The organism is Brevundimonas sp. NPDC007368, assembly GCF_042869015.1.
Lineage (GTDB): Bacteria > Pseudomonadota > Alphaproteobacteria > Caulobacterales > Caulobacteraceae > Brevundimonas.
Genome location: NZ_JBIAFA010000006.1, coordinates 221,706 through 279,120 on the forward strand (window position 1 = coordinate 221,706; position 57,415 = coordinate 279,120).

A 57,415-nucleotide genomic window follows, 5' to 3' on the forward strand; every position below is an offset into this window, starting at 1 on the left:
CTGGGAGGCGCTGAACGACATCCTCGGCGTCGAGGACGTGCGTCGTCGCCGCGAGAAGGGCGAGATCGAAGCCGCCCCCATCGCCTTCATGCGCGGGCGCACCCTCAGCCACGCCTTCATCATCGTCGACGAGGCCCAGAACACCTCGCGCCTGCAGATGAAGATGGTCCTGACCCGTCTGGGCGAGGGCGCCCGCATGGTGGTGACCGGCGACCCGTCGCAGATCGACCTGCTGAACCCGCGCGATTCCGGTCTCGCCCACGCCCTGCGCATCCTGAAGGACGTGAAGGGGGTCGGGGTTCAGGCCTTCAAGGCCGAGGACGTGGTGCGCCACGCCATGGTCGAGCGCATCGTGCGCGCCTATGACGCCGACGCGGCGCGCAACCGTCCGACGCCGGACCTCGAGGACGAAGACTGAATGATCGAGATCGAAGTCGAGGACGCGGCCTGGACGGCTGCGCTGTCTGACGTCGAGGCCGTCGTCCTGCACGCGGCAACTGCGGCGCTGGGAACCGTCGAGGGCGATGTGGTCGTGCTGCTGACCGATGACGCCGGGGTTCAGGATCTGAACGCCCGTTTCCGCGACAAGGATCGGCCGACCAACGTCCTGTCCTTCCCGGCGGCCGAGAGCGCATTTCCGCATCTGGGCGACGTGGTGCTGGGCTTCGCCTATTGCGCCGCTGAAGCTGAGGTGCAGGGCAAGACCCTGTCGAACCATCTGAGCCATCTGGTCGTCCACGGCGTGCTGCACCTGCTGGGCCGCGACCACGAAGATGACGCCGAGGCCGAGGAGATGGAGGCCGAGGAGCGCGAGATCCTGGCGTCGCTCGGCGTCGCCGATCCCTATGCCGCTGAACATGAGGCGATTGCATGAACGAGCGTTTGTCGGCCCTTTGGGGGGGCGTGCTGACGAACCGCTGGGGTCGTATCGCCCTGGCTCTTCTGGCGGGCGCCGGCGCGGCTCTGGCGCATCCGCCGTTCGGGATCCTGCCGGGCCTGCTGGGCTATCCCTTGTTGATGCTGCTGGCCGAGCGCTCGCGGACGGTGGAGGGCGGCTTCTGGGTCGGCTGGCTGGCCGGGTTCGCCTACTTCTTCATCGGCTGCTGGTGGGTGGCCGAGGCCTTCCTGGTCAACAAGGACCAGGCCTGGATGGCGCCCTTCGCCGCCAGCCTGCTGCCCATGGGGCTGGGGCTCTTCTTCGGCGCGGCGACGGCCCTGTATCGCCGTTTCGCCCCGCGCGACGCGGCCCGGCGGGTGCTGCTGTTCGCCGCCCTGTTCGCCCTGCTGGAATGGCTGCGCGGCCATGTCCTGACCGGCTTTCCCTGGAATCCGACCGGCGCGGCGTGGCAGGCGGGTTCGGCCATGTCGCAATTCGCCTCGGTCGCGGGCGTCTATGGTTTGGGGCTGGTGACGCTGGCGGCCGTTTCGGCCCTGGGCTTGCTGGCGAGCGGCGGTGCGCGTCGTCCGCGCTGGATCGCCGCCGGTCTGGGCGTCGCGGTGCTGGCGGGCCTGTTCGGCTTCGGCGCCCTGCGTCTGTCGTCGGCCGAGCGCGTGGACGGTCCGACCCTGATCCGTCTGGTTCAGGCCGACATCCCTCAGGAATCCAAATGGTCGCCCGAGGCCTATCAGGCCATCGTCGATCGCTATGTGGCTCTGACCGCCCAAAAGGGGGCTGCGGTTCCCGACGTGGTGGTCTGGCCCGAAGGAGCCCTGCCCGCCACCGCGAACGACGTCTTCAACTCGGCCGACGCCCAGGCCATCGCCGGCGCTCTGCAGACGGGCCAGACCCTGCTGATGGGCATCAGCCGCGGCGAGGCCGACCCGAGCGCCGAGGGCGGCGCGCGCTACTTCAACAGCCTGTTCGCCCTGCACGACGAGGGCGCGGCGGGCCTGCGGATCGGCGCCATCTACGACAAGCACCGTCTGGTGCCGTTCGGCGAATATCTGCCGCTGGGCCGCCTGATGAGCCGGATCGGCGTGCGCAGCCTGGTCCACGTTCCCGCCGACTTCAGCCCCGGGCCGAAGCCCGCGCCTATCAGCCTGGTCAACGCGCCCAACGTCCAGCCGCTGATCTGCTACGAAAGCCTCTATCCGGGCTTCACCCCGGCCAAGGACGCTGACCGTCCGGCCTGGATCGTCAACGTCTCCAACGATGCCTGGTTCGGCGCCACCTCGGGCCCGCGCCAGCACCTGAACCTGGCCAGCTATCGCGCCATCGAGACCGGACTGCCGATCGCGCGGGCCACCCCGACCGGCGTCTCGGCCATGATCGACCCCTGGGGCCGGGTCGTGGACGGCAAGCGGCTGGACCCCGGCCATGCCGGCGTCATCGACGTGCGCCTGCCGGAACCGGCGGCGCCGACCCTCTACGGCCGTTGGGGCGACGGCCTGTTCGGCGTCCTGCTGGTCCTGATGCTGGCGGGTGGCCTGTCGTGGGGAAGGCGCAAGGGGCGGGCATGAGCAAGGCGGGCGACGAGGACGAGCAGGACCGCAAGCGGACGCGTCATATTGATGAGCATCTCGGCGCGCGCGTCCGTTTTATCCGGGAGAACCATGGTCTGACTCAGGCGGACATGGCCCGCAAACTGGATATCTCGACGAACCAGTGGGGCCGCCACGAAAGCGGCGCCAATCGCCTTCCCGCTGCTCGCTTGTGGCAGTTCTGTGAGGCGTTGAAGATCGACATCACCAGCGTTTTCAGGGGGCAGCCATTTTCGGGCGCCGCCCCAACTGCGACCTTCGAGAGGCTTCCAGAGCCTCAAAGTCTTTTCGGCGCCCACGACGCCGGGGGGCAGGCAGAGGCGCCGCCGGAACACGGCGGCCTGGTGCAGAGGATCGGCGCTGCGGCGAGAGACCTGCCGGAAGCGCGCCAGCGCACGGCCTTGGCGGTCATCCGAGCCTTGAAGGATGAGGGCGACCGCTAGCCGGGTCAGGCTGCAAGGACACGCGCACAACGCGAATTGTCGTGACACCGCTGGCTATCCGTCGCATTTCGAGACAATTGAGTTCGGGCGTAGATTTCAGCGAGAACGCGTGATGGTCAGAGGCTCTGCAGAGGACGGCCCCCATCCCGTGGACCGTCATGTCGGTCGGCGGGTCTGCGACAAGCGCATCGCGCTCGGTTACAATCAGAGCGATCTGGGCCGGGCGCTGGGCCTGACCTTTCAGCAGATCCAGAAGTACGAGAAGGGCGCCAACCGCATCTCGGCGTCCAAGCTGTGGGACATCGCCCGCTTCTTCAAGGTCGATATCGGCTACTTCTTCGAGGGACTGACGACGCCTCAGCCGGGCATGGCCGAGGGAGAGGTCGAGCCCTTCGTCCACGATTTCCCCACTACGCGTCAAAGCATCGAGATCGGTCGTCTGGCCCCGCAGTTGTCGGTGCGTCAGCAGAAGCTGATCCTGGACATGATGCGCGAGATGGCCGGGCACGAGGCGCCGGCCGACAAGGGCTGAGCTTGGTCCCAGGCCAGAATTGAAAAAGGCGCGGATCGCTCCGCGCCTTTCTGCTGTCTGGCGGCGCCTGCGGATCAACCGGCCAGGGCGGCTTCCGAGGCGAGGATGCGGCTGGCGGCGTGGACCACGGCGCCGATGCGCAGGGCGGCCTGGACCTGGACGTTGGGCACGCCGTGCTTGCGCAGTTCGCCTTCGTGGGCGTCCAGGCAGGCGCCGCAGCCGTTGATGGCCGAGACGGCGGTCGACCACAGTTCGAAGTCCAGCTTGTCGACGCCCGGGTTGGCGATCACGTTCATGCGCAGCTTGGCCGGCAGGGTCGTGTACTCGTTGTTCTTCATCAGGTGCAGCGAGCGGTAGTAGATGTTGTTCATGCCCATGATGGCGGCGGCGGCCTTGGCGGCGTTCATCGCTTCGGGGGTCATGACGGCGGCGGCGGCGGCCTCGATGGCCTTGACCGCCGGGGCGACGCCGATGGCGTGGGCCGAGGCCAGGAAGCAGCCCCACTTCTGCTGGTCGTTCAGCACGGTCTCGCTGGCCAGCGAGGACAGGTTCAGCGAGATGTCCTTGCCGTAGGCCGGGATGAGGTCGCGCAGGGCGTCGATGGACATGGGGACTTCCTTCTGCTCAACGGCGCCGCTTGCGCCGGATACGATATAGGGACTGCCGACGCGCCCCGTCAGGGCCGGATTCGGGGGCGTCAGGCATGAAAAAGGCGGCGACAGTCGCCCGCCGCCGCCTCTTCAAGAGGGGCGGCCCGGACCATTACGAACGCGGTCCGGGCCTTCCTTGGCCAGTACTTAAGCGGCCAGGGTCTCGCCGCCGACCGGGCGGTTGCAGGCGCACAGTTCGTCGGTCTGCAGAGCATCGACCACGCGAAGCGTGTCTTCCGGCGAACGGCCGACGTTCAGGTTGGTGACGTAGACGTGCTGGACCACGTTGTGCGGGTCCACAACGAAGGTGGCGCGCAGGGCGACGCCGTTTTCCTCGTCCAGGACGCCCAGCTCGCGGGCCAGCTTGCCGCCGCAGTCGGCGAACTGCCACATCGGCAGCTTGTTCAGGTCGGCGTGATCACGACGCCAGGCCAGCTTGGTGAACTCGTTGTCGGTCGAACCGCCGAGGACCACGGTGTCGCGGTCTTCGAATTCCTTGTTCAGCTTGGCGAAGGCGGCGATTTCGGTCGGGCAGACGAAGGTGAAGTCCTTCGGGTAGAAGAAGATGACCTTCCACTTGCCCTCGAAGCTGTCCTGGGTGACGGTTTCGAAGGCCGAAACGCCGTTTTCTTCGTGGCTGTTGAAGCCCGGCTTCACGCCAGTGATCTTGAATTCAGGCAGTTTTTGACCGACGCCCAGCATAGTGGAGCTCCATTCTGACAATGTAAGACTTCCGGCGTCGCAGGGAGGTGCATCGCCGATGGGCCTCAGATGGGACGTGAGGCCTCGGAAGTCAAATCGATGATTTCACGCAGCCGAATAGATTTTAGTTATGGGTGAACGGCAATGCGCAAACGCGCCTATCCATCTCGACCATAAGTTTTCCTGCTGGTGGCGAGAAAGTTTATCGATTTTCCTTCAGTGCGGAACCGGGCGTAGGCTCCGGGCCTAATCTGCTGACCAGGAGGAAAGTCATGGACGGACAAGCAGGCGGCCCCACCCCTCTCCACGATCCCCGCAAGGAACCGGGCGCCCTGCGTTCGCTTCTGGGGCGCACCAACCGCGACTGGTGGCCCAATCAGCTGTCGATGGACATCCTGCATCAGCAGGGCAAGTCGGGCGACCCGATGGGCGACGACTTCGACTACGCCGCCGCCTTCAAGTCGCTGGACCTGGCGGCGGTGAAGCGCGACCTGACCGCCCTGATGACCGACAGCCAGCCCTGGTGGCCGGCGGACTACGGCCACTACGGCCCCTTCTTCATCCGCATGGCCTGGCACTCGGCGGGCACCTATCGCACCGGCGACGGGCGCGGCGGCGCCGGTGCGGGCCAGCAGCGTTTCGCCCCGCTCAACTCCTGGCCGGACAACGGCAACCTGGACAAGGCGCGCCGCCTGCTGTGGCCGATCAAGCAGAAGTACGGCGCCAAGCTCAGCTGGGCCGACCTGATGATTCTGGCCGGCAACGTCGCCATCGAGAGCATGGGCGGGCCGGTCTTCGGCTTCGGCGGCGGCCGCGCCGACGTCTGGGAGCCGGAGAAGGACGTCTATTGGGGCACCGAAGAGAACTGGGTCGGCGACGAGGGCAACCAGACCCGCATCCAGCCTGACAAGGACATGGCGCTGGAAGAGCCCCTGGCCGCCATCCAGATGGGCCTGATCTATGTGAATCCGGAAGGTCCCGGCGGCGTGCCCGAAGCTCTGGCCTCGGCTCGCGACATTCGCGAGACCTTCGCCCGCATGGGCATGAACGACGAGGAGACGGCCGCCCTGACCGCCGGGGGTCACACCTTCGGCAAGGCCCACGGCGCCGGCGATGCCTCCAAGGTGGGCGTCAGCCCCGAGGGCGCCGACATCGCCCAGCAGGGCCTGGGCTGGATCTCGGGCCACGAGAGCGGCATCGGCGACCACACGATCACCTCGGGCATCGAGGGCGCCTGGACCCCTACGCCGATCACCTGGGACATGACCTATTTCGATATGCTGCTGGACCACGACTACGAGCTGGTCCGCAGCCCGGCGGGCGCCAAGCAGTGGCAGCCGGTGGGCAATCCGCCGGAGACCCTGGCCCCGGCCGCCCATACGCCGGGCAAGCGCGTGCCGACGATGATGACGACGGCCGACATGGCCTTCAAGATCGATCCGATCTATCGCCCCATCATGGAGCGGTTCCGCGCCGATCCGGCCTATTTCGGCGACCAGTTCGCCCGCGCCTGGTTCAAGCTGTGCCACCGCGACATGGGACCCAAGGCCCGCTATCTGGGCCCGGACGTCCCGGCCGAGGACCTGATCTGGCAGGACCCGATCCCGGCGCACACGGGACCGAAACTGTCGGACGCCGACGTCAAGACTCTGAAGGACCGCATTGCGGCCTCGGGCCTGTCGGTCGCTGAGCTGGTGTCGACGGCCTGGGCCTCGGCCGCGACCTTCCGCGGTTCGGACTATCGCGGCGGCGCCAACGGCGGGCGCCTGCGCCTGGCTCCGCAAAAGGACTGGGACGTCAACGAACCGGCCAGGCTGGCTCGCGTCCTCAAGGTCTATGAGGACATCCAGGCGGCGTCCGGTCTCAACGTCTCCATCGCCGACCTGATCGTCCTGGGCGGCGTGGTCGGGGTCGAGCAGGCGGCCAAGGCCGGCGGTCACGACGTGACGGTCCCCTTCACGCCGGGTCGCACCGACGCCTCGCAAGAGCAGACCGACGTCGAGGGCTTCAAGGTGCTGGAGCCGCGCGCTGACGGTTTCCGCAACTATCTGCAGGTCCGCTTCAACGTCCCGACCGAGGAGCTGCTGATCGACCGGGCCCAACTGCTGGGTCTGACGGCCCCGGAGATGACGGTCCTGGTCGGCGGCCTGCGGGTCCTGGGCGCCAACCACGGCGGCTCGACCCACGGCGTCCTGACCAACCGGCCGGGCGTGTTGTCCAACGACTTCTTCGTCAACCTGCTGGACATGAAGACCGGCTGGAAACAGGTCGACGACAGCGCCGACGAGGTCTTCACCGGCAATGACCGCGCCAGCGGCGAGGAGCTGTGGACCGCCACCCGCACCGATCTGGTGTTCGGCTCCAACTCCCAGCTACGCGCCCTGTCCGAGGTCTATGCCTCGGCTGACGCGGGCGAGAAGTTCGTACGGGACTTCGTCGCGGCCTGGAGCAAGGTCATGAACGCCGACCGGTTCGACCTGAACTAGACCATAGGGGGCGCCGCGGGCAGAGCGGTTCGCGGCGCCTTTCTTCATCAATGGTTTCGATTGTCTTTGAAAACACCATAGGGCGCGCCTATGTGGGGCGGATGCTCCCCACCCTGCGACAGCTCCACTATCTCAAACTCCTGGCCGAGCACGCCTCCTTCAGCCGCGCGGCCGAGGCGGCCCATGTCAGCCAGCCGGCCCTGTCGGCCGGGGTGCAGGAGCTGGAGAAGATCCTGGGCGCGCCGGTGGTCGAACGCACGCGCGGCGCGGTCCAGCTGACCGCCGTCGGCGCCGAGGCGGTCAAGCGCGCCGAGGACGTTCTGGCCCGCACCGAGGATCTGGTCGAGGCGGCGCGCAATGCGGGCAAGCCCCTGTCCGGCCGGTTCCGTCTGGGCGTCATCCCCACCGTCGCCCCCTTCCTGTTGCCGCGCGCCCTGCCCGGTCTGCGTGACCAATACCCGGCCCTGCGGCTTTTCATCCGCGAGGACCTGACCCCGCGTCTGATCGCCGGGCTGAAGGCGGGCCAGCTGGACGCCGCCGTCATCGCCCTGCCCTATGAGGCGCCGGGCATCGACCACGCCCGCATCGGCGACGACGAAATCCTGGCCGCCGCCCCGATCGGACACCCGCTCGCCGGTCTCGGCCCCATCCCCGAGGGGATGCTGAAGGCCGACGACCTGATCCTGCTCGAGGACGGCCACTGCCTGCGTGATCAGGCCCTGGCCGCCGTCAACATCGAGGCCCCGCGCGGCGAGGATGTCTTCGCCGCCACCTCCCTGCACACCCTGGTGCAGATGGTGTCCTCGGGCCTCGGCGTCAGCTTCCTGCCGCAGATGGCGGTGCAGGCGGGTCTGGCCGACAACCCTGGCGTCGTGGTCCGCCCCATCTCCGCCGACGCCCCCCGCCGCGAGATCGTCGTCGCCTGGCGCGCCGGCTCCAGCCGCGCCGCCGAGGCCCGGCTGCTGGCCGAGGCGCTCAAGCTGGACTAGCGGCGGGGCGCCGCCGCCCTTGAGCCGCCATGCCTTTCACATGCCTAGCTCCGTGTCCGCCGTCATCCTCGGGCTTGACCCGAGGATGACGACAGGGGACGAGGTCCCCCTACGACGGAGGTCGAAGGCCGAACCGGCCCCCTTCCCTTGCGACCCCGACCCTTATGTGGGAAAGGCCACGCGCGGTTTTGGCGGGCCGACGGGCCAGTCATGTCGCGACTGGACCAAGGAAGGCCGCTCATGCTCGAAACCTATCGTCTTCACGTCGCCGAACGCGCGGCCTTGGGCATTCCGCCGCTGCCGCTGTCGGCCGAGCAGACCGCCGACCTGATCGAGCTGATCAAGGCGCCGCCGGCGGGCGTAGCCGAGCAGGAACTGCTGGACCTGCTGACCCATCGCGTGCCGCCGGGCGTGGACGACGCGGCCAAGGTCAAGGCCTCCTTCCTGTCCGCCGTGGCTCACGGCGACTTCGCCGTGCCGTCGCTGTCGCGCGAGCGGGCGACCGAACTGCTGGGCACCATGGTCGGGGGCTATAACGTCAAGCCGCTGATCGACCTGCTGAACGATGCGGTCGTCGGCGCCGTCGCCGCCGAGGGTCTGAAGAAGACCCTGCTGATGTTCGACTTCTTCCACGACGTCGCCGAACTGGCCAAGGGCGGCAACGCCAACGCCCAGGCCGTGCTGAAGTCCTGGGCCGAGGCCGAGTGGTTCACCTCGCGCGACAAGGTCGCCGACAAGATCACCGTCACCGTCTTCAAGGTCACCGGCGAGACCAACACCGACGACCTGTCGCCGGCGCCCGACGCCTGGTCGCGCCCCGACATTCCGCTGCACTACCTGGCCATGCTGAAGAACGCGCGTCCGGGCATCACGCCGGAACAGGACGGCGTGCGCGGCCCGATGTCGTTCATCGAGGACCTGAAGGCCAAGGGCCACCTGGTCGCCTATGTCGGCGACGTGGTCGGCACCGGCTCGTCGCGCAAGTCGGCGACCAACAGCGTCATCTGGGCCACCGGCCAGGACATCCCCTTCGTGCCGAACAAGCGCTTCGGCGGCGTGACCCTGGGCGGCAAGATCGCCCCCATCTTCTTCAACACCCAGGAAGACTCGGGCGCCCTGCCGATCGAGGTCGACGTGACCAGCCTGAACATGGGCGACGTCATCGACATCTATCCCTATGAGGGCAAGATCGAGAAGAACGGCGAAAAGGTCGCCGACTTCGAGCTGAAGTCGCAGGTCCTGTTGGACGAGGTCCAGGCCGGCGGCCGCATCAACCTGATCATTGGACGGTCGCTGACCGCCCGCGCCCGCGAGGCCCTGGGTCTGGCCGCCTCGACCGAGTTCCGCCTGCCGGTCACGCCCGAAGACAGCGGCAAGGGCTTCACCGTGGCCCAGAAGATGGTCGGCCGCGCCTGCGGTCTGCCGGAAGGTCAGGGCATCCGTCCGGGCACCTATTGCGAACCGCGCATGACCACGGTCGGCTCGCAGGACACGACCGGCCCGATGACGCGCGACGAGCTGAAGGACCTGGCCTGCCTCGGCTTCTCGGCCGACATGGTGATGCAGTCCTTCTGCCACACCGCCGCCTATCCCAAGCCGGTCGACGTCAAGACGCACCGCGAACTGCCGCAGTTCATCTCCAACCGCGGCGGCGTGGCCCTGCGCCCCGGCGACGGCGTGATCCACTCCTGGCTGAACCGCCTGCTGCTGCCCGACACCGTCGGCACCGGCGGCGACAGCCACACCCGCTTCCCCATCGGCATCTCCTTCCCGGCCGGTTCGGGCCTGGTGGCCTTCGGCGCCGCCACCGGCGTCATGCCGCTGGACATGCCGGAGTCGATCCTGGTCCGCTTCAAGGGTACGATGCAGCCCGGCATCACCCTGCGCGACCTGGTCCACGCCATCCCCTACTACGCCATCCAGCAGGGCCTGCTGACGGTGGCCAAGGCCGGCAAGGTCAATGAGTTCTCGGGCCGTATCCTCGAGATCGAGGGCCTGCCGGACCTGAAGGTGGAGCAGGCGTTCGAACTGACCGACGCCTCGGCCGAGCGTTCGGCGGCGGGTTGCACCGTCAAGCTGAACAAGGAACCCATCATCGAGTACATGACCTCGAACATCGTGCTCATGAAGAACATGATCGCCGACGGTTACGCCGACGCCCGCACCCTGCAGCGCCGCATCGACGCCATGGAGGCCTGGCTGGCCGCGCCGAACCTGCTGGAGGCCGACGCCGACGCCGAATACGCCCACGTCATCGAGATCGACCTGGCGGACGTCAAGGAGCCCATCCTGTGCGCCCCCAACGACCCCGACGACGCGCGCCTGCTGTCGGAAGTGCAGGAGACCCCGATCGACGAGGTCTTCATCGGCTCGTGCATGACCAACATCGGCCACTTCCGTGCGGCCTCGCTGCTGCTGAAGGGCAAGAAGGACATCCCGACCCGTCTGTGGGTGGCCCCGCCGACCAAGATGGACGCCTCGGAGCTGACCAAGGAGGGCCACTACTCGACCCTCGGCGGCGCCGGCGCCCGCATGGAGATGCCAGGCTGCTCGCTGTGCATGGGGAACCAGGCCCAGGTGAAGGAAGGCGCGACCGTGGTCTCGACCTCGACCCGCAACTTCCCCAACCGTCTGGGCAAGGGCTCGAACGTCTATCTGGCCTCGGCCGAACTGGCCGCCGTCGCCTCCAAGATGGGCCGTATCCCCACCGTGGCCGAATACATGGCCGAGATGGGCGTCATCGACGCCGACCGCGACGAGGTCTACCGCTACATGAACTTCGACCAGATCCCCGAATACGCGGATCGCGTCGCAGCCGAATAAGGCGGACGATACTCTGAAAGACAAACGGCCGATGGAGCGATCCATCGGCCGTTTTCATGGGCGGCGCGTCTAGGTCGCCGTCTGTCCGATCATTGATCGGGCGACGGCCTCGGCGACCTTGATGCCGTCGACGGCCGCCGACAGGATGCCCCCGGCATAGCCCGCGCCTTCGCCGGCGGGAAACAGACCGCGCACGTTCAGGCTCTGGAAGTCCGCGCCGCGCGTCATGCGGATGGGCGAGGAACTGCGCGTCTCCACCCCCGTCAGCACCGCCTGGGCGTCGTCATAGCGAGGGATCTTGCGGCCGAAGACGGGCAGGGCCTCGCGCATCGCCGCGATCACATAGTCCGGCATAAGCGGGGCCAGATCAGTCGGGCGCACGCCTGGTCTATAGCTGGGCACGACCTCTCCCAGTGCGGTCGAGGGCCGTCCCGCCAGGAAGTCGCCGACCAGCTGGCCCGGCGCGAAATAGTCGCCGCCGCCCGCCGCATAGGCGCGCGTCTCCAGATCGCGCTGCAGCTCGATCCCCGCCAGCGGGTGGTCGCTGGGATAGTCCTCGGGCGAGATGCCGACCACGAATCCGGAGTTGGCGTTCCGCTCGTTGCGCGAATACTGGCTCATGCCGTTGGTGACGACGCGCCCCGGCTCGCTGGTCGCCGCCACCACCGTCCCGCCCGGGCACATGCAGAAGCTGTAGACGGTCCGCCCGTTCGAACAGTGGTGCGAAAGCGAATAGGCGGCCGCTCCCAGATCGGGGTGTCCGGCGCAGGGCCCGAACAGGGCCCGGTCGATCCACGACTGCGGATGTTCGATGCGGAAGCCGATCGAGAAGGGCTTGGCCTCGATATGGACGCCCCGGTCGTACAGGGTCTGGAAGGTGTCGCGCGACGAATGGCCGATGGCGAAGACCACATGATCGGCCTCCAGGAACTCCCCGGTGTGCAGATGCACGCCCCGCAGCGTGCCATTGTCGAGCTCGACATCGACCACCCGGTGTTCGAACCGGTACTCGCCGCCCAGGGCCTCGATCTTCTCGCGCATGGCCTCGACCATGGTCACCAGACGGAAGGTGCCGATGTGCGGATGCGCCTCGGTCAGGATCTCTTCCGGCGCGCCCGCCGCGACGAACTCGGTCAGGACCTTGCGGGCCAGGAAGCGCGGGTCCTTGATCTGGCTGTAGAGCTTGCCGTCGGAGAAGGTGCCGGCGCCGCCCTCGCCGAACTGTACGTTGGATTCCGGGTGCAGCTTGCTCTTGCGCCACAGCTCCCAGGTATCCTTGGTGCGTTCCCGCACCACCTTGCCGCGGTCGAGGATTATGGGCTTGAAGCCCATTTCGGCCAGGATCAGCCCAGCGAACAGGCCGCAGGGTCCGGCTCCGATCACGATGGGCCTCAGGCTCTGGTCTTTGGGCGCGACCGCAACCGGACGATAGGTGACGTCCGGCGCGGGGTGAACGTGCACGTCGTCCTTGAAACGGGCCAGCAACGCGGCCTCGTCCCTGACTTCGACGTCGACAATATAGACCTTCAGGATGGCGGACTTTCGACGCGCGTCGTGCGCCCGCTTCCAGACCGACCAGGAAACGATATCACCCGGCGGCACGCCCAGGCGGGTAGCGATCGCGGCGGGCAAGGCCTCCGGCGGGTGATCGAGGGGCAGCTTGAGTTCTGACAGGCGCAACATCGGTGTCTTGTAGCCGTTCGTGACGCCAAACGCATGAGGCAAGAGGCGGCGGTTGGCCTAAGAAAAAGGCCGGCGGATCGCTCCGCCGGCCTTTCCAGTTCTTGCTCGAAGCCGTCGCTTATTCGGCGGCGGCGGGCGTCTCGGCTTGCGGGCCGCCGGCCAGGTTGCGCAGGACGTAGGGCATGACGCCGCCGGCCAGCAGGTAGTCCAGCTCGGTCTGGTTATCGATGCGGCAGCGGACCGGGAAGCGGGCCATCTTGCCGTCCGACGGGCGGAACATCTCGACCCACAGGTCCTGACGCGGCTTCAGCTTGCCGATGTTGGCGTCGGTCAGGCCGCGGATGGTGACGATCTCCTCGCCCGTCAGCCCCAGCTTCTGCCAGCCGTCCTGCTTGAACTGCAGCGGCACCACGCCCATGCCGACCAGGTTCGAACGGTGGATGCGCTCGTAGCTTTCGGCGATGACGGCGCGGACGCCCAGCAGGCGGGTGCCCTTGGCCGCCCAGTCGCGCGACGAGCCGGTGCCGTATTCCTTGCCGGCGAAGACGACCAGGGGACGGCCTTCCGACTGATAGCGCATGGCCGCGTCGTAGATCGACATGGTGTCGCCCGACGGGAAGTGCTTGGTGACGCCGCCCTCGATGTCCGGGGTGATCTTGTTGCGGATGCGGATGTTGGCGAAGGTGCCGCGCATCATGACTTCGTGGTTGCCGCGGCGGGCGCCGTAGCTGTTGAAGTCCAGAGCGTCGACGCCGTGGTTGGTCAGATAGACCCCGGCGGGCGAGGCCTTCTTGATCGAACCGGCCGGGCTGATGTGGTCGGTGGTGATCGAGTCGCCGAAGATGCCCAGGATGCGGGCTTCGACGATGTCGCTGACCGGGGCCGGCTCCATCGACAGACCTTCGAAGTAGGGCGGGTTCTGGACGTAGGTGGAGGTGTCTTCCCACTCATAGGTCTGGCCGCCGGTGACCTTGATGGCCTGCCAGTGCTTGTCGCCCTTGAAGACGTCCTTGTAGCGCTTGGCGAACATGGCCGGGGTGACCGACTTCTTCTGGATGTCGGCGATCTCCTGCGAGGTCGGCCAGATGTCCTTCAGGAAGACGTCCTTGCCCTTCTTGTCCTGACCGATCGGGTCCTTGGTGATGTCGATGCGCATCGAACCGGCGATGGCGTAGGCCACGACCAGCGGCGGCGAGGCCAGGTAGTTGGCCTGGACGTCGGGGTTCACGCGGCCTTCGAAGTTGCGGTTGCCCGACAGGACCGAGGTCGCCACCAGGCCGTTGTCGTTGATCGCCTTCGAGATGGCCGGGTCCAGCGGGCCCGAGTTGCCGATGCAGGTGGTGCAGCCATAGCCCACCAGGTTGAAGCCCATGGCGTCCAGGTCTTTTTGCAGGCCGGCGTCGGTCAGGTAGTCGGTGACGACCTGCGAGCCGGGGGCCAGCGAGGTCTTGACCCAGGGTTTGACCTTCAGACCCAGGGCATGGGCCTTGCGCGCCACCAGACCCGCGGCGATCAGGACCGATGGGTTCGAGGTGTTGGTGCACGACGTGATGGCGGCGATGACCACGTCGCCGTCGCCGACAGTGAACTTCTCGCCTTCGACGGCGGCGCGCTCGGCGTCGGTCGGGCGGCCGAAGACGTCGGCCAGGGCGGTCTCGAACGAGGGTGCGGCGACGGTCAGTTCAACGCGGTCCTGCGGGCGCTTGGGACCGGCCAGCGACGGCACGACCGTCGAGATGTCCAGCTCCAGCACGTCGGTGAAGACAGGGTCTTCCGAGGTCTCGTCGATCCACAGGCCCTGAGCCTTGGCATAGGCTTCGACCAGGGCGACGCGCGCCTTGTCGCGGCCGGTGGCCGTCAGATAGTCGATGGTGGCGCGCGACACGGGGAAGAAGCCGCAGGTGGCGCCGTATTCCGGGGCCATGTTGGCGATGGTGGCCTGATCCTCGATGGTCATCCCGGCGATGGCGTCGCCGAAGAATTCCACGAACTTGCCGACCACGCCCTTCTTGCGCAGCATCTGGGTGACGGTCAGGACAAGGTCGGTGGCGGTGGCGCCTTCCGGCAGCTTGCCGGTCAGCTTGAAGCCGACGACTTCCGGGATCAGCATCGGGATCGGCTGGCCCAGCATGGCGGCCTCGGCTTCGATGCCGCCGACGCCCCATCCCAGAACGGCCAGGCCGTTGATCATGGTGGTGTGGCTGTCGGTGCCGACGACGGTGTCGGGATAGGCGACGGTCTTCTTGCCTTCGTCCAGGGTCCAGACGGTCTGGGCCAGGTTCTCCAGGTTCACCTGGTGGCAGATGCCGGTGCCGGGCGGGACGACGCGGAAGTTGTTGAAGGCCGAGGAGCCCCAGCGCAGGAAGTTGTAGCGCTCGATGTTGCGCTCATACTCGCGCTCGACGTTCTGGCCGAAGGCCTTGGCGTCGCCGAAGTGATCGACCATGACCGAGTGGTCGATGACCAGGTCGACGGGGACCAGCGGATTGATCTTGGCTGCGTCGGCGCCCAGCTTGGCCATGGCGTCGCGCATCGCGGCCAGGTCGACCACGGCGGGCACGCCGGTGAAGTCCTGCATCAGGACGCGGGCCGGACGGAAGGCGATCTCGTGCTCGACGGCGCCCTTGTTCTCGATCCAGGCGGCGACGGCCTTCAGGTCGTCCTCGGTGACCGAGACGCCGTCTTCGTTGCGCAGCAGGTTCTCGAGAAGCACCTTCATCGAGCGCGGCAGGCGGGAAATCCCGGCCAGACCGGCTTCCTCGGCGGCCGGAAGGCTGTAATAGGCGTATTTCTTGCGCCCGACCGAAAGGTCCTGACGGGTCTTGAGGCTGTCAATCGACGGCATGGAGAAGAGTCCTCTGACTAACGCCGCCCGACAATTCGGTTGCGCCTTCGCGCGCTGGACGCCGGGGCGCACAGGTCCCGGGCGCGCGCGGCGAAAGCCTGCTGCGGCGCTTGCGGATATAGTCCTGTGCGGGGAAGCCGTCCATGTATCCACAACGCTGTCATGGACATCGAGAATGGTTCGCAACTCGGCGGGGCCATGCTGAAGACGATCGACATCGAGGGCCTGAGCCTGTCGCGCGGCGAGCGCGTCCTGTTTCGGGGCCTGTCGTTGCGCCTTTCGGCGGGCGAGGCCGTAGCCCTGACCGGGGCCAACGGCGCCGGCAAGACCAGCCTGCTGCGCGCCGTGGGGGGCTTCATCCGGCCGGATTCGGGGACGATCACTTTTGTCGGCGCGGACGGTGAGGCGCTGGATTCGGAGGCCGTGCGGCAGGGCGGCGTCCATCTGCTGGGCCATCTCGAAGGGCTGAAGCCGACGCGGACGGCGCGTCAGGAGTTCGGCTTCCAGACGGCATGGCTTGGCGGGGATGAGGCCGCGCGCGAGGCCGCCGTCGCGCGGCTGTCGCTGGCGCCCCTGCTCGATCTGGAGACCCGCAAGCTGTCGGCGGGGCAGAAGCGTCGGCTGTCGCTGGCCCGGCTGGTGGCCGCGCCGCGCGCCCTGTGGCTGCTGGACGAACCCCTGGCCCCGCTGGACGAGCGCTGGCGGACGGTCGCCGCCGAGTTGATGGCGGCGCATCTCGCGTCCGGTGGCATGATCCTGGCGGCGGTGCACGATCCCCTGCCCGTTCCGGCGCGCAATCTGGATCTCGGGGGCCTGTCTTGAAGGCCGTGCGGGTCCTGTTCGGCCGCGAGCTGTCGCTGGCCTGGGGTGGGGGCGGCGGGCCTCTGCTGGCCTGCGGCTTCATGCTGTGCCTGACGGCCATCCTGCCGCTGGCGGCGGGCGGCGATCCGCGCGTTCTGGCCCCGACGGCTTCCGGCGCCAGCTGGATGGCTCTGGCCCTGGCCTCCCTGTTGTCGCTGGAGCGTCTGTTTGAGCGCGATCTGGAAGACGGGTCGCTGGACCTGCTGGCGCTCGGCCCCCTGCCGCTGGAGGCGACAGTGGCGATCAAGGCCCTGGCCCAGTGGCTGGCGACCGGCCTGCCGCTGGCCATCGCGGCGCCGGTGGCGGCTCTGGCCCTGGGCCAGCCGGCCCAACTGATCGGCCTGACGGCGCTGGCGGCGGCGCTCGGCGGTCTGGGTTTCGCCTTCACCGGGACGCTCGGCGCTGCTCTGGCCCTGGGGGCCAGGCGCGGCGGCCTGCTGATCGCGGTGGTGGTCCTGCCGCTCTTCATCCCGCCGGTGGTGTTCGGCGCGGGGGCCTTGACCCGGGCCGCGGGCGGCGGCGATCCGATGTCGGCCCTGGCCCTGCTGGGCGCCTATGTCCTGTTCGCGATGGTCATCGCCCCGGTCGCTGGAGCGGCGGCGATCCGAAACGCTCAGGGCTAGGAGGGTTCAGCGCGGCTTCAGGGTGACGTAAAGGGCGCCGTCGCCGCCGTGGCGCCGGTGGGCCGAGGCGAAGCCGGACACCACGCCGCGCAGGTGGGGGCCGGTCAGCCAGTCGTGCACAGAGCCGCGGATGATCCCGCCGCCGCGTCGTCCCTGCCCGGTGATGACCAGAACGGAGCGCAGGCCGCGCATCTGGCAGCTGATGAGGAAGCCGCGCAGCTGGTCCTCGGCCTCGAAGCGGCCGAAGCCGTGCAGGTCGATGCGCGCCTCGATCGGATCGCGTTCGCGCGACAGGCGACGCTGGCGGCGCGGCTCCAGCTCCTCGGGCGTCGGACGGGCGCGACTCGTCGTCGACTTGGCGGGAGCGACGAGGCCCAGGGCCTCGAAACTCGGCGTCTGATCGGGCGCCTTGCGCTTCTTGCCGGCGACGCCGCGCGCGGGCTTGGCGGCAACGAGCGGAGTTTCAGGATCAGGCACGACCGCGCCGGGGGTGACGCGGGCGGCCTTGCGGCGCGCGGGCGGGGTCACCGTGCCGGTCACCCTGGCCCAGATGCGTTTGTCGTCGTCAGTGGGGTCTGAAGGGCCTTTGCGGGCCACCTCAGTCCTCGCCGTCGAAGACGTCTCCGGGACCGGGCTCGTGGGCCAGCAGGTCGCCGGGCTGGCAGTCCAGTTCGCGGCACAGGGCGTCCAGCGTCGAGAAGCGCACGGCGCGGGCCTTGCCGGTCTTGAGGATCGACAGGTTGGCGACCGTCACGCCGACGCGGTCGGCGAGCTCCGTCAGCGACATGCGCCGTTCGGCGAGAATGCGGTCAAGTTGGACGCGAATGGCCATGGGGTGAGCTTAGCGTTTCCAGATCAGATCGTCAGTTCGGATTCGCGGCGCAGACGCGCGCCTTCGCGGAAGACCTCCGCCAGGACGAAGACGACGAGGATGGAGAAGACGGGGGTGAGCAGGTCGCTGACGCCCTGGGGCTCCATCACCCCGGGGGCCAGTCGCGCCGCCACCAAACCCTGGGCCACCCAGACGCCGCCGGTCACGATGGCCAGGATCAGACCGATCTGGCGCAGGCGGCGAACATTGTCGGGCTGGAAGGGGTCGCCCAGGGTCAGGGTGCGGAAAATCTTTCGCAGACCGCGCAGGATCATCAGGAAACCGCCGAAATAGGCGGTCATGGCGCCCACGCCGAACAGGAGCAGGGGGCGGGTCAGCGGGATCTGGCGGCCGTTGTCGCCGTCGGTGGCGGTGACGTAGAGACCGTCGATGGGAATGAAGATGGAGGCGACCCAGAGCAGCAGCAGCACGCCGGTGATCAGGGTCAGCAGGACATAGGCGACGTCCAGGGCGATCTTCAGCAGGCTGGAGACAGAGCCGGGGCCTATGGTTCTCAGATTGGGTGTCCGCAGGTTCGCGCCGGTCAGGCGCGGCGCTCTTATCCCGATAGCAGGCAGTTTCGGGAAGCGCATGAAGTCAGATCTCAGGCCGGGTGGTTCGGGCGGCGATCGCCGCGCGGGGTCCGGCGAACCCTCACGCGGCGCTATTCTTCGCGGTGTTCATGCTGATCGTCAAAGCCCCCGGTACGATCCAGAGCCGGATCACAGGCTCTGGACGACCATGGCGATGGCGGCGGTGGGCAGGGCGGCCAGCAGAAGGGCGTTGAAGAAGCCGTGGCCGACGCGGTCCATCCAGATCGAGGTTTTCATCGCTTGCATCGTATCTCTCCGTGATTGCACGATTTTCGTGCGTTTCTGTTGTGTCGCTGGGTGAATCTTGCGTCTTTCTCGCCTCGTCCGAACGGTGCGACCCCCGTTCTTGAGATTGAAGATAGGGGCGACCCCGCCGAAAAGCACGTTACATATCGTTTAACGATGTTAAACTTCCGCAATGCATCGGACAGGACTAAGGTCGCGTCATGAATCTCAAGCTGATCAAGGGGATGCGGCTGGTGGCCGCGACCCACAATCCGGGCAAGGCGCGCGAGATCGAAGCGCTGCTGGATGGAAATTACAGGATCGTCACGGCCGGCAGCCTCAACCTGCCTGAGCCGGACGAGACCGAGAGCACCTTCGTCGGCAACGCCATGCTGAAGGCGCGTCACGCCGCCGAGGCCTCGGGCGAGGTGGCTCTGGCTGATGACTCGGGCCTGTCGGTCGCGGCCCTGGACGGGGCGCCGGGCATCTTCTCGGCGCGTTGGGCAGGGCCGGGCAAGGACTTCGCCATGGCCATGAAGAAGGTCGAGGCGCGGCTGGAGGAGATCGGCGTCTCGGGATCTTTGGGGGATCGCCGCGCCTGGTTCACCTCGGCTCTGGCCGTGGCCTGGCCCGACGGCCCCTGCGTGGTGGTCGAGGGGCGCATCGACGGCGATCTGGTCTTCCCGCCGCGCGGCGACCGGGGTTTCGGCTATGACCCGATCTTCCGGCCGGAAGGTTCGGATCTGACCTTCGGCGAGATGGACCCGGTGGAGAAGGACGCCCTCAGCCACCGCGCCCGCGCCTTCGCCCGGCTCAAGGCGGCGCTGATTGACTGACGACCTGTCAGGTTCGCTCGCCCTCTATGTTCACTGGCCCTACTGCGCCCGCATCTGCCCCTATTGCGACTTCAACGTCGTGCGCGACCGGGGGCGGGTCGAGGAGCAGGCCGGGCTGGTCCAGGCCATCCTGGCCGACATGGAGGCGCAGGCGTCGCTGGTCGCGCCGCGTCGTCTGGCCTCGATCTTCTTCGGCGGCGGCACGCCGTCCCTGATGCCGCCGGAGGCCGTGGCGGCGGTGATCGCGCGAGCCAAGGCGCTTTTCCCTCCGGCAGGAGACATAGAAATCACGCTGGAGGCCAACCCCACCGACGCCGAGGCGGGCCGCTACGCCGCTCTGGCCGCCGCCGGGATCAATCGTCTCTCCATGGGGGTGCAGTCGTTCGACGACGCGGCCCTGACCTTCCTCGGTCGCGACCACTCGGCGGCGGAGGCCCGGCGGGCGGTCGAGACGGCCGCCAGGGCCTTCCCGCGTCTGTCCATCGACCTGATCTACGCCCGACCGGGGCAATCCGTGGCCGACTGGACGGCGGAACTGACCACGGCGCTGGACCTGGGGTTCGAGCACGTCTCGCCCTATCAACTGACCATAGAGCCGACGACGGCCTTTGGCCGGGCCTTCGCGCGCGGAACCCTGATCCCGCCGGACGAGGATCTGGCGGCGTCTCTCTATGAAGCCACACAAGACGTGCTCGAGGGTGCGGGGTTCGAGGCCTATGAGGTGTCCAACCATGCGCGCGACGTCGCGGCGCGCTCCAGCCACAATCTGCACGTCTGGCGCGGCGGCGATTATCTGGGCCTCGGCCCCGGCGCCCACGGGCGGCTGACCCTGGGGGGCGAGCGGACGGCCACGGTCGCCCACCGCCGCATCGCCGACTATGTCGCGGGCGTCGCCGCTGGAACGCCCTGGACCGAGCGTGAGACGATGGATGCGTCCGGCGCCGCCGAGGAACTGGTCCTGCTGGGTCTGCGCACCGTCGAGGGCGTGCCCCTGCCCTTGCTGCACAGGCTCGGTCTGTCCGAGACGACCGGACCGCTGGCCGACCTGATCGCCGACGGCTTTCTTGGACTGCAAGGCGGCCGCATCGCCGCCACGGCGCGGGGGCGGCCCCTGCTCGACGCCGTGCTGAAAGCCCTGCTGACCTAGGCGCTCGACCTAGACCCGAAGGGCCGGGGCTGGCAGGGTCGCGCCGATGTCAGACGCCTCCCTCTTCCCGCCGACCGCCCCGCCCGCGCGTTCCGTCGCGCCGGGCCTCTATCTGGTGGCCACGCCCATCGGCAACCTGCGCGACATGACGCTGCGGGCGCTGGACGTTCTGGCCGCCGCCGATCTGGTCCTGGCCGAGGACACACGCGTCACCGCCAAGCTGCTGACCGCCTATGGCCTGCGCGCCAAACTCGAACGCTGCGACGATCACGCCTCGGCGCGCGCCGCCGAGATCGCCGTAGAGCGTTTGAAGGCGGGCGAGGTCGTGGCCCTGGTCTCGGACGCGGGCACGCCCCTGGTGTCGGACCCCGGCTATGTCGTGGCCCGCGCCGCCATCAACGAGGGCCTGCCGGTCCATCCCATCCCCGGCGCCTCCAGCCTGCTGGCCGCCCTGTGCCTGGCGGGCCAGCCCGCCGACCGGGTGCTGTTCGCCGGCTTCCTGCCGCCCAAGTCGGGGGCGCGAAAGACCATGCTGGAGGAACTGCGCGTCGGGCGTCAGACCCTGGTCTTCTTCGAAAGCGGCCCGCGCCTGAAGGACAGCCTGACCGACATGGCGGTGGTGCTGGGCGACCGCCCGGCCGCCGTCACCCGCGAACTGACCAAGCTCTATGAAGAGGCGGTGCGCGGGACGCTGTCCGAACTGGCCGCCGATCCACGCTGCGACGCGCCCAAGGGCGAGATCGTCGTCGTCATCGGCCCCGGCGAGGCCGAGGTCGCCAGCGCCGCCGACGCCGACGCGGCCCTGGCCGAGGCCCTGACCCGCCTGCCGCCGGGCGAGGCCGCCGCCGAGGTGTCCAAGGCGCTGAACCTGCCCCGCAAGCCGCTCTACAAGCGGGCGCTGGAAATGCAGGGTCGGGGGTGAAGCCCCGCTTGCGGCCCCGTTCGTCGCCGCGTCGGCCCAAGTCGGGCTGGCGTCAGGCGTTGGGCGGACGGTCGCATCGGCAGGGCCACGGCGCCGAATGGATCGCCGCCCTTTGGCTGATGCTCAAGGGGTATCAGATTCTGGCCTTTCGCCTGAAGGGTCGGGGCGGCGAGATCGACATCCTGGCCAGACGCGGCCGCACCCTGGCGGTGGTCGAGGTCAAGCGGCGGCAAACCATTGAAGCAGCGATTTTGTCCCTGGGGCCGGAGCAGCATGATCGACTGGCTTCGGCCGGCGCGGCCGTGGCCCGCAGCCGACCCTCGTTGCAGGGGCTGAACCTGCGGATTGATATGGTGGCGCTGGCTCCCGGACGATTTCCGCGTCATCTTCGCGGGGTGATCTCGACAGGAGCGGACATCCGGTGACCCGGGACGAGGCGGAAACCATTCTGACCCAGGCGGGAAGCGCCGGGGACGAGGGCTTTCCCCTGCTCGACTGCGCCATCGCCTGCGCCATCCACGACTATCCCTTCCGCGACCCGGAGGCGGTGCGACTGCTGGCGGATCAGGCCGCGCAAAGGGTCAGAGAGCGCGCCGCCCACGAAAGTCCCGACGACGCCCTGGCCGAGACCATGGCCGCAGACCTGCGGCTGAACGGCGACTTGCTGAGCTACGACCATCCCGGCAACACCGACATCATCGACGTGGCCGAACGGCGGCGCGGCCTGTCGGCGGCCCTGGTGATATTCTACCTCGACGCGGCGCGACGTGCCGGACTGAAGGCGGCGGCGGTGGACTTCCCCGGCCACGTCCTTTTGCGGGTCGAGACGCCCGACGGGCCTGTGGCGCTGGACCCTTTCAGTCAGGGCCGCCTGGTTTTGCCCAGCGAACTGACGCGGCGCGCCCTTCTGGCGGGGTTGACGCCGCACGTCGCCGACCGGCTGGACCTGCTGATGGCGCCGGTCAGCGACCGCCAGGCCCTGATCCGGCTGCAGAATGTCCTGTTCGCCCGCGCCTTGGTGGTCGAGGACTATGAGGGCGCCGAGCGCTCAGCCCTGCGTCGCGCCCTGCTGGCCCCCGAAGATCACCGCCCCTGGCTGGACGTCGCCGCCGCGCGCGAGAAGCAGGGGGCCCTGACCGGGGCCCTGCAGGCCCTGTCGCGCGCCCGCGCCGTCGACGGCCCCGCCGACGCTCACCGCGCCAGCATGGATCGGGTGCGGATGCGCCTGAACTGAAGCCTTGCGGCGCGTGCTCGGCGCCATCAAGTAGGAGCTTGAGCGTCACAGGCGGCGCTCAAGCCGCGAGCGTCCGCGACGCGAGCATAGCGAACTAAAACTAGCTCAAACAGCAAGCGCCCGCAGCGCGAGCGATAGCGCCCTCTTCTACCAAGGACTCCCCGCCCATGCTGAAAGTCGCCATCCAGATGGATCCGCTCGAGGCGGTGAACGTCGAGTCCGACACCACCTTCCTGATGGCCCTGTCGGGCCAGGCGCGCGGACACAGGCTGTGGGTCTATGACTTCCGCACCCTGGCGCTGGACGAGGGCCGTCTGTTCTGCCGCGCCCGTCCGGTGACGGTGAACATGGTGCAGGGCGAGCACGCCGACTTCGGCCCCGAGGTGGTTCTTGATCTGGCCGAGGACGTGGACGTCATCCTGATGCGTCAGGACCCGCCTTTCGACATGGCCTATGTCACCGCCACCTATCTGCTGGAACGGGTCCATCCCAAGACCCTGGTGGTCAACAATCCGGCCGAGGTCCGCTCGGCGCCCGAGAAGCTGATCGCCACCCTCTTCCCCGGCCTGCAGCCGCCGACCCTGGTGTCGTCGGACCCGGTCGCCCTGGTCGACTTCCACCGCCGTCACGGCGACGTGGTGCTCAAGCCCCTGCACGGCGCCGCCGGTTCGGGCGTGGTGCGGCTCAAGGCCGACGACCCGAACCTGGAAGCCCTGATCGAGATTCACGCCGCCGGGTCGCGCGACCCTCTGGTGATCCAGAAATTCATTCCCGCCGTGTCCAAGGGCGACAAGCGCATCATCCTGATCGACGGCGAGGCGGTCGGCGCCATCAACCGCATTCCGGCCAAGGATCAGGTGCGCTCCAACCTGCGCGTCGGCGGCACGGCGGCCCCGGTCGAGCTGACCCCGCGCGACCTGGAAATCTGCGCCGCCATCGGTCCTTACCTGAAGGAGCGCGGCCTGATCTTCGTCGGCATCGACGTGATCGGCGACTATCTGACGGAGATCAACGTCACCTCGCCCACCGGCGCCCAGCAGCTACTGAAGTTCAGCGGCGTCGATGCCACGGCCCTGATGTGGGACGTGATTGAGAAGAAGAAGCGCGAGGCGATCTAAGCGCCACATCGCGTAACGACGCTCTTGCAGTTCGTCCAGGTTCGTGATTTGTTCTCTTCCGGTCAGCGGGAGGGAGCCCATGGTCGCGCGGGTGGTGACGGTCGCCTTCGACGGGGTCGAGGCGCGTCGGGTCGATGTCGAGGTGCAGCAGGTGGCGACGCCCGCCGGGGCCTTCGCCATCGTCGGCCTGCCGGACAAGGCGGTGGCCGAGAGCCGCGAACGGGTGCGCGGGGCCTTTGCGGGCATCGGCCTGGCCCTGCCGCCCAAGAAGGTCATCGCCAACCTGGCGCCCGCCGACCTGCCCAAGGAGGGCAGCCATTTCGACCTGCCCATCGCCCTGGCGCTTCTGGCCTCCATGGGGGTGATCGCGCCTGACGCCCTTGATGGGTGGGCGGCGGTCGGCGAACTGGGGCTGGACGGTCAGATCGCGGCCGTGGGCGGCACGCTTCCGGCGGCCATGGCCGTTGGGGCCATGGGATTGGGCCTCATCTGTCCTGAGGCCAATGGACCCGAAGCCGCCTGGGCAGGCGAGACCGCCATCCTGGCGCCCCGATCCCTGATCGGCCTGATCAATCATTTCCGAGGCACGCAGGTGTTGCGCGCGCCTGAGCCGGGTCCGGTGACGGCGGGCGGGGCAATACCCGACTTGCGCGAGGTCAAGGGTCAGGAAAGCGCCAAGCGAGCGCTGGAGATCGCGGCGGCGGGGGGGCACAATCTTTTGTTCATCGGCCCGCCGGGGTCGGGCAAGTCGATGATGGCCCAGCGTCTGCCGGGCCTCCTGCCGCCGCTGACGCCGCAGGAACTGCTGGAGACCTCGATGGTCTGGTCCGTGGCGGGTCTGATCCAGCGCGGGGCTCTGACCCGCGACCGGCCCTTTCGTTCTCCGCACCACTCCGCCTCCATGGCCGCCCTGACCGGCGGCGGTCTGCGGGCCAAGCCGGGCGAGGCCTCGCTGGCCCACAATGGCGTGCTCTTCCTGGATGAACTGCCGGAATATTCGGCCCAGGCGCTCGACAGCTTGCGGCAACCGCTGGAGACGGGCGAGATCGTGGTGGCGCGCGCCAACGCCCATGTCCGCTATCCGGCCCGCTTCCAGCTGGTGGCGGCGATGAACCCCTGCCGCTGCGGTCTCGGCGGCGTCGGGCGCGGGGCCTGCGGCAAGGCCCCGCGTTGCCAGAGGGACTATCAGAACCGCATCTCGGGCCCGATGTTCGATCGTATCGACCTGACGGTCGAGACGCCGCCGGTGACCGCCGCCGACATGGCCCTGCCCGCGCCCGCCGAGGGCACCGCCGAGGCCGCCGCTCGCGTGGCGACGGCTCGCGCCCAGCAGGAGGAACGCGTCCGTGCGGCGGGCTTTGACCCCGACAAGGCGCGCGATCAGGCGATCAACGCCCGCGCCTCGGGCGAGACCCTGGACCGCTTCGCCGCGCCCGACGATGCGGGCCGGGCCCTGCTGATGCGGGCGGGCGAGGCCGGGGGGCTGACGGCGCATGGCTGGACCCGGACTCTCCGACTGGCGCGCACCATCGCCGACCTGGACGGTTCGACCGGGGTGCTGCGTCGCCACGTCGCCGAGGCCCTGATGTACCGCCGCACCACGGTCGGGGCCCAAGGCGATTTCGACCGTCAGACCGCGCATCGAACCGAGACGACCGCCTTCTGAAGTTTGAAATCCTCGTTCGGCCACGCTTAACCCTTGGGCGTTAGGGTCGCCGTCATGGGACAGGCACGCAGAACGCACGCACCGACCGAGATCACGCCCGCCGCCCCCCCCGGAGGGCCCTCGGACGCGCCGGAACAGCAATTCCTGCGTCTGATGAGCCATGAGATGCGCACGCCCCTGAACGGGGTGATCGGGATGCTGGGCCTGTTGTCGCGGACCAAACTGGACGGCGCCCAACGCGCCTACGCCGAGGCGGCGCAGAAGTCGGCCGAGCACCTGCTGGGTTTGGTCAACGACCTGCTGGACTTCGCCCGCCTTGAGGCGGGCGCGCTGGAGTTCGACGCCTCGCCGGTCGATCTGGAAGGCCTGACGCGCGGCGTGGCCGAACTGCTCAGCCCCAGGGCCCACGACAAGGGGCTGGAGCTCGTCTGGTCCGTCGCCGCCGATGCGCCCGATGTGATCGCCGACGAGGGGCGCCTGCGGCAGGTCCTGTTCAATCTGGCCGGCAACGCCGTGAAATTCACCGACCGGGGCGGGGTCCGCCTGACGGTCGAGCGCGCGGGCGGAACCGCCGCCCGTCCACGTCTGGCCTTCGTCGTCGATGACACCGGCCCGGGCGTGCCCGAAGAGGCGCGCGGTCGCATCTTCGACGAGTTCGGCCACGCCGACGCCTCGGACGCCGCCCGCTTCGACGGCGCAGGTCTCGGCCTGGCGGTGGTCCGGCGCCTGGCCCAGGCCATGGGCGGCACGGTCGCCGTGAGCGACAGGCCTGACGGACCCGGCGCCCGCTTCCGCTTCGAGGCCCCCTTCGCCGTGGCGGCCGGCGCTGCGCCTCGCCCCCGTCCTCTGGACGGCGTGGCGGTGGCGGTGCGCAGCCCCGACCCCTTCGTGCGCCAGGCGGCGACGGCCCAGATCGAAGCTTCGGGCGGGCGAGTCGCGCGGCAGGCGGGCGTGACCCTGATCGACCACGCCATGGCTGAGGACGGCGCCCTGATGGTCAAGCCGTCGCAGGGCGAGGCCATCATCCTGCTGAAAGCCGGCGAACGCGATCTGATCGACCGCTACCGGGCGGCGGGCTTCCACGGCTATCTGATCAAGCCGCTGCGTCGGGCCTCGCTGGCCGAGCGCGTGTTGGCGGCGGCGGGTCGCCGCAAGGGCCTGGCGGCTCCCACGGCGCGCGCCCAGGATGACGATCGCGTCACGCCCGTCGCCTTCAAAGGGCTGCGCGTCCTGCTCGTCGAGGACAATCCGGTCGGCGCCCTTCTGGCCAAGACCCTGCTGCGCCGCGAGGGCTGCGTGGTCCAGACGGCGGCTGACGGCCACGAGGCCTTGCTGACGCTGAAGGAAGCCCGCTTCGACCTGATCTTCATGGACATGCGGATGCCGCGCATGGACGGTCCGGCGGCGGCGCGGGCGCTGCGCGAACGCGGCGAGCGCACGCCGATCGTGGCCCTGACCGCCAATGCCTTCGCCGAGGACCGCATCGCCTGTCTGGAAGCGGGCATGAACGACCATCTGACCAAGCCGCTGGAGGCCGACGCCCTGCGCGCCGCCCTGACCCGCTGGACGAACGTCGGCAACCGCGCCAAGGTCGGCGCCCAGTAACCACGACCGCCCGTGTCCGGCGGCGTCCGCCGGAGACCCGCATGACCGATACGAAGACGCCCGCTTCCGAGGTCGCGGCCCTGCACCCGTCGCCGAAAGGTCTGGGCGTGTTGAAGGCGGCGTTTCGTGAGCGCCGCACCCTGGCCATGCTGCTTCTGGGCTTCTCCGCCGGTCTGCCCTTCGCCATGCTGTTCGGCACCCTGAACGCCTGGCTGTCGGACGCGGGCGTTTCGGTGGCCACGATCGGCGTCCTGTCCTGGGTGGGTCTGTTCGGAGCGTTCAAGTTTCTGTGGTCGCCCTCGGTCGGCCTGACCCCGCCGATCATCGGCAAGATGGGACGGCGCCGGTCCTGGCTGATCCTGTGCCAGGTCGTTCTGGTCGGCGCCCTTTTGACCATCGCCCTGTCGCACCCGGGCACGGGCGCGATCGCCATGTTGGCGGGGGCGGCGGCGTTGGGCGCCTTCGCCTCGGCGACCCAAGACATCGTCATCGACACCTGGAGGATCGAGGTCGCTGACGAGCGCGTGCCGGTCGATCTGTTGTCCACCGTCTATCAGCTGGGTTTCCGCACGGCGGCGCTTGTGGGCGGCGCGGGCGCCCTGGTGCTGGCCGATCATCTCGGCTGGTCCTCGACCTTCGTCATCGGCGCAGGCCTGATGGGCCTGGGCCTGCTGGGGACCCTGATCGCGCCCGAGCCCAAGCCGGCGCCGAAACAGGCCATCGCCCGCGAGCGCATCGGCTCGCCGCGCCTGCGCATGACGGCTCTGGTCGTCACTCTGGCCGCCTGGGTCTGGGCGGCCTTCATGCTGATCCGCTTCATGGTCACTGCGCTGAGCGTCACGCCGGCGCCGAGCGCGGGCGAATTCACCGCCACCTGGGGACCATGGATCGTCGGCGGGGCCGTCATCCTGCCCGCCCTTCTGGCCGGACTGATCGTCTGGCGCGGCGGCAAGACCGGGCCGGCGCCCGTCGAGCGCGACGCTCCGGCTCTGCTGAATACCCTCTATGACGCCATCCTCGCGCCCCTGGTCGAGCTGATGGGGCGTCTGGGCTGGGGCGCGGTCATCGTTCTGGGCCTGATCCTGACCTACCGTATCACCGACGGGGTCTGGGGCCCGTTCGCCTTCCCCTTCTACATGGGTGACACCGGCGGGGCGCTGGGCCACACCAAGACCGAGATCGCCCTGGCGTCCAAGACCTTCGGCGTGGTCATGACCATCCTGGGCATCGGCCTGGGCGGCTGGGCGCTTCTGGTCATCGGGCGGATGGCCAGCCTGCTGCTGGGCGCGGTGCTGTCGGCCGCCACCAACCTGCTGATGATGGACCTGGCGCTCGGCGCGCCTTTCATCCACGGCTTCATGCAGGTCAGCGGCCTTTACAAGCTTTTCGGCCTGTTCCACCTGGGCGAACCGATGGCGCGGCTGATGCTGGCCATCGCGGGCGAGAACATCGCCGGCGGCTTCGCGGGCGCCGCCTTCGTCGCCTATCTGTCGGCCCTTTCCAACAAGATGTTCGGCGCGGTCCAGTTCGCCGTCTTCACCTCCCTGGCCTTGCTGATCGGCACCTTGGGGCGCGGGGCCCTGGGCGAACTGATCGAGCGTCAGGGCTACGCCGCCATGTTCGTGGTGGCCGCCTGGCTGGGCCTGATCGCGGTGGTCTTCTGCGCCGCCGAGTGGGTGCGCCAGACCTTTGAACTGCGCCGCCTGAAGCGCGAAGCCTGAAGCCCAAACGCAAAGAGGCGGCCCGAAGGCCGCCTCTCGACGTTCCAGCGATGGAAAGCGATCAGTCCTCGACCTCGGCGCCCTCGGCGTAGGCGGCGAAGGTGGCGGCGGTGATGATCTCGCTGACCGAGGCGCCCAGCGGGACGATCTGCACCGACTTCTCCAGACCGACCAGCAGCGGGCCGATCACCGTGGCGCCGCCCAGCGACTGCACCAGACGGGTCGAGATGGCCGCCGAGTGGATGGCCGGCATGACCAGGACATTGGCGTCGCCGGTCAGGCGCATGAAGGGATAGTTGGCGCGGGCTTCGGGGTTCAGCGCCAGCTCGGGCGGCATTTCGCCTTCGTATTCGAAATCGACGTCCATGGCGTCCAGGATGCGAATGGCCTCGCGCACCTTCTCGCCGCGATCGCCGGGCGGATCGCCGAAGGTCGAGTAGCTGAGGAAGGCGACGCGCGGCTTGCGGCCCAGCTTCTTGACTGTGGCGGCGGCCTTGACGGCGATCTCGGCCAGTTCGGCGGCGTTGGGCAGTTCGTGGATCGAGGTGTCGGCCACGAACAGGGTGCGGCCCTTGGCCAGCAGGATCGACAGGCCTATCATGCGGTCCTTGACGTCAAGGACCCGGCGGACCTCCTTCAGGGCCATGTTGAAGTTGCGGGTCACGCCGGTGACCATGCAGTCGGCCTGGCCGCGCGCGATCATGGCGGCGCCGAAGTAGTTGCGGTCCTGGTTGATCATCCGCTGCACGTCGCGGCGCAGATAGCCCCGGCGCTGCAGGCGGTTGTAAAGCCACTCGACGTATTCGGCGTTCCGCTCCGAGACGCGGGCGTTCATCACCTCGATGCCCAGGTCGTCGAAATTCAGGCCCGCCTCGGCGGCGTTCTGACGGATCAGGTCCTCGCGACCGACCAGGATGGGCGTGCCCAGGTCGCCCTGCTTGAAGGCCCAGGCGGCGCGGATGACCGACTGCTCCTCGCCCTCGGCGAAGACGACGCGCTGCTTGGGTCCCGAGCGCACGGCCGAGGAGATCTTCTGCATCAGGGCGGCGGAGGGATCGACCCGCTGACGCAGGGCGATACGATAGGCCTCCATGTCCTCGATCGGCTTGCGGGCCACGCCGGTGTCCATCGCCGTCTGGGCGATGAAGGGCGGAATGTACCAGATCAGACGCGGATCGAACGGGGTCGGGATGATGTATTCCGGGCCGAACTTCAGCTTGCGGCCGCGATAGGCGGCGGCCACCTCGTCCGGCACGTCCTCGCGGGCCAGCGCGGCCAGGGCGTGGGCGCAGGCGATCTTCATCTCGTGGTTGATCTGACGCGCGCGCACATCCAGGGCGCCGCGGAACAGATAGGGGAAGGCCAGGACGTTGTTGACCTGGTTCACATAGTCCGAGCGGCCGGTGGCGATGATGGCGTCCGACCGCACCGACTTGACGTCTTCCGGGGTGATTTCCGGGTCGGGGTTGGCCATGGCGAAGATGATCGGATTGGGCGCCATGGAGGCGACCATCTCCTTGCTGATCGCGCCCTTGGCCGACAGGCCCAGCACCACGTCGGCGCCGACCATGGCTTCGGCCAGGGTGCGCAGGGGCGTGTCGGTGGCGTGGGCCGCCTGCCATTGCGAGACGTTGTCCCGGCCCTTGTAGATGACGCCCTGACGGTCGCAGATGACGGTGTTCTCGGCCTTGACGCCGGCGGCCTTCATCAGGGCGATGGACGACAGGCCCGCGGCCCCGGCGCCCGACAGGACGACCTTGAGGTCTTCCAGCTTCTTGCCGACGATATGGGCGGCGTTGATCAGGCCGGCGGTCGAGATGATGGCCGTGCCGTGCTGGTCGTCGTGGAAGACCGGGATGTCCAGCAGGTCCTGCAGCTGGGCCTCGATCTCGAAGCATTCCGGGGACTTGATGTCCTCAAGGTTGATGCCGCCCCAGGTGTCGCCGATGTTCTTGACCACGGTGACGAACTCGTCGGGGTCGGTGGTCTTCACCTCGACGTCGAAGCTGTCGACGTCGGCGAAGCGTTTGAACAGGACCGACTTGCCCTCCATCACCGGCTTGGAGGCCATGTGACCGAGGTTGCCCAGGCCCAGGATGGCGGTGCCGTTCGAAATGACCGCGACCATATTGCCCTTGGACGTATAGTCGTAGGCCTTATCCACGTCCTCGGCGATGGCCAGGACCGGCACGGCCACGCCCGGCGAATAGGCCAGCGACAGGTCGCGCTGGGTCGCCATCGGCTTGGTCGGGGCCATGGAGATCTTGCCCGGGGTCGGCGCGCTGTGGAACTCCAGGGCGTCGTCGTCGGAGAAGGTCTGTTTGTCGGTCAATTCGGGCATTTCGATCTCGGGAAGGGCAGGCGCCTCTCGTTCCTAGATCGTGGGACGGGTGGGGACAACCGTTGACGCAACGTCAGGCGGCGGATTGCTGAGCTTTATGACAAGAGCCCGGTGCGCTCGATCTCGACCGGGCCGGTCATGAAGACGTGATCGGTGGCTTCGTCCCAGTCGATGATCAGCTCGCCGCCGTCGACGATCACGGTCGCCTTGCGAGCGGTCAGGCCGCGCCGGGCGGTGGCCACCAGGGCCGCGCAGGCGCCGGTGCCGCAGGCCAGGGTCAGACCCGCCCCGCGCTCCCACACCCGCAGACGGATATGATCGTGGTCTATGACCTTGGCGAAGCCGACATTGACGCCCTCGGGGAAGAGCGGGTGATGCTCGACCAGGGAGCCCGAGCCGCGCACGAAGGCGTCGTCCTGCTGATCGGTGAAGAAGACCACGTGGGGATTGCCCATCGAGACCGCGCCCGGCGTGTGCAGCAGGGGGGCGTCGATCGGCCCGACCTGCAGCTCGATGCCGCGCGTGTCCATCTCCTCGGCGAGCGGCACCTGGGACCAGTCGAGACGGGGGTGACCCATGTCTACGGTCACCAGATGATCCCCCGCCCGACGCGCCGTCGTCGGCCCGCCGAGGGTGTCGATGATCACCTGTTCCTTGCCGGTCGCTTCGAGCAGCAGCCAGCCGACGCAGCGCAGGGCGTTGCCGCAGGTCTCGACCATCGAGCCGTCGGCGTTCCAGACGCGCATGAAGGCGTCGGCGGTCTCGGACGGCTCGACGCCGATCAACTGGTCGAAGCCGCCCAGACCCGCCGCCGGGTCCGCCAGGGCGCGCACCTGTTCCTCGGTCGGGTGGAAGCCTTCCTCGAAGGCCTGGACGACGATGAAGGCGTTTCCGGCGCCGTTCATGCGGATATAGGGGCGAGCAGCCTGGGTCATGTCCGCCTTCATATAGGATTTTTCGCCGGTTCATGTATCGCTGGCGACGATGGCGTCAGAGCACAGCGAAACCGGCAAATCCGAAGGTCTGCGGCTGAGGGCGCGGCTGCGCTACCTCTATCACGGCTCCCAGCCGGCGGCGGTGAAGTTCCGCCTGATGGTCATCGTCATCGACCTGGCCATCATCGCCTTCTTCCTGGCCACGCCGATCCTCAAGGAGGCGGGCTGGGTCTTCTATGTGATGGACTATCTGATCGCCGCCGTTCTGGGGCTGGATCTGGCGGCGCGGGCCTATGCCTATTCCGACATCCGCGACTGGCTGAAACGGCCGATCGTCTGGGTCGATCTGTTCGTGCTGGCGACCCTGCTGTTCCCGGTCTGGCTGGCCAACCTCGGCTTCCTGAGGCTGCTGCGGCTGTGGAGCCTGCTGAACAGCGACCTGTTCTGGCGCACCATCGGCCGCCGCTTCGACGACACGCGGGTCGAGGAAATCACACGGGCCCTGGCCGCTCTGATCACCTTCGTCTTCGTCGTGACCGGCTTCGTCTATGCCTATTTCCGGGGCAAGGCCGAGCACATCAACGGCTATCTGGACGCCCTCTATTTCACCGTCGCCACCCTGACGACGACGGGGTTCGGCGACATCACCCTGCCGGGCAACTGGGGCCGGGTCATCTCGATCATCGTCATGCTGGTGGGCATCACCCTCTTCATCCGCCTGGCCCAGACCCTGATCCGGCCGCACAAGGTCAAGTTCCCCTGCCCGACCTGCGGTCTGCAGAAGCACGATCCCGACGCCGTCCACTGCAAGGCCTGCGGCCAGATCCTGTGCATCCCGGATGAGGGCGATTGACGCCCGTTCCGTCGTCGCTGCGACGAAAGATGACAGGCTTGTAAGATTTCCGCCGCTTGCCGCAGTCCTCGTGTCTCGCCAAGGTGCCGCCCAATTTCTGTTGGGGAATGAAAACATGATCCGCACTCTGGCGTCCGCCGCCGCCCTTCTTCTCGCCGCCGGAGCCGCTCCCGTCGCCATGGCCCATTCGACCGACACGCCCGCCGCCGCCTCCACGCCGGGCTTCGCGACCAGCGATGCGACCGATCCCTACATCTGGCTGGAAGAGGTCGAGGGCGAGCGCGCCATGGCCTGGGTCAAGACCCACAACGAGCATTCCCTCGGCACGCTGCAGGGCGACCCGCGCTACGAGGCCCTGCACCAGCAGGCGCTGGACATCGTGCAGTCGCGCGACCGCATTCCCTCGCCCGGCTTCACCCACGACGGCCACATCGACAACTTCTGGCAGGACGCGACGCATGTGCGCGGCATCTGGCGTCGCACGACGCTGGACAGCTACCGCACCGCGACGCCGACCTGGGAGACCATCCTCGACATCGACGCCCTGTCGGCCGCCGAGGGCGCCAACTGGGTCTACAAGGGCGCCAGCTGCCTGCCGCCCGAAGAGCGTTACTGCCTGGTCTCCCTGTCGAACGGCGGCAAGGACGCGGTCACCATCCGCGAGTTCGACAGCGTGACGAAGACCTTCGTCGAGGGCGGCATCAGCCTGCCGGAATCCAAGGGCGGCGCCAGCTGGATCGACAAGGACACCCTGCTGATCTCGCGCGATTTCGGCGAGGGATCGCTGACGGATTCGGGCTATCCGCGCACCGTGCGCCTGCTGAAGCGCGGCCAGAGCGTCGATCAGGCGGTCGAGGTCTTCGCCGGGCAGAAGACCGACGTCTCGGTCTCGGGCTACACCCTGCGCGACGCCGACGGCGCGGTGCAGGCCGTGTTGCTGAACCGGGGGATCAACTTCTATGAAAGCGAAACCTGGCGCCTGAACGCCGACGGCTCGACGACGAAGCTGGAGCTGCCGCTCAAGGGCAATATCAACGCCCTGGTCGCCGGCCAGATGGTGGTGACGACGGATCAGGACTGGACCGCGCCCTCGGGGCAGGAATTCAAGACCGGCGACGTCATCGCCTGGAACCTGAAGGCCTGGCTGGCTGATCCCAAGACCCCGGCGCAACTGATCATCCGTCCCGGCGAGCGCGAGGCCATCGAGGGCATCAGCGCCACCCGCAACACCCTGGTCGTGGCGCTTTATGAAAACGTGCGCGGTTCGGTCTATGTCTACCGTCCGAACCCGTCCGGCGAATGGGCGCGCACCCGTCTGGACCTGCCGCAAAACGTCACCGTCGGCGTCGGTTCGGCCTCGGAGCAGGACGACAAGATCTTCGTCAGCGTCGCCGGCTATCTGAACCCGTCCAGCCTCTATCTGGCGGACGCGGCGACCGGCGCGGTCGCCCTGACCAAGTCCCTGCCCGCCAAGTTCGACGCCACGGGCATGCGGGTGGATCAGTTCGAGGCGCGCAGCGCCGACGGCACGATGATCCCCTATTTCGTCGTCCATAAGGACGCCATGACCATGGACGGCTCGAACCCGACGCTTCTGTATGGCTACGGCGGCTTCCAGTCGTCGCTGCTGCCCGGCTATTCGCCGACGGTCGGCAAGCTGTGGCTGGAGCGCGGCGGCGTCTATGTCATCGCCAATACGCGCGGCGGCGGCGAGTTCGGTCCGAAGTGGCACCAGGCCGCCCAGCAGGAGAACCGTCAGCGCGCCCACGAGGACTTCCAAGCCGTGGCCCAGGACCTGATCACGCGCGGGATCACCTCTCAGCCGCACCTGGGGATCATGGGCGGCTCACAGGGCGGCCTGTTCATGGGGGCCATGCTGACCCAGCGCCCGGACCTCATCAACGCGGCGGTCATCCAGGTGCCCCTGTTCGACATGCTGCGCTTCCACAAGCTGCTGGCCGGGGCCTCGTGGATCGGCGAGTACGGCAACCCTGACATCCCCGAACAGCGCGCCTGGATCGAGGAATACTCGCCCTATCAGCGTCTGGCGGCGGGGCAGCCCTACCCCGAGGTCTTCATCCACACCTCGACCAAGGACGACCGCGTCCACCCCGGCCACGCCCGCAAGGCGGCGGCGCGGATGGAGGAGCTGGGCTACCCGGTCCTCTTCTATGAAAACACCGACGGCGGCCACGCGGCCGGCGCCAACCTGCGCGAAACGGCCCGCCGCATCGCGCTGGAATACACCTATCTGACGCGCCGCCTGATGGACGAACCGGCGCAGCGGTAGTCGGCTCAATCCTCCCCTGTGAGCCTTGGCGAACGGGGGAGGGGGACCACGAAGTGGTGGAGGGGGCGACCCCGAACGCCGAGGTTGGTTCCGCCCCCTCCACCGCCTGGCGGCGGTCCCCCTCCCCCGCTGACGCAGGGGAGGATTTCGAAAGCGGAGTTTAACTTCATGAAGTCCCTGTTCCTGTCCGCCGCCCTGCCGGTGCTGATCCTCGCCGCCGGGCCGGCCCTGGCCGAGAGCGCGCCGGTCGATCCCGCCGCCGCCTCTGCGACCAATCCGCCGCCTCACTTCCCGCGCGACCTGACGCCCGAGGGGGTCAAGGCCGTCGACGATCATCTGGCGCTGGAAGAGGTGGACGGGGCCGAGGCCCGCGCCTTCGTCGCCGCCTCGAATGAGAAGGCCTTGGCCGCCCTGACCGGCGACCGCCGCTACGAACCCTTCCGTCAGCAGGCCGAGGCCATCCTGACGGCGACCGACCGCATCCCCGGCGTCAGCTTCCTGGGCGAGGGCCTGGGCAATTTCTGGCAGGACGCCGCCAATCCCAAGGGCGTCTGGCGCCGCACGACCCTGGACAGCTATCGCAGCAACCGGCCCCAGTGGGAGACCCTGCTGGACATCGACGCCCTGGCCAAGGCCGAAGGCCGCGACTGGGTGTTCAAGGGCGCCAACTGCCTGGCCCCCGACGAGACCCGCTGCCTGATCAACCTGTCGGACGGCGGCAAGGACGCCGTGACCGTCCGCGAGTTCGACCTGACCACCAAGACCTTCGTCGAGGGCGGCTTCGTCATCCCCGAGGGCAAGCACCGCCTGACCTGGCTGGACCGCGACACCCTGCTGATCGCCACCGACTTCGGCCCGGGCACGATGACCGAGTCGGGCTATCCCTTCATCGTCAAATCCCTGAAGCGCGGTCATCCGCTGGGCCATGCGACCGAGGTCTATCGCGGCCAGCAGTCCGACGGCGGCTACGGCGTCTTGCCCATGGTCTTCCGCGACAAGGCCGGGGCGGTCGAGGCCGTGCTGTTCAGCCGCCCGCTGGACACCTTCCGCTCGGAGACGTGGCGGTTCGTGGATGGTCGGACCTATAAGCTCCGCATTCCCGAACGAGTCAGCATTTACGGCATGCTGGATGGGAAGCTGGTGTTCACGCCGGAAGAAGCTTTCAGTCGGGATATTCTGGGATATGGCGGCGGTCCAGCGGGCGCCTTGATGGTGATGGCGCTTGACAGCCTGCATGATCGTCCCGACGGTTCGCGTCCGGTCCCTAGCCACTTTGCAAGCCAAGCTTTTGTTCCGAGCCCTCGGCAGTCCATCGCCGACGTGGCGGTTCTGTCGGATAGGCTGGTTGTAGCGATCAACGACAATGTCAGCGGTCGTCTTTCGGTCCTCACTCCTCAAGGAGAGTTCCCCTGGACCGCGACCAACATCGCGGTCCCCGCCAACACCGCCGTGGGCCTGGGCGATAGCTCGAAGTCCAAGGGTCAGGTCTTCGTCTCGACCCAGGGCTTCCTGACCCCGCCGACCCTCAGCCTGGCGGACGTCTCGACCGCCGCCCTGACCGAGCTGAAGTCGGCCCCGGCCAAGTTCGACGCCTCGACCCATGTGGTCGAGCAGTTCGAGGCGACCTCGACCGACGGGACGAAGATCCCCTACTTCGTCACCCGGCCGAAGACCCTGGCGATGGATGGGACCGGCCCGACCATCCTGTTCGGCTACGGCGGCTTCCAAGCCAGCTTCCCGCCCGCCTACAAGCCGGAGATGGGCAAGCTGTGGCTCGAGAACGGCGGCGTCTTCGTTCAGGCCAACATCCGAGGCGGCGGCGAGTTCGGCCCCGGTTGGCACCAGGCGGCCCTGCGTGAAAACCGCCAGCGCGCCTTTGACGACTTCGCCGCCGTGGCCCGCGATCTGGAGCAGCGCAAGATCACCAGCTCGCGTCACCTTGGCATCTATGGCCGCTCCAACGGCGGAGTCCTGACCTCGGTGTCGATCACCCAGCACCCGGAGCTGTTCAACGCGGCGGTGATCGAAAGCCCGCTGATCGACATGCTGCGCTATCAGGACCTGCCCGCCGGCGCCTCGTGGATCGGCGAGTACGGCGACCCGCGCATCCCCGGCGACGCCGAGTTCATCGCCCGCTACTCGGCCTATCAGCAGCTGCGGCCCGAGGTGAAATACCCGCGCGTCTACATCACCACCAACACGCGCGACGACCGGGTCCACCCCGGCCACGCCCGCAAGTTCGCGGCGCGCCTGGGCGACCAGGGCCACGACCACCTCTATTACGAGGACACGGCGGGCGGTCACTCCAACGACGCCGATCCGGTCGCCAACGCCCGCCGTTGGGCAAGGCATTACGTCTATCTGGCCCAGCAACTGATGGACTGACCCTCGGCGTCATCCCGGAAGCGGCTTCGCCGCTATCCGGGATCGCCCAAGGCGCGGACGTCGGCGTCCTGGGCGGTCCCGGCTCTACGGCCGGGATGACACGCGGCCTCAAGCAGCGCGAAGCGCGATAGGCCAAGGAAGTCTGTGAGGTTTCACCCTTCACGGTTTTATGAGCGGCGCGGGCGGGCCGAGCGGCTAGGATCGTCGGATGACGGCAAAAGGCTTGATCAGGATCGGGGTGATGGCGGCGGCAGGCCTCTGCCTGTTGACCGCCGCCGCCGCACCGCCGCGCGAACGCGACGCTGCGGTCCAGCCGGTGGTGGTCGAGCTGTTCACGGCCCAGGGCTGTTCCGGCTGTCCCGAGGCCAACCGCACTCTGGAGGCGGTGGCGAACGCGCCGGGGGTCATCGCCCTGACCTACGGCGTCGGCTACTGGGACTATCTGGGCTGGTCCGACACCTTCGCCAAGCCGGAGTTCGCCGCCCGCCAGCAGGCCTATCGCCAGGCCTTGAAGCTCAGAAACGTCTCGACGCCCCAGGTGGTGGTCGATGGGCGGCGTCAGCTGTCGGGCGCCCGCTCGCCCGAACTTCAAGCCGCCATCGACGCCGAGGCCGCCGCGCGCCTGCATCCGCCCGAAATCGAGTTCCGCGAGACCGGCGACCGGGTCGGGGTCGGTTCGGGCCGCCCGCCGCGCGGCGGGGCCGAAATCCTGGCCGTCGTCTATCAGCCGGGCCTGCAGACCGTCGAGGTGCGCCAAGGCGACAATCGCGGTCAGGCCGTGCGCCACGTCAATGTGGTGCGCCAGGTGCATCGTCTGGGCGACTGGACCGGCCGCCCCGTCCTTTTCGCCCTTCCGGGCGATTCCTCGTCTGAAGACAACGTCGTAGTTCTGGTCCAGGCCAAGGCCGACCGGCGCATTCTGTCGGCGGCGCGGCGGGCGGAACCGAGGCCCGATTGAACCGCTGACGGAAAGGGTCTAAAGGCCCGCCGCTGTTAATGGGCGCGTCCTCCGCGCGGCCCGGAGGTCATGCATGGCTGGGGATACGCCCCGCGGCGACGCGACAACGTCCGCCGCAAACGCTTCCGAACAACCGAACGCCGGGACTCCCTCTCCGCAGGGACACGGCAAGGCGACGCATCGCGCCCTGATCCTGGGCGCCATCGGCGTGGTCTTCGGCGACATCGGCACCAGCCCGATCTACGCCCTGCGCGAAGCCATCGGCCACGCCCAGAAGGGGGTCGGGGGCGAGCTGGCCATCATCGGCGTGGTGTCGCTGGCCTTCTGGGCCCTGATGGTGGTGGTGACGTTCAAATACGTCATGTTCCTGATGCGGGCCGACAACAAGGGCGAGGGCGGCACTCTGTCGCTGATGGCCCTGGCCCAGCACGCGGTCGGCCGGCGCAGCGCCTGGCTGTTCATCCTCGGCGTCTGCGGCGCGGCCCTCTTCTACAGCGACGGCGTCATCACGCCGGCCATCTCGGTGCTGTCGGCGGTCGAGGGGCTGAAGGACGCGCCCGGCCTGAACGGCGAGCTGGACCCCTTCATCCTGCCGATTTCGGCAGGCATCCTGATCGCCCTCTTCCTGGTCCAGTCGCGCGGCACGGCCGGCCTGGCCAGGTTCTTCGGCCCCATCACCGCCGTCTGGTTCCTCAGCCTGGGCGTGCTGGGTCTGACGCACATCTTCGACGACATCTCGATCCTGCGCGCCCTGTCGCCGACCTATGGCGTCGAGCTGCTGCTCAAGGACGGCTTCCTCGGCTTCGTCATCCTCGGCAGCGTCTTCCTGGCCGTGACGGGGGCCGAGGCCCTCTATGCGGACATGGGCCATTTCGGCAAGGCGCCGATCCGTCAGGGCTGGCTGTTCGTGGTCCTGCCCTGCCTGACGCTCAACTATCTGGGCCAAGGCGCCTTCCTGCTGGACAACCCCGGCGCGGCGGACAACCCGTTCTGGAACATGGTGCCGCAGATGATCTACTGGCCCATGCTGATCCTGGCCACGGCGGCCACGGTCATCGCCAGCCAGGCGGTGATCACAGGCGCCTTCTCGGTGACCCAACAGGCGGTCCAGCTGGGTCTCCTGCCCCGCATCGACATCCGCAACACCTCCGAGACCCTGGCCGGCCAGATCTACGTCCCGGCGGTCAACAGCCTGCTGATGATCGGCGTGCTCTTCCTGCTGCTGACCTTCCAGTCGTCGCACAATCTGACGGCGGCCTATGGCGTGGCCGTCACCGGCACCATGCTGGTCAACACTCTGATGTCATGGTCGGTGGTGACCAAGAAGTGGAAGTGGCCGATGTGGGCGGTGCTGGGCACCCTTGTGCCGTTCGGCATCATCGACGGCGTTTTCCTGACCTCCAACCTGCTGAAGATCCCCGACGGCGCCTGGATGCCTCTGGTGCTGGGCGGCGGCCTGGTGCTGATCATGTGGACCTGGGTGCGCGGCACCCAGATTCTGACCGAGAAGACCCGCAAGGACAGCCTGCCCCTGCATGACCTGATCGAGATGCTGAAGGCGCGGCCGCCGCATCGCGCGCCTGGCACGGCCATCTTCCTGACCTCGGACCCCGAGGTCGCGCCGGTGGCCCTGATGCACAACCTCAAGCACAACAAGGTGCTGCACGAGAAGAACGTCATCCTGACGGTCCATACCGCCGACCGGCCCCGCGTGGCCGACAGCCAGCGCGTGACGATGGAGCCGATCAGCGATGACTTCAAACGGCTGACCATCACCTACGGCTTCATGGAGACGCCGAACGTGCCGCGCGCCCTGGGCCTGTGCCGCAAGCAGGGTCTGAAGTTCGACATCATGTCGACCAGCTTCTTCCTGGGCCGTCGCTCGGTGGTGCCGTCGGCGCGTCAGGGCATGCCTCTGTGGCAGGACAAGCTGTTCATCTTCCTGATGCGCAACGCCGCCAATCCGACCGACTTCTTCCATATTCCGCCCGGCCGCGTGGTCGAACTGGGCACGCAGGTTTCCGTATGAGTGGTGGTACGCCCAAGGGCAAAAGTTCGGCCGCGCGCGGTCGTCGCATGGCTGAAAAGTCGCGTCCGCGCCGTGAGGCCAAGCCCGAGGTGGTCGCCGACGACCCCCACGCCGACATCGGGGTGGAGGCGCGTCTCGTCGCCGGCATCCTGCTGAACGCCGCGCTGGAGAAGCGCACGGGTCTGGATGAGGCCCTCGGCCAGTCCCCGGCCAAGGACCTGGCCGGTCCCGACCGCGCATTCGCCCGCGCCGTGGCCATGGCCGCCCTGCGCCGTCTGGGCGAGATCGACCAGATCCTGGACCGCCGCCTGCAGAAGGCGCCCCCGGCCCCGGTGCGCACCATCCTGCGCGTCGCCCTGGCCCAGACCCTGGTCCTGGGCACGCCGGCCTTCGCCGCCGTCTCGACCGCCGTGAAACTGGCCGAGCGCGACGCCAAGACCCGGCCCTACAAGAACCTCGTCAACGCCGTCCTGCGCGGCGTCGACCGCGACGGGCCGGGCCTGACCACGGCTGAATCCAACCTGCCCGACTGGCTGGCGGCGCGCTGGAAGGCGACCTACGGCGAAGCCAATCTGATTGGGCTCGCTTTGGCTACCCGGGAGGAGCCCGCCACCGACCTCAGCGCCAAGCCTTCGGTCGATCTGGCCGCCCTGGCCCAGGACGTCGAGGGCGAGGTCCTGCCCGGCGGGACGGTCCGCACCGGCAAGCGCGGCGACGTGGCCGGCTGGCCCGGCTTCGAAGCCGGCGACTGGTGGGTCCAGGACGCCGCCGCCGCTGTCCCTGCCCGCCTGCTGGGCGCCAAGCCCGGCGAGACCGTTCTGGACATGTGCGCCGCCCCCGGCGGCAAGACCCTGCAACTGGCCGCCGCCGGCGCCCAGGTCGTGGCCGTGGACCGCTCGCCCGCCCGCCTGAAGCGCCTGCGTCAGAACTTCGATCGCACCGGCCTGCCGGTCGAGGTCGTGGCCGTCCCCGTCGAGGACTGGGAGGATGAGCGCACCTTCGACGCCGTGCTGCTGGACGCGCCCTGCACCGCCACCGGCACCTATCGCCGCAATCCGGAAGTCCTGCGCGCCACCCGCCCCGCCGAGGTCGCCAAGCTGGCCGACGTGCAGCATCGCCTGCTGGACGTGGCCGCCGACAAGGTGAAGCCGGGCGGCCGTCTGGTCTATTGCGTCTGCTCGCTGGAACGCGAAGAGGGCGAGACCCAGGTCATCGCCTTCCTGCGCCGTAACCCGGCCTTCCGCACGGTCGCCGCCGTTCCGACTGAGATCGGCGCCCCCGACGAAGCCCTGACGGCCGAAGGCTGGCTGCGCATCCTGCCCTCGCAATGGGCCGAACGCGGCGGCGTGGACGGCTTCTTCGCCGCCCGCCTGGAGCGGATCGCCGACTAGGCCTCAGTCCTCGTCCTCGATGGCGTGGATCTGGTCGTCGTCGAGGCCGAGGTGGTGGCCGATTTCGTGGATCAGGACGTGGGCGATGATCTCGGCCAGGCCGACGTCGCCGCGCTCGCACCATTCGTCGAGGATGGGGCGACGATAGAGAAAGATGCGCGATGGTTCGGCCGCGGGACCCATGGCGTCGCGCTCGCCGATGTGGACCCCGGAATAGAGGCCGGTCAGCTCGAACGGGTCCTCGATCTCAAGATCCGCCAAGGCGCCTTCGTCGGCGAAGTCGTCGACGCGAATGACCACCTCGCCCGCCGCCTGGCGGAACATTTCGGGCAGTGCGGCGAAGGCGGCCTCTGCCAGGCGCGCGAAGTCGTCGAGTGAGGGGGCGGACTGATCGTTCCACGACGGGTTCGGGGTCTGGGTCATGGTTGGGATATCGCTCGCGCCGGGGCAGGCTGCAATCCGTCGTCTCGCCGCATCGCAAATCGCGCAATCAGGGTATGGTAAACGCGAATCGGTCGGCGCCTTCGAGGGCGCTGCTGCTTCGTTCGACGAATTTTCCGGGGACAGGATGGCCGAGGCCGACATCGCCTATGTGGCCACTGCGGGCGCGGCGGGCCTGGCGCTGGCGATCAGCGCCTGGGCCTGGCGGCTGCGCAAGCGCCTGGGCGCGCGCGAGGCGGAGGTCGAGGTCTGGCTGGCGAGCGAGCGCGCCCACGCCGCCGCCTGCGAGGGCGCCCTCAACGTCTTCGACGACGTGCGGCTGGCCCTGACGCCCGAGGGCGCGGCCCAGTCGGTGTTCGGCGCCCCCGAAGCCCTGGCGGTTCTCGCTCCAGGCCGTCAGGGCGTCGAGGCGGCTGAAGTCATCGTTCGTGCACTGACGGAGACCCACACGGGGCACATGGAGGGGCTGGTCCATCGCGGCGAACCGTTCGAGACCCTGCTGGAATCCGCCGATGGCGCCTGGGCGGTCGAGGGCCGCGCTCTGGGCGGGTCGGCCTGGCTGCGGCTGTCGAAGCTGGGCGGGGCCGAGACGGCGGCTGACGCCGGTCTGGGCGCCCTGGCCGAGGCCTCGCCCGCCCCGACCTGGGTGGTCGACGGGGCGGGACAGCTGATCTGGGCCAACAAGGCCTGGCTGACGGAAGTCCGGGCCGAAACCCTGGCCGAGGCGCACGAAGCCGGCCTCAGCTTCGACCGAGGCGCCGATGTCGTGGTGGCCGAGGCGTCGCGTCTGAACGCCCGCCAGGAAGGCTTCCGCTGGGTGTCGTCCGACGGTCGCCGCAAGGCCTGGCGCATCCTGGCCGAGCCTTTGGCGGGCGGGCGCGGCGCCGTCATCGCCTTCGCGATAGACATGACCGAGGCCGAGGAAACGCGCGACAACCTGCGCCGTCACGTCGAGGCCCATGACGAGACCCTGAACCACCTGGCCGACGCCGTGGCCATCTTCGGCCCGGCCAAGCGGCTGGCCTTCCACAACACCGCCTTCCAGCAACTGTTCAACATCGACCCAGCCTGGCTGGACGAGCGCCCGACCCATGCCGAGCTGCTGGACCGCCTGCGCCAGAAGCGCCAGCTGCCCGAGGTCATCGACTATGCGGGGTGGAAGGCTCAGGAACTGGAGTTCTACGGCGCCGCCCAGGCCGCGCCGGATGACAGCTGGTCTCTGCCCGATGGGCGGACGCTGCGGGTCGTTCGTCAGCCTCACCCCCTGGGCGGCATCCTGCTGATCTTCTCGGATATCACTGACGAGCTGCAACTGCGCAGTCGCTACAACGCCCAGATCCAGGTCCAGACGGCCACCCTGGACAAGCTGAACGACGCGGTCGCGGTCTTCGGTTCGGACGGAAGGCTGAGGCTGCACAACGACGCCTTCGAGATCTTCTGGGGCGTGTCCGCCGAAAAGTTGGCCGAAGCCGGAGAGTTCGACGCCGTGGCCGCCTTGTGCCGGCCTGTGCTGGACGACGCCGCCCTGTGGCTGGGGCTCAAGGCGCGGGTGGCGGATCCGGACCCCGAAAGCCGCGTGCCGATCTCGGGCGAGGCGCGCACCGATGACGGACGGGTGGTGGCCTGGCAGACCCGTCCGCTGCCCGACGGCGCCACCCTGGTGGCCTTCTCCGACGTCACCGCCCGGCGCGAACTGGAACAGGCCCTGGCCGCCAAGGAAGCGGCGCTCGCCGAAAGCCAGGCGCTGAAGCGCGAGTTCGTCGGCAGCGTCTCCTATGAGCTGCGCACCCCGCTGACCACCATCGTCGGCTATTCCGAGCTGCTGGAGGCCATGGGCGACCTGCCTGAGCGCAGCCGCCAGCACGCCGGGGCCATCCGCGTCGCCGCCAGCCATCTGGCCCGCTCCATCGACGACGTTCTGGACATGGCCCAGATCGACGCCGGCGAGATGGAGCTGGCGCTGGGCGACATGCGCGTCTGCGACCTGCTGGAAGCCTGCGCCGAAAAGGTGCGCGGCAAGGTCGAGGGCCGAGGCGCCGTCCTGACCGTCGCCTGCCCGCCCCGCCTCAAGCCGATCCGCGCCGACGCCCGTCGCATCGCCCAGGCCGTCGATCACCTGCTGGCGAACGCCTGTCGCGCCGTGTCGGAGGGCGGGGCCGTGACCCTGACGGCCGAGGTCGGATCGGGCGAGGTCCGCATCCGCGTCGAGGACACCGGTCGCGGCATTCCCTATCACCTGCAGGCCCACGTCTTCGACCGCTTCGTCCGGCGTGAGCGCGGCGGGCCGGGCGTGGCCCTGGCCCTGGTCAAGGCCCTCGTCGAGCTGCACGGTGGCTGGGCCGAGGTTCAGTCCGAGCCGGGCAAGGGCGCGGCCTTCATCCTGCACCTGCCGGTCGAGGCCACAGCGCCGACGGCGGCCCCGGAACTGCTGTTGGGCTGATGTTTCGTCCATGTCGTGCTAGAGGGCCTGTCCAAGCCCTCTAGGACGCCCCCATGGCCGACACGACCCGCCCCCTGCTCAAGACCGCCATCATCTATGATTTCGACGGGACCCTGGCGCGGGGCAATATGCAGGAGGTCAGCTTCATTCCCTCGATCGGGATGACGCCGGCCCAGTTCTGGAACGAGACCGTCCGTCCCCGGACCATCGCCTCCGACGGCGACGGCATCCTGATGTACATGCAGATGATGCTGCTGGCGGCGCGCGAACAGGGCAATCCCGTCACACGCCAGACACTGCGCGACCACGGCCGCGACGTGGCCCTGTTCGAGGGTTTGCGCGACGGCAGCTGGTTCGACCGCATGAACGAGTTCGGCGCTCAATATGGCCTGGAGATCGAGCACTACATCATCTCGGCGGGGCTGGAGGAGATGATCCAGGGCTGCCCCATCGCCGAGGCCTTCACCCACGTCTTCGCCTCGAAATACGCCTATGACGAAAACGAGGTGGCGGTCTGGCCCGCCGTCGGCGTCAACTACACCACCAAGACCCAGTACCTGTTCCGCATCAACAAGGGCGTGCACAACCACTGGGACGACGAGCGCATCAACCGCTTCATCCCCGACGAGGAACGCCCGATTCCGTTCGACCGGATGATCTTCCTCGGCGACGGCGACACCGACGTCCCGACCATGAAGATGATGCACACCAAGGGCGGCTTCTCCATCGCCGTCTATGATCCCGACAACACTCCGCGCGACCACAACAAGATCCACCGCCTGATCTCGGAAGACCGAGTCAACTTCGTCGCCGAGGGCGACTATCGCGAGGGCACGCCCGTCGACCTGATCGTCAAGGGTCTGATCGGCCGCATCGCCGTCAACTACGGGCGGATGCCGGCGGACTGAGGACCTATCCGCCGACCTGCCCGACTTCGCGTCTGGCCAGTCGCGCGCCCGCGACCACCGCCGGGTCGGCGCGGGCGGTGTCCAGCAGCCAGTCGCGGAAGCGGGCGATCTTGGGGGTCAGGCGGCGCGCGGGCGGGTAGCAGATCCAGTAGCCCTCGGCCAAGGCCACCGTCTGCTCGAAGGGCCGGACCAGCAGGCCGCGTTCGATCTCGCGCGCATAGAGGATGGGCGAGCCCAGGGCCACGCCCTGATCGCCCAGGGCCGCCGCCACCTCCATGGCCTGATTATCGGCCGTCAGACGCGGCGGCGGGGCCGTGTCGGCGGGCGAGACCTCGGCGGCGGCGAACCAGGCGGCCCATTCGCGCGGCTCGCCGACCAGATGGGCCCGCTTCAGGTCGGCGGGGGTCTGCAGGTCCAGCCGGTCGCGCATGGCCGGGCTGCACAGGGGGGTGAAGACGGCGGGCATCAGAAAGCGGCTCTCCAGCCCCGGCCACTGGCCCGAACCGAAGCGCAGCGCCACGTCCAGGCCGTCGGCGCCCAGCATGGACAGGGTCGGGCTGGTGTCCACCCGCACCGCCAGATCGGGGTTGTCCAGCTGGAAGGACCCCAGCCGCGTCGCCAGCCACTGGGTCGCCAGGGTCTGCAGCGTCGTGATGGCCAGCACGCCCTGATCGGCCTCGACCACATCGGCGACGGCGCGCCGCAACAGGGTCATGGCCTCGATCGCCGCCGTGGCCAGTCGTTCCCCCTCCGGCGTCAGCGACACCTGCCGCGTGCCGCGCACGAACAGGGGCCGGTCCAGCCTCTGTTCCAGATCGCGAATACGCCAGCTGACCGCCGCCTGCGTCATGCCCAAAGCCTCGGCAGCCCGGGTGAAGCTGAGCAGGCGCGCGGCGGTCTCGAATACCCTCAGGGCGTCGACGGGAATGCGGGCCAGGATGTCGATCATAAGCAAGCCTTATGGGTGAGGCCTGTTGTCTCGTTTGTGAACGTCGCCCGTCAACCTCATATTTTCAACACGCGAAAGGAGGACGACCGATGGAAGAAATGTATCGCACTCATAAGGAACCCGCGTGGGGTTGGATCGGCGCTCTGCTGGAGGCCCGCAAGTCTGCAGCGACCCAGCTCGCCGCCAAACCCGCGCCGACGCTGCGTCCTCGCCGCGCCGCCTGCTGAGCCCTTGTCCGCGCCGCGACACGGCGTCGCGGACAGCCGCTCCCTCGCCGGAACGGTTTGCGCCGCTCCGGCGACCCTGGCCATAAGAGCCCCTTCATCGACACCGAGGGGGCTCCGACCGATGCGCCGCACTGCCAATTTTTCGACCTTTGCCGCCGCCGCCGCTTTGGCGGCCGTTAGCCTGACCGTCGCCATGCCCGCCGAGGCGCAATCGCGCCGCGCCGCCGCGACGGAAACGCCCGCCGCTCTGACGCCGCGCGCCGCCCCTGCCGTGCAGCGCGCCGTGACCTTCGCCGCCGCGCCGGGCGAGCCCTCGGGCGCTCTGGTTCTGCCGCTCGGCGCCGAGGGTGACCTCGCCACGCGCGGCGCGGCCCTGACGCCCGCCGTGCGTCAGGCGATCGCCGCCGCCCTGACCGCCGCCCGCTTCGACTACAAGGCGCGTCAGACGCTCAGCCTGCACGGCGTCGGAGGCTGGGACCGCATCCTGGTCGTGGGCCTGCCCGTCGACGCCAGGACCGCCGAGGTCCAGACCGCCGGAACCGTCGCTGGCCGCGCCCTGATGGCCCAGCCCGGCGCGATGACCGTCCTGACCGGCGGCCTGTCCGCCGACAGCGCCGCCGAACTGGCTGCGGGCCTCGGCCTCGGCCAGTACCGGTCCGACCTGCACCGCACCACCGGCCGCGACGCGGCCGCGCCGGGCGGGATCACGCTGATCGCCGCTGACCCTGCTGTTGCCCAGGCCGCCTACCGCCGTGGCGCGGCTCTGGTCGAGGCCATGGCCTGGACCCGCGACATCTCCAACGAGCCCGCCAACGTCATCTACCCCGAAAGCTTCGTGGAGCGCGCCCGCGCCGCCTTCGCCGGCGTGCCCGGCGTGGAGATCGAGGTGCTGGACGTGCCCGCCATGCAGCGCCTCGGCATGGGCTCGCTGCTCGGCGTCGGCCAGGGCTCCGCGCGCCCGCCGCGCCTGCTGGTGGTGCGCTACAAGGGACAGGGCGCGCCCGACGCCGGACCCGTCGCCCTGCTGGGCAAGGGCATCACCTTCGATTCCGGCGGCATCTCGATCAAGCCGGGCGCCAACATGGGCAATATGAAGATGGATATGTCGGGCGCCGCCAGCGTCGTCGGGGCCGTCCTGGCCCTGGCCAAGGCAGGCGCGCCGGTCGATGTGGCCGCCGTCGCCGCCCTGGCCGAAAACATGCCCGACGGGAACGCCATCCGGCCCGGCGACGTCCTGACCGCCATGAACGGCAAGACCATCGAGGTCATCTCGACCGACGCCGAGGGGCGTCTGGTCCTGGCCGACGCCGTGGTCTGGGCTGACACCCGTCTGAACCCTGCCGCCATCGTGGACGTGGCCACCCTGACGGGCTCGGTCGGCGGCGCCCTGGGCAATGACTATGCGGGTCTGTTCAGCCGTCACGACGCCCTGGCCGACCAACTTCGGGTCGCAGGCGACGCGACCGGCGAGCGCCTGTGGCGCCTGCCGTTGCACCCCTCCTATGTCGGGGCCACCAGCTCGACCATCGCCGACATCAAGAACTCCGGCGAAGGCGGCGCGGGGGCGGGCACGGGGGCTCACTTCATCGGCTATTTCGCCCGCCCCGAGACGCCCTGGGCGCATCTGGACATCGCCAACATGGCCTATGGCGGCGCCAGCGACGTCAAACCCGCCGGGTCGGCCGGCTTCAGCGTGCGCCTGCTGGAACGCTTCGTGCGCGACTTCCAGCCGGTGGCGAAAGAGAAGGGGACCGGCGGCTTCTAAGCCGTCGCCTTCAATCGACGGCGACGATTTCGACCGACTGGCCCGCCACGCTGGCCTCGTCGCCGACCCGCCTGCCCATCAGGGCGCGGGCCAGGGGCGAGACGTGGCTGACCGAGCCCTTGGCCGGATCGGCCTCGTCCTCGCCGACGATGCGCCAGGTCTGGGTGCGACCGTCCTCGCGCTCGATGGTGACGGCCCCGCCGAAGCGCACCCGACCGTCCGGCGTCGTCTCCAGCAACTGGGCCGAGGCCCGACGCGCCGACCAGTAGCGCAGGTCGCGCGTGGCCCGGGCCATGGCGGTGCGGTCGGCCTCGATCGAGCCTTCAGTCTGGGCCTTGGTGTAGGCGGCGCGCGCCGAGGCCAGCTCGGCCTCGATCATCGCCAGCCCCTCGGGCGTGACATGGTTCGGATGGGGCGAGATCGGGCGGTCCACCAGGTCGGCGGCCGTGGCTTCCAGATCTTCTTCTCGGGTGAAGGCGACGCTCATGAGGACAGAGCGTATGCCGTTCGCTGACGTTCCGGTCTAGGAAGGCGTGATGACCGACGCCCCTTCCTCCACACCTCTCACTGTCGCCGTGATCGGCGCCGGCCCCGCCGGGCTGATGGCGGCCGAGCGTCTGGCCCAGGCGGGCCTGCGCGTCACGGTGCATGAGCGGATGCCTTCGGTCGCGCGCAAGTTCCTGATGGCCGGGCGGGGCGGGTTGAACCTGACCCATTCGGAGGCGTTGGCACCCTTCCTCGATCGCTACGACGCCCCGGCGCGGGCGCGGATCAGCGGCTGGCTGGACGCCTTCTCGCCCGCCGAGCTGACCGCCTGGGTCGAGGGGCTGGGACAGACGACCTTCGTCGGTTCGTCAGGCCGGGTCTTCCCCAAGGCCATGAAGGCCTCGCCCCTGCTGCGCGCCTGGCTGGCGCGGCTGGAGGGGCTGGGCGTCGAGATCCGCACCCGTTCGCGCTGGACCGGTTGGAAAGACGGGGCGCTGAGCTTCGACACCCCCGAGGGCGAGCGGCTGGAACGGCCCGACGCCGTGGTTCTGGCCCTCGGCGGCGCCAGCTGGGCCAGGCTGGGTTCCGACGCCGCCTGGGTTCCGGCTCTGGAAGAGGCCGGCGCCGCCGTCGCCCCCTTCCTTCCCGCCAATGTCGGCTTCGACCTCGCCTGGTCGCCCCTGTTCCGCGAGCGCTTCGCCGGTCAGCCGCTGAAAGGGATCGCTTTGAGCCACGCCGGGCGCGCGGTGCGCGGCGAGGCCATGATCGCCGCCTATGGCATCGAGGGCGGAGCAATCTACGCCCTGTCGGCGGACCTGCGTGACGCCGTCGTGCGCGACGGATCGGCCGCGCTGACCCTCGACCTGCGCCCCGACCAGTCGCTGGAGGCCCTGACGCGACGCCTGTCGAGGCCGCGCGGCAAGGACAGCCTGTCCAACTGGCTGAGGAAGGCCGCCCACCTCGATCCTTTGGCCCTCGCCCTGCTGCGCGAGGCCGGGCTTTTGCCCACTGAACCCGAAGCCCTGGCCGAACGCATCAAGGGCGTGCCCCTGACCCTGACCGGGGTGCAGGGCCTCAGCCGGGCCATCTCCTCGGCCGGGGGCGTCACGCTGGACGCCGTTGACGAGCGCCTGATGCTCAAGTCGCGCCCCGGCGTCTTTCTGGCGGGCGAGATGCTGGACTGGGAGGCGCCGACTGGCGGCTATCTGCTGCAGGCCTCGTTCGCGTCCGGCGTGGTCGCGGCGCAGGGCGCGGTGGACTGGCTCGAGGCGCGCTGATCGACCAAGGGCGGGGGTCGACAGGCGGGGCGCGAGGGGGCAGCGTGTCAGCCTTCTCTCGCTGACCGAGTGCGCTTCATGTCAATGTCCCGTTCCGCCGCCGCTCTTGGCCTGATCGCCGTCCTGATGACCTCGACCTCGGCTCTGGCCCAGACGGCCCCGCTTGGCCGCGTCGATCCCCTGCGGCTCAGCGAGGCGACGCGGGTTCTGGCCTCGGACGAATTCGAGGGCCGGGCCCCGGTCACGCCCGGCGAGGACAAGACCATCGCATGGCTGACGCAGCAGTTTCAGGCGCTTGGGCTGGAGCCCGGAGGCCCCGACGGGTCATGGGTTCAGGTCGCTCAGGTCAGCCGCACCAGTCAGGACGGACCGGCGACCATCAGCGTCACGGCCAAGGGACAGACCACCGCCCTGCAACGGGCGACCGACGTCATCGTCTCCTCGGATAGGCCGGTCAGCCACATCGCGCTCAAGGACGCGCCCCTGGTCTTCGTCGGCTATGGCGTGGACGCGCCCGAGCGCGGTTGGGACGACTACAAGGGCGTCGACCTGACCGGCAAGATCATGCTGGTCCTGGTCAACGACCCCGACTTCGGCGCGCCGGAAGGCCATCCCGTCGCCGGCAAGTTCGACGGTCAGGCCATGACCTTCTACGGCCGCTGGACCTACAAGTTTCAGGAGGCGGCCGCTCACGGGGCGGCCGGCGTCCTGGTCATCCATGACACGCCGGGCGCGGGCTATCCCTGGTCGACGCTGCAGAACTCCTCGACCGCGCCCAAGTTCGACATCGTCCGCGCCGACCCGGACAAGGAGCGCGTCGCCGCCCAGGGCTGGATTCAGGGCGCGGTGGCCGAAAAGCTGTTCCAGGACGCCGGTCTCGACTTCGCCGCGCTGAGAGCCCAGGCCCGCACGCCCGACTTCCGCCCCGTGGCGCTGGACGGCGTCACCATGTCCATCGACTTCGGCCAGAAGGCCGACCGGGTGCAGACCCGCAACGTCCTGGCCCGCCTGCCGGGTACGACCCACCCGGACGAGACGGTCATGTTCGGCGCCCACTGGGACGCCTATGGCCGCGCCACGCCCAAGAACGGCGACGACATCTATAACGGCGCCGTGGACAACGCGACCGGGGTGGCGGCGGTGCTGGAACTGGCCCGCCTGTTCGCCGAGGGTCCGCGCCCCCAACGCTCGACCGTCTTCGTCAGCTGGGCGGCGGAAGAGACAGGCCTGCTGGGGGCCGAATACTACGCCGCCAACCCGGTCTGGCCGCTGGAGACGACGGTGGCCAACATCAACATGGACAGCCTGCTGCCGGGCACCGAGATCGACCCCAACATCGTTGTCATCGGCGCGGGCAAGAATGATCTGGATGACCGGCTGGCCGTCTTCGCCGGACGCGAAGGGCGCCGCCTGATCCCCGATCCGGCGCCCCAGGCCGGGGCCTTCTATCGCTCGGACCATTTCCCCCTGGCGCGCCGGGGCGTGCCCGCCCTGTTCGCCGCCGCCGGTTTCACCGGGCATAACGCCGCCAGCCGCGACTACGTCGCCAACCGCTATCATCAGCCTACGGACGAATGGACGCCCGAGTGGAAGATGGACGCCGCCGCCGCCGATGTTCAACTGCTCTATGAGGTCGGCGCCGCCCTGGCCAACTCGCGCGACTGGCCCGCGTGGAAGCCCGGCGACGAGTTCGAGGCGGCGCGCAACGCCTCGGCCGCCGCGCGCAAGCCGTGACCGCGACGGCCTGACGCGCTAGACCCCCGTCATGACCGACTTGCCCGAAATCCACGGCCTCTGCCCCGCCCGATTCAATGCGGTGAAGGACGCCTTCGCCGCGAACTTCGTCGATGCGCCCGAGGGGCTGAACGAACTGGCGGCGCGCTTCTCCGTCACCATCGACGGCGAAGTGGCGCTGGACCTGTGGGCCGGGTCGGCCGATCTGGCGGGGAACCAGGCCTTCACCGAGGAGACCCTGGTTCCGGTCTTCTCGACCGGCAAGGCGATCATGGCCCTGATGATCGCGCGCTGCGTGGACAAAGGCCTGCTGTCCTATGAGGACCGGGTCGCCGACCACTGGCCGGCCTTTGGCGCGGCGGGCAAGGACCGGCTGACCGTCGGCCAGCTGATGAGCCACCAGTCGGGCCTGCCGGGCTTCGACGGCGGGGTCGAGCCCGAGATCTGGTTCGACCGCCAGGCGGTGCTGGACAGGCTGGCGGCCCAGACGCCCCTTTGGGAGCCGGGCACGGCCTCGGGCTATCACCCCATCACCATCGGCTATCTGGCGGGCGAGCTGTTCCGCATCATCGACGGGCGCAGCATGGGCGCGGCCCTGCGCGAGGACTTCACCCGGCCCTTCGATCTGGACCTGTGGATCGGGCTGCCCGAGAGCGAGCACGGCCGCGTGGCCCAGCTGCGCAAACCCGCGGCGGCGCCGGACTTGGGTCCCATCGACGCGATCAAGAAGGCCGCCTTTCTCGACCGGGGCTCGGCGCCCGGCGGGCGCGGCTCAACCGAGTGGCGCATGGCGGAAATTCCCTCGGCCAATCTGCACGCCACGGCGAAGGATCTGGCGCGGATGATGTCGATCATCGCCACGGGCGGCGCCCTGGACGACCTGCCCGTCCTGTCGCAGGACACACTGACCCAGGCGACGCGTGAACGCATCCACGGCCAGGACAAGGTCCTGCCCTATGTCATGAGCTGGGGGGCGGGCTTCACTCGCAATGCCGGATTGAACGTCTTCGGGCCCAATCCCGAGGCCGTGGGTCACTGCGGCTGGGGCGGATCCATGGCCTTCGCGGATCAGGCGACCGGGGTTTCAGCCGCTTATGTCATGACGCGCCAGTCGCCGCACCTGATCGGCGATCCGCGCGCCACGCGGCTGGTCGAGGCGCTTTACGCCGCGCTGTAAGTTCAGCCTTCCGCGCCCCAGGCCAGCTGGTCGTGGACGATGCGCCAGCCGTCCTCGGTGCGGCGCAGCACGCGGGTGAACAGGCCGCGATGGGTCTTGCCTTCGCGGCGCATGAGCACCCGGCCCGAAACCACGGTGGTGTTGACGTCGAACTGCAGGGTCTCGAACCACTCATAGGTCATCTGACCCAGACCGCCCGGCTGGGCGGCGCGGGCCTCAAGGGCGGCGCGCACGGCGTCGGGTCCCTTCACCGGGGTGTCGCCGAGGAAGACCAGCAGGGGCTCGTCCTGGACATAGGTGGCCATGACCGCTTCGACGTCGCCCGAGGACCAGGCCTCGGCGGCGGCGTCCAGGGTGTCGCTGACGGCGTCGAAGGTCTCGGCCGTGGTCGGCACGACGACCGGCGGCGCGCTGGAGACCGGCGCCTCGCTGCGCGCCGTGCGGATGACTTCGTCGCCGCCGCCCTGCATGCCGACGCTCTGGGCGCAGGCGGTCGAGCCGGTCGCCAGGGCGAAGGTCATGGCGAGGACGGCGAGGGAGCGGGCGCGGATCATCGCCTCTTCTAGGACGGAACCACCTCGGACCTCAACGCGAAGGACGCGCTTCCTCGTCCAGAGCCGCCATGCGGTCCTCGGCCGGGTCGTCCAACAGGCCGGGTTCGGGCGCGACAATGGTCTCGGCGGTGCGGCTGGCGCGACGCACCTTGAGCACAGCGCCGACGGCGAAGACCACGGCGCCCAGCCAGATGAAGGCGAAGGAGGCGATACGCAACGCCCCCAGCGCTTCGCCCTGGATCATGCCGATGAAGAAGACGATGGTCGGGGCCAGGAACTGCAGGAAGCCCATGCTGGACAGGGGCATCCGCCGGGCCGCCCAGGCGAACAGGGCCAGCGGAATGACGGTCGCGGGGCCGGCGAACAGCAGCCAGAAGGTGGCGGCCGGCGAGGCGGTGAAATGCCCCTGCCCCGTCGCCTCGATGAAGATCACCCAGGCCAGGCCCGGCGCGGCCAGCAGCAGGCACTCCATGAAGAGCCCGGTCTGGGCGTCGACCGAGACGCGTTTCCGAATAATGCCGTAGGCCGCGAAGCTGAAGGCCAGCAACAGGGACACCCAGGGCGCGTGGCCAAGCGCCAGGGTCTGCAGCACCACGCCGACAGCGGCCAGACCGATGGCGGCGGCGCCGAAACGGTCGATCCGTTCCCGGAACAGCCAGGCCCCCGCGGCCATGTTGAGCAGGGGATTGAGATAGTAGCCGAGCGAGGCGTCCAGGGTCCGCCCGTTGTTCACCGCCACGACATAGGTGGTCCAGTTGGTGGCGATCAGCACCGCCGACAGGGCCAGCCAGCCCAGCACCTTGGGTTTACGGAAGACCGCGAGGACCTGGGTCCACTGGCGGGCGATGAGCACCAGCAGCAGCGCCCACAGCACGCCCCAGACGGCGCGGTGGCCCATGATCTCCCAGGCGTCGGCGCCCTGATGCGCCATCTGCTGGAAGACCAGAGGGATGAAACCCCACAGCAGATAGCAGCCCACCCCCGCCATCAGGGCGGCGCGGGCTTCGGACGAGTTGGCAGAGGGGGACGCGGTCACTGGGCGGACCTTTCGGCCTCCGCCGCGCCAACGCGACGGAGGCTTCAAGAGAAACACAAAGCCCCCTCAAGCAGCCCCGCGCCGCGCGCGGGGCGTTAGGGGCCCCTTCTTACACAGTCAGGCTGCGATAGCCGCTGGACGGGGTGATGACGCCCGTCTCGTCCAGCAACTGGGCGATCTGCACGGCGTTCAGGGCCGCGCCCTTGCGCAGATTGTCCGACACAACCCAGAAGCTGAGGCCGTTCTCGACGGTCGGGTCCTTGCGGATGCGGCTGACATAGACGGCGTGCTCGCCGGCGGCGTCGACGGGGGTGATGTAGCCGTCGTGCTCCAGCTTATCGATGACCAGGACGCCTGGCGCCTCGCGCAGGATCTCGCGGGCCTCGTCCGGCTCGATCGGGCGATCGAACTCGACCGTCACGGCTTCGGAGTGGCCGACGAAGACCGGCACGCGGACGCAGGTCACGGTCAGCTTGATCGAGGGGTCGATCATCTTGTGCGTCTCGTCCCACATCTTGGCTTCCTCGTCGGTGTAGCCGTCGTCGCGGAAGGAGCCGATGTAGGGGATGACGTTGAAGGCGATCTGCTTGGGGAACTTCTTGGGCGTGGCGTCGCCCAGGCCGTAGATGGCCTTGGTCTGGTTCCACAACTCGTCCATGCCCTCCTTGCCGGCGCCCGACACGGATTGATAGGTCGAGACGACGACGCGCTTGGCCTTGGCCGCGTCATGCAGAGGCTTGAGCGCCACGACCAGCTGGGCGGTCGAGCAGTTGGGGTTGGCGACGATGTTCTTCTTGCGCGCCAGCTTGACCGCGTCGGGGTTCACTTCCGGCACGATCAGCGGCACGTCGGGGTCCATGCGGAAGGCCGAGGAGTTGTCGATGACGATGGGACCGGCCTTGCCGATCTTTTCCGACCAGGCCTTGGACACCGTGCCGCCGGCGCTCATCAGAACGACGTCCACGGTCGAGAAGTCGAACTGCTCCAGGTCCTCGCACTTCAGCGTCTTGTCGCCGAAGGCCACCTCGACGCCCTTGGATTTTCGCGAGGCGATCGCATGCATTTTATCGACCGGGAAGTTCAGCTCCTCGATGATGTTCAGCATTTCCCGGCCGACATTGCCGGTGGCGCCAACGATGGCGACGCGATAGCCCATGATGAAAATATCCTTGTAAGGGCGTTGGGGAGAAAAGCGGTTCTGCATTTGGGTCTTTCGCAGGCGCGAAGCAACCGGTTTTCGCCAAATTGCCGCTTCAGAAGGCATGAAACCGCTCCGCCTTCCCTGATCCGCCCCTTGGGGCTATGCCGCTGGGCATGACCTCCCGTATCCGAAACGCCTACGACATCCGCGTCGAAGAGGGCGTCATCGCCCCCGATCCGAAGCAGCTGGAGCTGCTGACCGCGCTGGAACGGCTGGAGGCGGACCTGGCGAAAAAGGGCCTGTTCGGCCGCCCGCCCGAGATCAGAGGCATCTACATCTGGGGTCCGCCGGGACGCGGCAAGTCGATGCTGATGGACCTCTTCTATTCGGCCACGCCCGAGCAGAAGAAGGTGCGCGCCCACTTCCACGCCTTCATGGCCCGCATCCACGATCTGGTGAAGCAGTGGCGTGAGGGCGACAGCCGCACCCGCAAGGCCGTGTTCGGGACCAGCAAGGGCGACGATCCCATCCCGCCGATCGCGGCCCTGATCGCGTCGGAGGCGCGGCTGCTGTGCTTCGACGAACTGCAGGTCACGGACATCGCCGACGCCATGATCCTGGGCCGGTTGTTCGAGGCCCTGTTCGAGAAGAGGGTGGTGCTGGCCGTCACCTCGAATCGCGCGCCGGAGGACCTCTACAAGAACGGCATCAACCGCCAGCTCTTCCTGCCCTTTATCGACATCCTCCGCGAGCGCTGCGAGATGGTGGAGACGGCCGGGGCGCGCGACTTCCGCCTGGATCGCATGGCCGGGGCGAAGGTCTGGTTCGCGCCGCTGGACGAGACGGCGCGGACGGGGTTCGAGACCCTGTGGTCGGATCTCAAGGGCGGCGAGCCGGAAGAGCCGGTCGCCCTGCCGGTGCTGGGGCGTCAGGTCCGGGTGCAGCGCACGGTCGGCGGCATGGCGCGGGCGACCTTCCACGAACTTTGCGGGTCGCCGCTGGGACCGCAGGACTATCTGGCCATCGCCCGGCGCTTCCACAC

At 68.7% G+C, this 57,415-nt stretch carries 47 protein-coding genes (2 of these 47 only partly in view); 32 read left to right on the forward strand and 15 right to left on the reverse strand.

Annotation, left to right across the window (positions count from 1 at the left end):
• The 5 genes from ACFYLW_RS14545 to ACFYLW_RS14565 all read left to right on the forward strand — a co-directional run.
• Positions 1–418, forward strand: partial view of a PhoH family protein gene (locus ACFYLW_RS14545; RefSeq protein WP_292084874.1) — the 3' end only. The gene continues 575 nt to the left of window position 1, outside the view; 418 of the gene's 993 nt are visible here — the last part of the coding sequence; the start codon falls outside the window, past its left edge; it ends in the stop codon at positions 416–418.
• Entirely contained in the window at positions 419–874 is a 456-nt protein-coding gene (gene ybeY / locus ACFYLW_RS14550) for an rRNA maturation RNase YbeY (RefSeq protein ID WP_312063846.1), read from the forward strand.
• The gene (lnt, locus tag ACFYLW_RS14555; protein WP_312063848.1) at positions 871–2,460 is read left to right on the forward strand and encodes an apolipoprotein N-acyltransferase; all 1,590 of its coding nucleotides are present in this window, start codon (positions 871–873) and stop codon (positions 2,458–2,460) included. Before ybeY ends, lnt begins: the two co-directional genes overlap by 4 nt.
• Positions 2,457–2,924, forward strand: a complete 468-nt coding sequence (locus tag ACFYLW_RS14560; RefSeq protein ID WP_312063849.1) for a helix-turn-helix transcriptional regulator — start codon at positions 2,457–2,459, stop codon at positions 2,922–2,924. The genes lnt and ACFYLW_RS14560 overlap by 4 nt, the downstream gene beginning before the upstream one ends.
• Positions 2,925–3,036: 112 nt before the next feature.
• Positions 3,037–3,456, forward strand: a complete 420-nt coding sequence (locus ACFYLW_RS14565) for a helix-turn-helix domain-containing protein (protein ID WP_292084881.1) — start codon at positions 3,037–3,039, stop codon at positions 3,454–3,456.
• A gap of 74 nt (positions 3,457–3,530) precedes the next feature.
• On the opposite strand, the gene ACFYLW_RS14570 is transcribed toward ACFYLW_RS14565, so the two are convergent.
• Complete coding sequence (locus ACFYLW_RS14570) at positions 3,531–4,064, reverse strand: carboxymuconolactone decarboxylase family protein (RefSeq protein ID WP_312063852.1); 534 nt, start codon at positions 4,062–4,064, stop codon at positions 3,531–3,533.
• A 189-nt stretch (positions 4,065–4,253) separates the two neighbouring features.
• Complete coding sequence (locus tag ACFYLW_RS14575) at positions 4,254–4,808, reverse strand: peroxiredoxin (protein WP_292084884.1); 555 nt, start codon at positions 4,806–4,808, stop codon at positions 4,254–4,256.
• Positions 4,809–5,080: 272 nt separating this feature from the next.
• Here ACFYLW_RS14575 and katG point away from each other — a divergent pair, with 272 nt between their 5' ends.
• The 3 genes from katG (at position 5,081) to acnB (ending at position 11,106) form a co-directional block, all read left to right on the forward strand.
• Positions 5,081–7,294 (forward strand): catalase/peroxidase HPI, encoded by a 2,214-nt coding sequence (gene katG, locus ACFYLW_RS14580; RefSeq protein ID WP_312063855.1) that lies wholly within the window; start codon positions 5,081–5,083, stop codon positions 7,292–7,294.
• A 101-nt stretch (positions 7,295–7,395) separates the two neighbouring features.
• On the forward strand, positions 7,396–8,283 hold the full coding sequence (locus ACFYLW_RS14585) for a hydrogen peroxide-inducible genes activator (protein WP_312063856.1): 888 nt from the start codon (positions 7,396–7,398) through the stop codon (positions 8,281–8,283).
• Between the two features lie 240 nt (positions 8,284–8,523).
• Positions 8,524–11,106, forward strand: coding sequence for a bifunctional aconitate hydratase 2/2-methylisocitrate dehydratase (gene acnB / locus ACFYLW_RS14590; protein ID WP_312063857.1), 2,583 nt, complete (start codon positions 8,524–8,526; stop codon positions 11,104–11,106).
• Positions 11,107–11,175: 69 nt separating this feature from the next.
• Here acnB and ACFYLW_RS14595 read toward each other — a convergent pair whose 3' ends face one another.
• Positions 11,176–12,789, reverse strand: coding sequence for an NAD(P)/FAD-dependent oxidoreductase (locus ACFYLW_RS14595; RefSeq protein WP_312063859.1), 1,614 nt, complete (start codon positions 12,787–12,789; stop codon positions 11,176–11,178).
• A gap of 118 nt (positions 12,790–12,907) precedes the next feature.
• Positions 12,908–15,634 (reverse strand): aconitate hydratase AcnA, encoded by a 2,727-nt coding sequence (gene acnA, locus ACFYLW_RS14600; protein WP_312063860.1) that lies wholly within the window; start codon positions 15,632–15,634, stop codon positions 12,908–12,910.
• Between the two features lie 198 nt (positions 15,635–15,832).
• Between acnA and ccmA the strand changes: the two genes are divergently transcribed.
• Together ccmA and ccmB are read left to right on the forward strand one after the other, a co-directional pair.
• Positions 15,833–16,456, forward strand: coding sequence for a heme ABC exporter ATP-binding protein CcmA (ccmA, locus tag ACFYLW_RS14605; RefSeq protein ID WP_312063874.1), 624 nt, complete (start codon positions 15,833–15,835; stop codon positions 16,454–16,456).
• Positions 16,453–17,118, forward strand: coding sequence for a heme exporter protein CcmB (gene ccmB, locus ACFYLW_RS14610; protein ID WP_312063862.1), 666 nt, complete (start codon positions 16,453–16,455; stop codon positions 17,116–17,118). The genes ccmA and ccmB overlap by 4 nt, the downstream gene beginning before the upstream one ends.
• 6 nt (positions 17,119–17,124) lie before the next feature.
• Here ccmB and ACFYLW_RS14615 read toward each other — a convergent pair whose 3' ends face one another.
• The 3 genes from ACFYLW_RS14615 to ACFYLW_RS14625 are packed head-to-tail and all read right to left on the reverse strand — an operon-like array spanning position 17,125 to position 18,582.
• Complete coding sequence (locus ACFYLW_RS14615; RefSeq protein WP_312063864.1) at positions 17,125–17,715, reverse strand: Smr/MutS family protein; 591 nt, start codon at positions 17,713–17,715, stop codon at positions 17,125–17,127.
• A 1-nt stretch (position 17,716) separates the two neighbouring features.
• The gene (locus ACFYLW_RS14620) at positions 17,717–17,950 is read right to left on the reverse strand and encodes a helix-turn-helix transcriptional regulator (protein WP_292084896.1); all 234 of its coding nucleotides are present in this window, start codon (positions 17,948–17,950) and stop codon (positions 17,717–17,719) included.
• A 23-nt stretch (positions 17,951–17,973) separates the two neighbouring features.
• Entirely contained in the window at positions 17,974–18,582 is a 609-nt protein-coding gene (locus ACFYLW_RS14625) for a DUF2975 domain-containing protein (protein WP_312063865.1), read from the reverse strand.
• Positions 18,583–19,028: 446 nt separating this feature from the next.
• On the opposite strand from ACFYLW_RS14625, the gene rdgB reads away from it, so the two are divergent.
• The 9 genes from rdgB (at position 19,029) to ACFYLW_RS14670 (ending at position 29,056) form a co-directional block, all read left to right on the forward strand.
• Positions 19,029–19,643, forward strand: a complete 615-nt coding sequence (gene rdgB / locus ACFYLW_RS14630) for an RdgB/HAM1 family non-canonical purine NTP pyrophosphatase (protein ID WP_312063866.1) — start codon at positions 19,029–19,031, stop codon at positions 19,641–19,643.
• Positions 19,636–20,790, forward strand: a complete 1,155-nt coding sequence (gene hemW / locus ACFYLW_RS14635) for a radical SAM family heme chaperone HemW (RefSeq protein WP_312063867.1) — start codon at positions 19,636–19,638, stop codon at positions 20,788–20,790. Before rdgB ends, hemW begins: the two co-directional genes overlap by 8 nt.
• 46 nt (positions 20,791–20,836) lie before the next feature.
• Positions 20,837–21,712: a 16S rRNA (cytidine(1402)-2'-O)-methyltransferase gene (gene rsmI / locus ACFYLW_RS14640; protein ID WP_292084904.1), complete on the forward strand. Its 876-nt coding sequence runs from the start codon at positions 20,837–20,839 to the stop codon at positions 21,710–21,712.
• A gap of 8 nt (positions 21,713–21,720) precedes the next feature.
• The gene (locus ACFYLW_RS14645; protein WP_312063869.1) at positions 21,721–22,137 is read left to right on the forward strand and encodes a YraN family protein; all 417 of its coding nucleotides are present in this window, start codon (positions 21,721–21,723) and stop codon (positions 22,135–22,137) included.
• Positions 22,134–22,946, forward strand: a complete 813-nt coding sequence (locus ACFYLW_RS14650) for a transglutaminase family protein (RefSeq protein WP_312063871.1) — start codon at positions 22,134–22,136, stop codon at positions 22,944–22,946. Before ACFYLW_RS14645 ends, ACFYLW_RS14650 begins: the two co-directional genes overlap by 4 nt.
• A 167-nt stretch (positions 22,947–23,113) precedes the next feature.
• Positions 23,114–24,064: a glutathione synthase gene (gene gshB, locus ACFYLW_RS14655; protein ID WP_312063872.1), complete on the forward strand. Its 951-nt coding sequence runs from the start codon at positions 23,114–23,116 to the stop codon at positions 24,062–24,064.
• 79 nt (positions 24,065–24,143) lie between these two features.
• On the forward strand, positions 24,144–25,730 hold the full coding sequence (locus ACFYLW_RS14660; RefSeq protein WP_313471856.1) for a YifB family Mg chelatase-like AAA ATPase: 1,587 nt from the start codon (positions 24,144–24,146) through the stop codon (positions 25,728–25,730).
• Positions 25,731–25,784: 54 nt separating this feature from the next.
• Positions 25,785–27,335: a response regulator gene (locus ACFYLW_RS14665; protein WP_390183201.1), complete on the forward strand. Its 1,551-nt coding sequence runs from the start codon at positions 25,785–25,787 to the stop codon at positions 27,333–27,335.
• Positions 27,336–27,376: 41 nt separating this feature from the next.
• Positions 27,377–29,056 carry an AmpG family muropeptide MFS transporter gene (locus ACFYLW_RS14670; protein ID WP_312065119.1) on the forward strand — a complete coding sequence of 560 codons (1,680 nt, stop codon included), beginning with the start codon at positions 27,377–27,379 and terminating at the stop codon, positions 29,054–29,056.
• Positions 29,057–29,117: 61 nt separating this feature from the next.
• Here the strand turns inward: ACFYLW_RS14670 and ACFYLW_RS14675 are convergent, their stop codons facing one another.
• Both ACFYLW_RS14675 and dapF read right to left on the reverse strand, forming a co-directional pair.
• Entirely contained in the window at positions 29,118–31,397 is a 2,280-nt protein-coding gene (locus ACFYLW_RS14675; RefSeq protein WP_312065118.1) for an NADP-dependent malic enzyme, read from the reverse strand.
• A gap of 95 nt (positions 31,398–31,492) precedes the next feature.
• A complete protein-coding gene (dapF, locus tag ACFYLW_RS14680; RefSeq protein ID WP_312065117.1) occupies positions 31,493–32,332 on the reverse strand; it encodes a diaminopimelate epimerase in 840 nt (279 codons plus the stop codon).
• Positions 32,333–32,381: 49 nt separating this feature from the next.
• Here dapF and ACFYLW_RS14685 point away from each other — a divergent pair, with 49 nt between their 5' ends.
• From ACFYLW_RS14685 to ACFYLW_RS14710, 6 genes are all read left to right on the forward strand, one after another.
• On the forward strand, positions 32,382–33,185 hold the full coding sequence (locus ACFYLW_RS14685) for an ion channel (protein WP_312065116.1): 804 nt from the start codon (positions 32,382–32,384) through the stop codon (positions 33,183–33,185).
• Between the two features lie 115 nt (positions 33,186–33,300).
• Positions 33,301–35,475: a prolyl oligopeptidase family serine peptidase gene (locus ACFYLW_RS14690; RefSeq protein ID WP_312065115.1), complete on the forward strand. Its 2,175-nt coding sequence runs from the start codon at positions 33,301–33,303 to the stop codon at positions 35,473–35,475.
• Between the two features lie 168 nt (positions 35,476–35,643).
• Positions 35,644–37,860: a prolyl oligopeptidase family protein gene (locus ACFYLW_RS14695; protein ID WP_390183202.1), complete on the forward strand. Its 2,217-nt coding sequence runs from the start codon at positions 35,644–35,646 to the stop codon at positions 37,858–37,860.
• Positions 37,861–38,101: 241 nt separating this feature from the next.
• Positions 38,102–38,818, forward strand: coding sequence for a thioredoxin family protein (locus ACFYLW_RS14700; RefSeq protein WP_292084918.1), 717 nt, complete (start codon positions 38,102–38,104; stop codon positions 38,816–38,818).
• 73 nt (positions 38,819–38,891) lie between these two features.
• Entirely contained in the window at positions 38,892–40,847 is a 1,956-nt protein-coding gene (locus tag ACFYLW_RS14705; RefSeq protein WP_292084919.1) for a potassium transporter Kup, read from the forward strand.
• A 47-nt stretch (positions 40,848–40,894) separates the two neighbouring features.
• Entirely contained in the window at positions 40,895–42,238 is a 1,344-nt protein-coding gene (locus tag ACFYLW_RS14710; protein ID WP_312065111.1) for an RsmB/NOP family class I SAM-dependent RNA methyltransferase, read from the forward strand.
• Positions 42,239–42,241: 3 nt separating this feature from the next.
• On the opposite strand, the gene ACFYLW_RS14715 is transcribed toward ACFYLW_RS14710, so the two are convergent.
• Positions 42,242–42,661: a metallopeptidase family protein gene (locus ACFYLW_RS14715; RefSeq protein WP_312065110.1), complete on the reverse strand. Its 420-nt coding sequence runs from the start codon at positions 42,659–42,661 to the stop codon at positions 42,242–42,244.
• 145 nt (positions 42,662–42,806) lie between these two features.
• Here ACFYLW_RS14715 and ACFYLW_RS14720 point away from each other — a divergent pair, with 145 nt between their 5' ends.
• Both ACFYLW_RS14720 and ACFYLW_RS14725 read left to right on the forward strand, forming a co-directional pair.
• On the forward strand, positions 42,807–45,119 hold the full coding sequence (locus tag ACFYLW_RS14720; RefSeq protein ID WP_312065109.1) for an ATP-binding protein: 2,313 nt from the start codon (positions 42,807–42,809) through the stop codon (positions 45,117–45,119).
• A gap of 53 nt (positions 45,120–45,172) precedes the next feature.
• Complete coding sequence (locus ACFYLW_RS14725) at positions 45,173–46,027, forward strand: HAD family hydrolase (RefSeq protein ID WP_313471859.1); 855 nt, start codon at positions 45,173–45,175, stop codon at positions 46,025–46,027.
• Positions 46,028–46,031: 4 nt separating this feature from the next.
• Here ACFYLW_RS14725 and ACFYLW_RS14730 read toward each other — a convergent pair whose 3' ends face one another.
• Positions 46,032–46,976, reverse strand: a complete 945-nt coding sequence (locus ACFYLW_RS14730) for a LysR substrate-binding domain-containing protein (RefSeq protein WP_312065107.1) — start codon at positions 46,974–46,976, stop codon at positions 46,032–46,034.
• A gap of 348 nt (positions 46,977–47,324) precedes the next feature.
• Between ACFYLW_RS14730 and ACFYLW_RS14735 the strand changes: the two genes are divergently transcribed.
• Complete coding sequence (locus ACFYLW_RS14735) at positions 47,325–48,968, forward strand: leucyl aminopeptidase (protein WP_313471860.1); 1,644 nt, start codon at positions 47,325–47,327, stop codon at positions 48,966–48,968.
• Between the two features lie 10 nt (positions 48,969–48,978).
• Here the strand turns inward: ACFYLW_RS14735 and greA are convergent, their stop codons facing one another.
• The gene (gene greA / locus ACFYLW_RS14740) at positions 48,979–49,455 is read right to left on the reverse strand and encodes a transcription elongation factor GreA (RefSeq protein WP_312064888.1); all 477 of its coding nucleotides are present in this window, start codon (positions 49,453–49,455) and stop codon (positions 48,979–48,981) included.
• 49 nt (positions 49,456–49,504) lie between these two features.
• On the opposite strand from greA, the gene ACFYLW_RS14745 reads away from it, so the two are divergent.
• From ACFYLW_RS14745 to ACFYLW_RS14755, 3 genes are all read left to right on the forward strand, one after another.
• On the forward strand, positions 49,505–50,731 hold the full coding sequence (locus tag ACFYLW_RS14745) for a TIGR03862 family flavoprotein (RefSeq protein WP_312064887.1): 1,227 nt from the start codon (positions 49,505–49,507) through the stop codon (positions 50,729–50,731).
• A 78-nt stretch (positions 50,732–50,809) separates the two neighbouring features.
• The gene (locus ACFYLW_RS14750) at positions 50,810–52,465 is read left to right on the forward strand and encodes a M28 family metallopeptidase (RefSeq protein WP_312064886.1); all 1,656 of its coding nucleotides are present in this window, start codon (positions 50,810–50,812) and stop codon (positions 52,463–52,465) included.
• Between the two features lie 31 nt (positions 52,466–52,496).
• On the forward strand, positions 52,497–53,642 hold the full coding sequence (locus ACFYLW_RS14755) for a serine hydrolase domain-containing protein (protein ID WP_312064885.1): 1,146 nt from the start codon (positions 52,497–52,499) through the stop codon (positions 53,640–53,642).
• A 2-nt stretch (positions 53,643–53,644) separates the two neighbouring features.
• Here ACFYLW_RS14755 and ACFYLW_RS14760 read toward each other — a convergent pair whose 3' ends face one another.
• From ACFYLW_RS14760 to ACFYLW_RS14770, 3 genes are all read right to left on the reverse strand, one after another.
• The gene (locus tag ACFYLW_RS14760; protein WP_312064884.1) at positions 53,645–54,196 is read right to left on the reverse strand and encodes a nuclear transport factor 2 family protein; all 552 of its coding nucleotides are present in this window, start codon (positions 54,194–54,196) and stop codon (positions 53,645–53,647) included.
• 31 nt (positions 54,197–54,227) lie between these two features.
• A complete protein-coding gene (gene rarD / locus ACFYLW_RS14765; RefSeq protein ID WP_313471861.1) occupies positions 54,228–55,232 on the reverse strand; it encodes an EamA family transporter RarD in 1,005 nt (334 codons plus the stop codon).
• Positions 55,233–55,341: 109 nt separating this feature from the next.
• Positions 55,342–56,388 (reverse strand): aspartate-semialdehyde dehydrogenase, encoded by a 1,047-nt coding sequence (locus ACFYLW_RS14770; RefSeq protein WP_312064880.1) that lies wholly within the window; start codon positions 56,386–56,388, stop codon positions 55,342–55,344.
• 158 nt (positions 56,389–56,546) lie between these two features.
• Between ACFYLW_RS14770 and zapE the strand changes: the two genes are divergently transcribed.
• Positions 56,547–57,415, forward strand: partial view of a cell division protein ZapE gene (zapE, locus tag ACFYLW_RS14775; RefSeq protein WP_312064879.1) — the 5' portion only. The gene runs 262 nt beyond the window's last position; only the first 869 of its 1,131 coding nucleotides appear in the window; it begins with the start codon at positions 56,547–56,549; the stop codon falls past the right edge of the window.

Excerpts from the sequence above, each read along its gene's own strand:
- ybeY (WP_312063846.1), top strand. The coding sequence starts at position 419 with ATGATCGAGATCGAAGTCGAGGACGCGGCCTGGACGGCTGCGCTGTCT.
- lnt (WP_312063848.1), top strand. The coding sequence starts at position 871 with ATGAACGAGCGTTTGTCGGCCCTTTGGGGGGGCGTGCTGACGAACCGC.
- ACFYLW_RS14560 (WP_312063849.1), top strand. The coding sequence starts at position 2,457 with ATGAGCAAGGCGGGCGACGAGGACGAGCAGGACCGCAAGCGGACGCGT.
- ACFYLW_RS14565 (WP_292084881.1), top strand. The coding sequence starts at position 3,037 with ATGGTCAGAGGCTCTGCAGAGGACGGCCCCCATCCCGTGGACCGTCAT.
- ACFYLW_RS14570 (WP_312063852.1), bottom strand. The coding sequence starts at position 4,064 with ATGTCCATCGACGCCCTGCGCGACCTCATCCCGGCCTACGGCAAGGAC.
- ACFYLW_RS14575 (WP_292084884.1), bottom strand. The coding sequence starts at position 4,808 with ATGCTGGGCGTCGGTCAAAAACTGCCTGAATTCAAGATCACTGGCGTG.
- katG (WP_312063855.1), top strand. The coding sequence starts at position 5,081 with ATGGACGGACAAGCAGGCGGCCCCACCCCTCTCCACGATCCCCGCAAG.
- ACFYLW_RS14585 (WP_312063856.1), top strand. The coding sequence starts at position 7,396 with ATGCTCCCCACCCTGCGACAGCTCCACTATCTCAAACTCCTGGCCGAG.
- acnB (WP_312063857.1), top strand. The coding sequence starts at position 8,524 with ATGCTCGAAACCTATCGTCTTCACGTCGCCGAACGCGCGGCCTTGGGC.
- ACFYLW_RS14595 (WP_312063859.1), bottom strand. The coding sequence starts at position 12,789 with ATGTTGCGCCTGTCAGAACTCAAGCTGCCCCTCGATCACCCGCCGGAG.
- acnA (WP_312063860.1), bottom strand. The coding sequence starts at position 15,634 with ATGCCGTCGATTGACAGCCTCAAGACCCGTCAGGACCTTTCGGTCGGG.
- ccmA (WP_312063874.1), top strand. The coding sequence starts at position 15,833 with ATGCTGAAGACGATCGACATCGAGGGCCTGAGCCTGTCGCGCGGCGAG.
- ACFYLW_RS14620 (WP_292084896.1), bottom strand. The coding sequence starts at position 17,950 with ATGGCCATTCGCGTCCAACTTGACCGCATTCTCGCCGAACGGCGCATG.
- ACFYLW_RS14625 (WP_312063865.1), bottom strand. The coding sequence starts at position 18,582 with ATGCGCTTCCCGAAACTGCCTGCTATCGGGATAAGAGCGCCGCGCCTG.
- rdgB (WP_312063866.1), top strand. The coding sequence starts at position 19,029 with ATGAATCTCAAGCTGATCAAGGGGATGCGGCTGGTGGCCGCGACCCAC.
- rsmI (WP_292084904.1), top strand. The coding sequence starts at position 20,837 with ATGTCAGACGCCTCCCTCTTCCCGCCGACCGCCCCGCCCGCGCGTTCC.
- gshB (WP_312063872.1), top strand. The coding sequence starts at position 23,114 with ATGCTGAAAGTCGCCATCCAGATGGATCCGCTCGAGGCGGTGAACGTC.
- ACFYLW_RS14660 (WP_313471856.1), top strand. The coding sequence starts at position 24,144 with ATGGTCGCGCGGGTGGTGACGGTCGCCTTCGACGGGGTCGAGGCGCGT.
- ACFYLW_RS14665 (WP_390183201.1), top strand. The coding sequence starts at position 25,785 with ATGGGACAGGCACGCAGAACGCACGCACCGACCGAGATCACGCCCGCC.
- ACFYLW_RS14670 (WP_312065119.1), top strand. The coding sequence starts at position 27,377 with ATGACCGATACGAAGACGCCCGCTTCCGAGGTCGCGGCCCTGCACCCG.
- ACFYLW_RS14675 (WP_312065118.1), bottom strand. The coding sequence starts at position 31,397 with ATGCCCGAATTGACCGACAAACAGACCTTCTCCGACGACGACGCCCTG.
- dapF (WP_312065117.1), bottom strand. The coding sequence starts at position 32,332 with ATGACCCAGGCTGCTCGCCCCTATATCCGCATGAACGGCGCCGGAAAC.
- ACFYLW_RS14685 (WP_312065116.1), top strand. The coding sequence starts at position 32,382 with ATGGCGTCAGAGCACAGCGAAACCGGCAAATCCGAAGGTCTGCGGCTG.
- ACFYLW_RS14690 (WP_312065115.1), top strand. The coding sequence starts at position 33,301 with ATGATCCGCACTCTGGCGTCCGCCGCCGCCCTTCTTCTCGCCGCCGGA.
- ACFYLW_RS14695 (WP_390183202.1), top strand. The coding sequence starts at position 35,644 with ATGAAGTCCCTGTTCCTGTCCGCCGCCCTGCCGGTGCTGATCCTCGCC.
- ACFYLW_RS14700 (WP_292084918.1), top strand. The coding sequence starts at position 38,102 with ATGGCGGCGGCAGGCCTCTGCCTGTTGACCGCCGCCGCCGCACCGCCG.
- ACFYLW_RS14705 (WP_292084919.1), top strand. The coding sequence starts at position 38,892 with ATGGCTGGGGATACGCCCCGCGGCGACGCGACAACGTCCGCCGCAAAC.
- ACFYLW_RS14710 (WP_312065111.1), top strand. The coding sequence starts at position 40,895 with ATGGCTGAAAAGTCGCGTCCGCGCCGTGAGGCCAAGCCCGAGGTGGTC.
- ACFYLW_RS14715 (WP_312065110.1), bottom strand. The coding sequence starts at position 42,661 with ATGACCCAGACCCCGAACCCGTCGTGGAACGATCAGTCCGCCCCCTCA.
- ACFYLW_RS14720 (WP_312065109.1), top strand. The coding sequence starts at position 42,807 with ATGGCCGAGGCCGACATCGCCTATGTGGCCACTGCGGGCGCGGCGGGC.
- ACFYLW_RS14725 (WP_313471859.1), top strand. The coding sequence starts at position 45,173 with ATGGCCGACACGACCCGCCCCCTGCTCAAGACCGCCATCATCTATGAT.
- ACFYLW_RS14730 (WP_312065107.1), bottom strand. The coding sequence starts at position 46,976 with ATGATCGACATCCTGGCCCGCATTCCCGTCGACGCCCTGAGGGTATTC.
- ACFYLW_RS14735 (WP_313471860.1), top strand. The coding sequence starts at position 47,325 with ATGCGCCGCACTGCCAATTTTTCGACCTTTGCCGCCGCCGCCGCTTTG.
- greA (WP_312064888.1), bottom strand. The coding sequence starts at position 49,455 with ATGAGCGTCGCCTTCACCCGAGAAGAAGATCTGGAAGCCACGGCCGCC.
- ACFYLW_RS14745 (WP_312064887.1), top strand. The coding sequence starts at position 49,505 with ATGACCGACGCCCCTTCCTCCACACCTCTCACTGTCGCCGTGATCGGC.
- ACFYLW_RS14750 (WP_312064886.1), top strand. The coding sequence starts at position 50,810 with ATGTCAATGTCCCGTTCCGCCGCCGCTCTTGGCCTGATCGCCGTCCTG.
- ACFYLW_RS14755 (WP_312064885.1), top strand. The coding sequence starts at position 52,497 with ATGACCGACTTGCCCGAAATCCACGGCCTCTGCCCCGCCCGATTCAAT.
- ACFYLW_RS14760 (WP_312064884.1), bottom strand. The coding sequence starts at position 54,196 with ATGATCCGCGCCCGCTCCCTCGCCGTCCTCGCCATGACCTTCGCCCTG.
- ACFYLW_RS14770 (WP_312064880.1), bottom strand. The coding sequence starts at position 56,388 with ATGGGCTATCGCGTCGCCATCGTTGGCGCCACCGGCAATGTCGGCCGG.